Annotated in this window: 50 protein-coding genes (2 of these 50 cut by a window edge); 36 read left to right on the forward strand and 14 right to left on the reverse strand. The window is 64.4% G+C overall.

What is annotated here, in order from left to right:
- On the reverse strand, positions 1 to 1,192 hold the 5' portion of the coding sequence (locus BXA07_RS22525; protein WP_244556371.1) for an ExeA family protein. 167 nt of this gene lie to the left of the window's left edge; 1,192 of the gene's 1,359 nt are visible here — the first part of the coding sequence; the start codon lies at positions 1,190 to 1,192; its stop codon lies off the left edge, out of view.
- The gene (locus BXA07_RS22530) at positions 1,189 to 1,956 is read right to left on the reverse strand and encodes an ABC transporter ATP-binding protein (protein WP_244556372.1); all 768 of its coding nucleotides are present in this window, start codon (positions 1,954 to 1,956) and stop codon (positions 1,189 to 1,191) included. The genes BXA07_RS22525 and BXA07_RS22530 overlap by 4 nt, the downstream gene beginning before the upstream one ends.
- Positions 1,957 to 2,128: 172 nt before the next feature.
- Between BXA07_RS22530 and BXA07_RS22535 the strand changes: the two genes are divergently transcribed.
- From BXA07_RS22535 to BXA07_RS22640, 22 genes are all read left to right on the forward strand, one after another.
- Positions 2,129 to 3,832: a GspE/PulE family protein gene (locus BXA07_RS22535; protein WP_076571051.1), complete on the forward strand. Its 1,704-nt coding sequence runs from the start codon at positions 2,129 to 2,131 to the stop codon at positions 3,830 to 3,832.
- A 1-nt stretch (position 3,833) separates the two neighbouring features.
- On the forward strand, positions 3,834 to 5,069 hold the full coding sequence (locus BXA07_RS22540) for a type II secretion system F family protein (protein WP_076571053.1): 1,236 nt from the start codon (positions 3,834 to 3,836) through the stop codon (positions 5,067 to 5,069).
- Positions 5,069 to 5,554 carry a type II secretion system protein gene (locus BXA07_RS22545; RefSeq protein WP_076571055.1) on the forward strand — a complete coding sequence of 162 codons (486 nt, stop codon included), beginning with the start codon at positions 5,069 to 5,071 and terminating at the stop codon, positions 5,552 to 5,554. The genes BXA07_RS22540 and BXA07_RS22545 overlap by 1 nt, the downstream gene beginning before the upstream one ends.
- A gap of 88 nt (positions 5,555 to 5,642) precedes the next feature.
- Positions 5,643 to 6,146, forward strand: coding sequence for a pilin (locus BXA07_RS31680; protein WP_280175071.1), 504 nt, complete (start codon positions 5,643 to 5,645; stop codon positions 6,144 to 6,146).
- Positions 6,147 to 6,338: 192 nt separating this feature from the next.
- Positions 6,339 to 6,827, forward strand: a complete 489-nt coding sequence (locus BXA07_RS22555) for a pilus assembly FimT family protein (protein ID WP_244556373.1) — start codon at positions 6,339 to 6,341, stop codon at positions 6,825 to 6,827.
- Positions 6,814 to 7,380, forward strand: a complete 567-nt coding sequence (locus BXA07_RS22560) for a type IV pilus modification PilV family protein (RefSeq protein ID WP_076571059.1) — start codon at positions 6,814 to 6,816, stop codon at positions 7,378 to 7,380. The genes BXA07_RS22555 and BXA07_RS22560 overlap by 14 nt, the downstream gene beginning before the upstream one ends.
- The gene (locus tag BXA07_RS22565) at positions 7,377 to 8,297 is read left to right on the forward strand and encodes a type II secretion system protein (protein ID WP_076571061.1); all 921 of its coding nucleotides are present in this window, start codon (positions 7,377 to 7,379) and stop codon (positions 8,295 to 8,297) included. The genes BXA07_RS22560 and BXA07_RS22565 overlap by 4 nt, the downstream gene beginning before the upstream one ends.
- Before the next feature lie 5 nt (positions 8,298 to 8,302).
- Positions 8,303 to 8,737: an agglutinin biogenesis protein MshP gene (locus BXA07_RS22570; protein ID WP_083708461.1), complete on the forward strand. Its 435-nt coding sequence runs from the start codon at positions 8,303 to 8,305 to the stop codon at positions 8,735 to 8,737.
- Between the two features lie 131 nt (positions 8,738 to 8,868).
- Positions 8,869 to 9,828 carry a type IV pilus biogenesis protein PilM gene (locus BXA07_RS22575; protein ID WP_076571064.1) on the forward strand — a complete coding sequence of 320 codons (960 nt, stop codon included), beginning with the start codon at positions 8,869 to 8,871 and terminating at the stop codon, positions 9,826 to 9,828.
- Positions 9,825 to 10,487 (forward strand): PilN domain-containing protein, encoded by a 663-nt coding sequence (locus tag BXA07_RS22580; RefSeq protein ID WP_076571065.1) that lies wholly within the window; start codon positions 9,825 to 9,827, stop codon positions 10,485 to 10,487. The genes BXA07_RS22575 and BXA07_RS22580 overlap by 4 nt, the downstream gene beginning before the upstream one ends.
- Positions 10,487 to 11,170 (forward strand): type II secretion system protein GspM, encoded by a 684-nt coding sequence (gene gspM, locus BXA07_RS22585; RefSeq protein ID WP_076571067.1) that lies wholly within the window; start codon positions 10,487 to 10,489, stop codon positions 11,168 to 11,170. Before BXA07_RS22580 ends, gspM begins: the two co-directional genes overlap by 1 nt.
- Positions 11,155 to 11,550, forward strand: coding sequence for a hypothetical protein (locus BXA07_RS22590; RefSeq protein WP_076571069.1), 396 nt, complete (start codon positions 11,155 to 11,157; stop codon positions 11,548 to 11,550). The genes gspM and BXA07_RS22590 overlap by 16 nt, the downstream gene beginning before the upstream one ends.
- Before the next feature lie 38 nt (positions 11,551 to 11,588).
- Positions 11,589 to 13,373, forward strand: coding sequence for a pilus (MSHA type) biogenesis protein MshL (mshL, locus tag BXA07_RS22595; RefSeq protein ID WP_076571183.1), 1,785 nt, complete (start codon positions 11,589 to 11,591; stop codon positions 13,371 to 13,373).
- Positions 13,374 to 14,276, forward strand: coding sequence for an ExeA family protein (locus tag BXA07_RS22600; protein ID WP_076571071.1), 903 nt, complete (start codon positions 13,374 to 13,376; stop codon positions 14,274 to 14,276).
- Positions 14,277 to 14,293: 17 nt separating this feature from the next.
- Complete coding sequence (locus tag BXA07_RS22605; protein WP_076571073.1) at positions 14,294 to 15,358, forward strand: tetratricopeptide repeat protein; 1,065 nt, start codon at positions 14,294 to 14,296, stop codon at positions 15,356 to 15,358.
- Between the two features lie 134 nt (positions 15,359 to 15,492).
- Positions 15,493 to 15,741: a hypothetical protein gene (locus tag BXA07_RS22610; RefSeq protein ID WP_076571075.1), complete on the forward strand. Its 249-nt coding sequence runs from the start codon at positions 15,493 to 15,495 to the stop codon at positions 15,739 to 15,741.
- Positions 15,742 to 15,752: 11 nt separating this feature from the next.
- On the forward strand, positions 15,753 to 16,169 hold the full coding sequence (locus BXA07_RS22615; RefSeq protein WP_076571076.1) for a hypothetical protein: 417 nt from the start codon (positions 15,753 to 15,755) through the stop codon (positions 16,167 to 16,169).
- A 103-nt stretch (positions 16,170 to 16,272) separates the two neighbouring features.
- Entirely contained in the window at positions 16,273 to 17,175 is a 903-nt protein-coding gene (locus BXA07_RS22620) for an alpha/beta hydrolase (protein WP_076571078.1), read from the forward strand.
- 88 nt (positions 17,176 to 17,263) lie between these two features.
- On the forward strand, positions 17,264 to 17,935 hold the full coding sequence (locus BXA07_RS22625) for a DUF2625 family protein (protein ID WP_076571080.1): 672 nt from the start codon (positions 17,264 to 17,266) through the stop codon (positions 17,933 to 17,935).
- Between the two features lie 227 nt (positions 17,936 to 18,162).
- Complete coding sequence (locus BXA07_RS22630; protein WP_076571082.1) at positions 18,163 to 18,621, forward strand: nuclear transport factor 2 family protein; 459 nt, start codon at positions 18,163 to 18,165, stop codon at positions 18,619 to 18,621.
- 277 nt (positions 18,622 to 18,898) lie between these two features.
- Entirely contained in the window at positions 18,899 to 21,121 is a 2,223-nt protein-coding gene (locus tag BXA07_RS22635; protein ID WP_170909716.1) for a TonB-dependent receptor plug domain-containing protein, read from the forward strand.
- 68 nt (positions 21,122 to 21,189) lie between these two features.
- Positions 21,190 to 21,444: a hypothetical protein gene (locus BXA07_RS22640; protein WP_076571085.1), complete on the forward strand. Its 255-nt coding sequence runs from the start codon at positions 21,190 to 21,192 to the stop codon at positions 21,442 to 21,444.
- A 39-nt stretch (positions 21,445 to 21,483) separates the two neighbouring features.
- On the opposite strand, the gene BXA07_RS22645 is transcribed toward BXA07_RS22640, so the two are convergent.
- From BXA07_RS22645 to BXA07_RS22655, 3 genes are all read right to left on the reverse strand, one after another.
- Entirely contained in the window at positions 21,484 to 22,587 is a 1,104-nt protein-coding gene (locus tag BXA07_RS22645) for an HD-GYP domain-containing protein (RefSeq protein ID WP_076571087.1), read from the reverse strand.
- Between the two features lie 43 nt (positions 22,588 to 22,630).
- Positions 22,631 to 23,809, reverse strand: a complete 1,179-nt coding sequence (locus BXA07_RS22650) for a pyridoxal phosphate-dependent aminotransferase (protein ID WP_076571089.1) — start codon at positions 23,807 to 23,809, stop codon at positions 22,631 to 22,633.
- Between the two features lie 82 nt (positions 23,810 to 23,891).
- Positions 23,892 to 24,326 (reverse strand): putative toxin-antitoxin system toxin component, PIN family, encoded by a 435-nt coding sequence (locus BXA07_RS22655; RefSeq protein WP_076571091.1) that lies wholly within the window; start codon positions 24,324 to 24,326, stop codon positions 23,892 to 23,894.
- A gap of 30 nt (positions 24,327 to 24,356) precedes the next feature.
- On the opposite strand from BXA07_RS22655, the gene yaaA reads away from it, so the two are divergent.
- Positions 24,357 to 25,127, forward strand: coding sequence for a peroxide stress protein YaaA (gene yaaA, locus BXA07_RS22660; protein WP_076571093.1), 771 nt, complete (start codon positions 24,357 to 24,359; stop codon positions 25,125 to 25,127).
- 34 nt (positions 25,128 to 25,161) lie between these two features.
- Here yaaA and BXA07_RS22665 read toward each other — a convergent pair whose 3' ends face one another.
- A complete protein-coding gene (locus tag BXA07_RS22665; RefSeq protein ID WP_076571185.1) occupies positions 25,162 to 25,965 on the reverse strand; it encodes an outer membrane protein assembly factor BamD in 804 nt (267 codons plus the stop codon).
- Positions 25,966 to 26,054: 89 nt separating this feature from the next.
- On the opposite strand from BXA07_RS22665, the gene BXA07_RS22670 reads away from it, so the two are divergent.
- Together BXA07_RS22670 and pgeF are read left to right on the forward strand one after the other, a co-directional pair.
- A complete protein-coding gene (locus BXA07_RS22670; protein WP_034781141.1) occupies positions 26,055 to 27,080 on the forward strand; it encodes an RluA family pseudouridine synthase in 1,026 nt (341 codons plus the stop codon).
- Positions 27,080 to 27,865 (forward strand): peptidoglycan editing factor PgeF, encoded by a 786-nt coding sequence (pgeF, locus tag BXA07_RS22675; RefSeq protein ID WP_076571095.1) that lies wholly within the window; start codon positions 27,080 to 27,082, stop codon positions 27,863 to 27,865. Before BXA07_RS22670 ends, pgeF begins: the two co-directional genes overlap by 1 nt.
- Positions 27,866 to 27,881: 16 nt before the next feature.
- Here the strand turns inward: pgeF and BXA07_RS22680 are convergent, their stop codons facing one another.
- Positions 27,882 to 28,106 (reverse strand): hypothetical protein, encoded by a 225-nt coding sequence (locus tag BXA07_RS22680; protein ID WP_348532969.1) that lies wholly within the window; start codon positions 28,104 to 28,106, stop codon positions 27,882 to 27,884.
- A 226-nt stretch (positions 28,107 to 28,332) separates the two neighbouring features.
- Here BXA07_RS22680 and phaC point away from each other — a divergent pair, with 226 nt between their 5' ends.
- The 4 genes from phaC (at position 28,333) to BXA07_RS22700 (ending at position 33,716) form a co-directional block, all read left to right on the forward strand.
- Complete coding sequence (gene phaC, locus BXA07_RS22685) at positions 28,333 to 30,078, forward strand: class I poly(R)-hydroxyalkanoic acid synthase (RefSeq protein ID WP_076571097.1); 1,746 nt, start codon at positions 28,333 to 28,335, stop codon at positions 30,076 to 30,078.
- A gap of 224 nt (positions 30,079 to 30,302) precedes the next feature.
- A complete protein-coding gene (gene phaR, locus BXA07_RS22690) occupies positions 30,303 to 30,866 on the forward strand; it encodes a polyhydroxyalkanoate synthesis repressor PhaR (protein WP_071323205.1) in 564 nt (187 codons plus the stop codon).
- Positions 30,867 to 31,078: 212 nt separating this feature from the next.
- Positions 31,079 to 32,434, forward strand: coding sequence for a 30S ribosomal protein S12 methylthiotransferase RimO (gene rimO, locus BXA07_RS22695; RefSeq protein ID WP_170909721.1), 1,356 nt, complete (start codon positions 31,079 to 31,081; stop codon positions 32,432 to 32,434).
- Between the two features lie 115 nt (positions 32,435 to 32,549).
- A complete protein-coding gene (locus tag BXA07_RS22700) occupies positions 32,550 to 33,716 on the forward strand; it encodes a cystathionine beta-lyase (protein ID WP_076571101.1) in 1,167 nt (388 codons plus the stop codon).
- Between the two features lie 33 nt (positions 33,717 to 33,749).
- On the opposite strand, the gene BXA07_RS22705 is transcribed toward BXA07_RS22700, so the two are convergent.
- Positions 33,750 to 34,112, reverse strand: a complete 363-nt coding sequence (locus BXA07_RS22705; protein WP_076571103.1) for a DUF4870 family protein — start codon at positions 34,110 to 34,112, stop codon at positions 33,750 to 33,752.
- An 86-nt stretch (positions 34,113 to 34,198) separates the two neighbouring features.
- Here BXA07_RS22705 and BXA07_RS22710 point away from each other — a divergent pair, with 86 nt between their 5' ends.
- Positions 34,199 to 36,079 carry a serine hydrolase domain-containing protein gene (locus BXA07_RS22710; protein ID WP_139335705.1) on the forward strand — a complete coding sequence of 627 codons (1,881 nt, stop codon included), beginning with the start codon at positions 34,199 to 34,201 and terminating at the stop codon, positions 36,077 to 36,079.
- Positions 36,080 to 36,124: 45 nt separating this feature from the next.
- On the opposite strand, the gene serB is transcribed toward BXA07_RS22710, so the two are convergent.
- The 3 genes from serB to BXA07_RS22725 form a co-directional block, all read right to left on the reverse strand.
- Positions 36,125 to 36,967, reverse strand: a complete 843-nt coding sequence (gene serB, locus BXA07_RS22715) for a phosphoserine phosphatase SerB (RefSeq protein WP_076571189.1) — start codon at positions 36,965 to 36,967, stop codon at positions 36,125 to 36,127.
- A gap of 55 nt (positions 36,968 to 37,022) precedes the next feature.
- Complete coding sequence (gene mfd / locus BXA07_RS22720) at positions 37,023 to 40,466, reverse strand: transcription-repair coupling factor (protein ID WP_076571105.1); 3,444 nt, start codon at positions 40,464 to 40,466, stop codon at positions 37,023 to 37,025.
- Between the two features lie 218 nt (positions 40,467 to 40,684).
- Positions 40,685 to 41,620, reverse strand: a complete 936-nt coding sequence (locus BXA07_RS22725; RefSeq protein WP_076571106.1) for a 5'-nucleotidase — start codon at positions 41,618 to 41,620, stop codon at positions 40,685 to 40,687.
- A 339-nt stretch (positions 41,621 to 41,959) separates the two neighbouring features.
- Here BXA07_RS22725 and BXA07_RS22730 point away from each other — a divergent pair, with 339 nt between their 5' ends.
- The 4 genes from BXA07_RS22730 (at position 41,960) to BXA07_RS22745 (ending at position 50,512) form a co-directional block, all read left to right on the forward strand.
- Positions 41,960 to 43,699: a methyl-accepting chemotaxis protein gene (locus tag BXA07_RS22730; protein ID WP_076571108.1), complete on the forward strand. Its 1,740-nt coding sequence runs from the start codon at positions 41,960 to 41,962 to the stop codon at positions 43,697 to 43,699.
- Between the two features lie 367 nt (positions 43,700 to 44,066).
- Entirely contained in the window at positions 44,067 to 45,653 is a 1,587-nt protein-coding gene (locus BXA07_RS31685; protein WP_280175072.1) for a methyl-accepting chemotaxis protein, read from the forward strand.
- Positions 45,654 to 45,661: 8 nt separating this feature from the next.
- On the forward strand, positions 45,662 to 47,623 hold the full coding sequence (locus tag BXA07_RS22740; RefSeq protein WP_244556374.1) for a putative bifunctional diguanylate cyclase/phosphodiesterase: 1,962 nt from the start codon (positions 45,662 to 45,664) through the stop codon (positions 47,621 to 47,623).
- A 111-nt stretch (positions 47,624 to 47,734) separates the two neighbouring features.
- A complete protein-coding gene (locus BXA07_RS22745) occupies positions 47,735 to 50,512 on the forward strand; it encodes an ATP-binding protein (protein ID WP_076571112.1) in 2,778 nt (925 codons plus the stop codon).
- A 3-nt stretch (positions 50,513 to 50,515) separates the two neighbouring features.
- On the opposite strand, the gene BXA07_RS22750 is transcribed toward BXA07_RS22745, so the two are convergent.
- Together BXA07_RS22750 and BXA07_RS22755 are read right to left on the reverse strand one after the other, a co-directional pair.
- Positions 50,516 to 51,442 carry a lipase secretion chaperone gene (locus tag BXA07_RS22750; protein ID WP_076571114.1) on the reverse strand — a complete coding sequence of 309 codons (927 nt, stop codon included), beginning with the start codon at positions 51,440 to 51,442 and terminating at the stop codon, positions 50,516 to 50,518.
- Positions 51,443 to 51,452: 10 nt separating this feature from the next.
- Positions 51,453 to 52,367, reverse strand: a complete 915-nt coding sequence (locus tag BXA07_RS22755) for a lipase family alpha/beta hydrolase (protein ID WP_076571115.1) — start codon at positions 52,365 to 52,367, stop codon at positions 51,453 to 51,455.
- A 359-nt stretch (positions 52,368 to 52,726) separates the two neighbouring features.
- Here BXA07_RS22755 and BXA07_RS22760 point away from each other — a divergent pair, with 359 nt between their 5' ends.
- Positions 52,727 to 53,383, forward strand: a complete 657-nt coding sequence (locus BXA07_RS22760; RefSeq protein ID WP_076571193.1) for a TetR/AcrR family transcriptional regulator — start codon at positions 52,727 to 52,729, stop codon at positions 53,381 to 53,383.
- Between the two features lie 44 nt (positions 53,384 to 53,427).
- On the opposite strand, the gene BXA07_RS22765 is transcribed toward BXA07_RS22760, so the two are convergent.
- On the reverse strand, positions 53,428 to 55,752 hold the full coding sequence (locus tag BXA07_RS22765; RefSeq protein ID WP_076571117.1) for a penicillin-binding protein 1A: 2,325 nt from the start codon (positions 55,750 to 55,752) through the stop codon (positions 53,428 to 53,430).
- A 384-nt stretch (positions 55,753 to 56,136) separates the two neighbouring features.
- On the opposite strand from BXA07_RS22765, the gene BXA07_RS22770 reads away from it, so the two are divergent.
- Positions 56,137 to 57,671, forward strand: the 5' portion of a protein-coding gene (locus BXA07_RS22770) for an OPT family oligopeptide transporter (RefSeq protein WP_076571119.1). It continues 733 nt past the right edge of the window; the window shows 1,535 of its 2,268 coding nt (coding positions 1-1,535); its start codon is at positions 56,137 to 56,139; its stop codon lies beyond the right edge, outside the window.

The following is a 57,671-nucleotide window of genomic DNA, read 5'->3' on the forward strand; positions in this document are numbered from 1 at the left end:
CGGACCCCGCTTGCGGCAGGCGAAATACGTGGACATCGTCCAGCCCGATGGCCAGCCGCGCCTGCTGCAGGAACGCTTCCGCCGCCGCCGTGTCCGTGGCAGGGACGCTGGCGATCTGCAGCACCAGCTGCTGCGGCGCCTGGCGCGCCAGCCAGGCCTGCGATGCGGCCAGGCTGTTGTCGAGCAGCGGCGTGGGTGTCGCTGCCGGTGTCGCGGCAGGGGCTGGCACGCGGGCGGGCGGCGCCAGCCATTGCCACAGCAGGGCGCCGGCCAGCAGCAGCATGACGGCGCATAAGGTGCGCGCCAGCAGCGGACCCGCATGCCAGGGGACGCGACGAAACGGGCTGTCGGCGATCGCCAGGCGCAGGTGGCGCGCGCCGATGTGCCCGGCGTCGTCGGCGTAGGCGGCCAGCAGGGCCTTGTCGGCAAGGATATTGATTCGCCGCACGATGCCCTGCGAGGCGCGGGCCAGCAGGCGCAGCGCCGCCGCGTCAAACGCGAGCGGCGCGGCGCGGCCGGCTGCCGCCAGCCGGCATGCCAGGTAGTCGTCCAGCAGGGCGGGCGGCAGGCGCGGCACCGTGAAACTGTGGGTGATGCGCTCCTTCAGTTGCCGCAGCTGCGGCAAGTCCAGGGTGTGCTCCAGTTCCGGCTGGCCGAACAGCACGATCTGCAGCAGCTTGTGCCTGGCCGTTTCCAGGTTCGTCAGCAGGCGCAGCGCTTCCAGGGTGGGCACCGGCATGGCTTGCGCCTCTTCGGCCAGCAGCAGCACCTGGCGGCCCGCCGCATGCCGGCTGATCAGTTCCTCGTGCAGGGCGCGCAGCACTTCGTCGGCGCGGCATGGCGGCAGCTCCAGGCCCAGTTCGGCGGCGATGGCGTGCGCGACTTCATCGGGCGCCAGGCCGGGGTTGGGCAGGTACAGCACGTCGACGTGCGGCGGCAGCCGTTCGGCCAGCATGCGGCACAGCATGGTCTTGCCGCTGCCGATTTCTCCCGTCAGCTTGATGATGCCTTCGCCTTGCGCGACGGCGTACAGCAGCGCGTCGAGCAGGGCGCCGCGCGTGTTGCCGGTATAAAAGAAGGCGGGGTCGGGCGTGATGCCGAATGGCGCCGTGCGCAAGCCGAAGTGGCGCAGGTACATGCCGTGCGGGGCAGGCGCATGGTGGGCGCGGGCGGCGTGCGCGTCGGCGTTCATGCCGCGATGCAATTCAAGAAAGCCTGTTCCAGGCTGGCATCGGCCGCGCCGCCGTGGCGCGCGCGGCACTCGGCCGGCGTGCCCGTAAACAGCATGCGGCCCGCGTGCAGGATGGACATGCGGTCGCACAGCTCTTCCACGTCGGCCAGCGCATGCGAGGTGAGCAGGGCGCCGCGGCCCTGCGCCCGCGCTTCGCGCAGCACCTGCTTGAAGCGGGCCCTGGCCTTCGGGTCGAGCCCGCTCATCGGTTCATCGAGCACCAGTTGCTGCTTGCCCGAAAGCAAGCACGCGGCCAGCCCCAGTTTCTGCATCATGCCCTTCGAATAGTCGCGCGCGGGGCGCCGCAAGGCCTCGGGCGCCAGGTCCAGCGCCGCGATAACTTGCTGTACCGCAGCGTCGTCATGGCGTACATTGTGCAGGCGCGCCAGGTAGCGCAGGAAATCGCCGCCCGTCAGGTAATACGGCGCCTGGAAACGTTCCGGCAGGAAGGACAGGGGCTGGCGCGCCGCGCTGTGCCCGTGCGCCTGGCCAAAGATGGCGATGGCGCCCTGGTCCGGCGTGCAGAAATCGAACAGGCATTTGAGCAGGGTGGTCTTGCCGGCGCCGTTCACGCCCACCAGGCCGAACAGTTCTCCCGCGCGCACCTGCAGGTCGACGCCGCGCAGGACGGGGCTGCCGGCCAGCTGTTTGTGCACGTTGTGAAACTCGATGGCGCAGGCGTTCATGGGGCGTGGGTGGCGGGCCGGACGGTGAATGAGCGCCATTATTGCCATGCGTAGCGGTACCCGGCAAGTGTTTACTTGTCGCGTGTTGAAAAGGACAAAAAATCAAGCAATGGAATGTATTTTCTTTAAGAAACAACAGGTTCTGGAATAAAATACCAGCGCGCGCCGCGGGCGTGCATCGTCTGTCGAATTTGTTTGTCTAGGAGTAAACATGGCAAGGCCAGAGAAAGTCCGGCTCGGTGAAATCTTGGTGCAGCAGAAACTGCTGACGGAACAACAGTTGGGCGAGGCCTTGACGGAACAGAAGCGTTCGGGACGCAAGCTGGGCCGCGTTTTTGTCGAGCATGGCTTCGTCACGGAAGAGCAGATTTCGGGCGCGCTGGCGCGCCAGCTCGACATTCCCTACATCAATCTGAAGTTTTTCAACATCAATTCCGAACTGGTGCGCCTGCTGCCGGAAACCCAGGCGCGCCGCTTCCGCGCGCTGGTGCTGGAAGACCGCCGCGAGGGCTTGCTGGTCGGCATGTCCGACCCGACCGACCTGTTTGCCTATGACGAGATTTCGCGCCTGGTCAAGCGCCAGATCGAACTGGCCGTGGTCAATGAAACGGAAGTGCTGGCCGCCATCGACCGCATCTACCGCCGCACGGAAGATATTTCCACCCTGACGCGCGAGCTGGAGCAGGACCTGGGCGACGTTTCCGTCGACTTCGGCGCGCTGGCCGTCAATCCGGGCCTGGAAGAGGCGCCCATCGTCAAGCTGCTGCAATCGGTGTTCGAGGATGCCACCCAGGTGCGCGCCTCCGACATCCACATCGAGCCGCAGGAAGGCCGGCTGCAGATCCGCTTCCGCATCGACGGCGTGCTGCACCTGCAGACGGAAGCGGACAGCAAGATCGCCAGCTCGCTGGCGCTGCGTTTGAAACTGATGTCGGACCTCGATATTTCCGAAAAGCGCCTGCCGCAGGACGGCCGCTTCGCCATCCGCGTGAAAAACCAGCGCATCGACGTGCGTATATCGACCATGCCGACGCAGTACGGCGAATCCGTCGTGATGCGGCTGCTGAACCAGGGCGGCACGACCCTGCGCCTGGATGCCATCGGCATGCCGCCCGCGCTGGTGGCACAGTTCCGCGCCATCGTCAGCCGCCCGAACGGCCTCGTGCTGGTGACGGGGCCGACGGGCAGCGGCAAGACGACGACCCTGTATTGCGCCTTGTCCGAGCTCAATTCGGTGGAAAAAAAGCTCATCACGGTGGAAGACCCCGTCGAGTACCGCTTGCCCGGCATTAACCAGGTGCAAGTCAATGACAAGATCGAGCTGAACTTTGCCAGGGTGCTGCGCTCGGCCCTGCGGCAAGACCCCGATATCGTGCTGGTCGGCGAGATGCGCGACCAGGAAACGGCGCAAATCGGCTTGCGCGCCGCCATGACGGGCCACCTGGTGCTGTCGACCCTGCATACCAACGACGCCATCAGCACGCCGCTGCGCCTGATGGACATGGGCGTGCCCCGCTACATGGTGGGCAGCTCGCTGCAAGCCGTGCTGGCGCAACGCCTGCTGCGCGTGATCTGCGAAAGCTGCAGCACGCCGTACGTGCCCACGCCCAACGAATACGAATGGCTGCGCCTGGAATTGGGCGAGCTGGTCGAGCGCAACCAGTATTTCCACGGCAAGGGCTGTTCGCACTGCAACGGCATGGGTTACCGGGGCCGCACGGGCGTGTACGAATTGCTGGAAATCACGCGCGCCGTGGCCGACGCGGCCAACCATGCCGATCCTTCCCACTTCATGAAGGTGGCGACGGCGCAGATGGCGGGCGCCACCTTGCGCCGCCACGCCGTGCAACTGGTGGTACAGGGCCGCACGACGGTGATGGAAGCGATGCGCATCAGCAACCAGAGCGAGGATTGACGTGCCATTTTTTGCCTACAAGGCGCGCAACGCCAGCGGCGAACTGCTGACCGGCGTGATGGAAGGCGCCGACAGCGGCGCTGTGGCCGACCAGCTGATGGCGGGCGGCAGCACGCCCGTCGACATCAGCGTGACCAAACAGACGGTGACGAAGGCCGGCGCCAACCAGCTGGGCTGGTGGGACAAGCTGACCGAGAAAAAGGTCACGCCCATGGACGTGCAGCTGTTCAGCCGCCAGCTGTACACCCTGCTCAAGGCGGGCGTGCCCATCATGCGCGGCCTGGCCGGGCTGCAGGAGTCCGCCATCAGCCCCGCGTTCGGGCGCATCATCAAGGACGTGCGCGAATCGCTGGACGCGGGGCGCGAACTGTCGGCCGCCATGGCGCGCCATCCCGCCATCTTCACGCCGTTCTACCTGTCGATGGTGCGCGTGGGCGAAATGACGGGCCGCCTCGATGAAGTGTTCTTGCGCCTCTTCGACCACCTGGAATTCGACCGCGACATGCGCGCGCGCGTGAAAACGGCCACGCGCTACCCGACCTTCGTCGTCTTCGCCATGGTCGCCGCCATGATCGTGGTCAATATCTTCGTCATTCCCCAGTTCGAGAAAGTCTTCGCCAGTTTCCATGCGGAACTGCCCTTGATGACGCGCATCCTGATCGGCACCTCGCGCTTTACCGTCGCCTACTGGCCCTTGCTGCTGCTGGCGGGCGTGGGCGGCTTTTTCGGCTGGCGCGCCTGGCTGCGCACGAAACAGGGCCTGTATAAATGGGACCGCGCCAAGCTGCGCCTGCCGATCGCCGGCAAGATCATCCTGAAGGGCACGATGGCCCGCTTCGCCCGCAGCTTCGCCCTGTCGAGCACCAGCGGCGTACCCATCGTGCAGGCGCTGACGGTGGTATCGCAAACGGTGGACAACACCTACCTGAGCGCGCGCGTGGAGCAGATGCGCGACGGCGTGGAACGCGGCGAAAGCATCCTGCGCACCTCGGTGGCGGCCGGCGTGTTTACGCCCGTGGTGCTGCAGATGATCGCCGTGGGCGAGGAATCCGGTTCGCTCGACGACCTGATGGACGAGATCGCGGACATGTACGAGCGTGAAGTCGACTATGAATTGAAGACCCTGTCGGCACAGATCGAGCCGATCCTGATCGTCTTCCTCGGCGCCATGGTGCTGGTGCTGGCGCTGGGCATCTTCCTGCCGATCTGGGACCTGGGCCGGGCGGCCCTGCACTGATGGCGCTGCCTGCCCGCCAGCGCGGTTTCACGCTGTTCGAGCTGGCCGTGGTGGCGAGCGTGTTCGCCATCCTGGTGGGCGTGTTACTGAGCCGCGTCGGCTATTACCAGCGACAGGCGCAGCAGGTGGCCATGACGCAGACGCTGGCGGCCTTGCGCACCAGCTTGCGGGTGCAGGTGCTGCAGCTGTACCTGGCGGACGGGCGCGCGCGGATACCGTCGCTGGCGCGGCAAAACCCCTTCGACTGGCTGGCCGATAAGCCGGCCAACTATTTGGGCGAATTCGATGCGCCCGCGCTCGATAAATTACCCGCTGGGAATTGGTTGTACGACAGAAAAGAACAAAAAATCATCTATTTGTTTAGTAATGGCAATATTTTTCCCGGTTCGGAGCTTGATTCAGTGAAATTTAAGGTAATCTTGCCAGGTGTAGACGCCGATCTTGACAAGCTCGCCCAGGAACCCGATATTGTGGTGTGGAAATAGCCGGACTCGACAGCAGACGGAGTGCCGTGCAGCAAACGTTTCATGGCGTTGGTTTTGATGTTTTTATTTGATTTTGGAGAAAGCAAGAATGAACAAGTCTTTACGTAGTATGAAAAGCGGCGCCCAGGCGGGTTTTACCCTGATCGAATTGGTGGTCGTCATCGTTATCCTGGGCATTTTAGCTGCGACGGCGATTCCGAAATTTAGCGATTTGTCAGCCGATGCACGTGTGGCCAAGATGCAGGCGGCCGTGGGCACCCTGAAGGCGGGCTCCGCACTGTTCCATGCGCAATGGCTTGTCAATGGCGCGGCGGCCGATGCTTCCGTGAAGATGGAGGGTGTTGACGTCGCAGGCAAGGCAGGCTATCCAAGCGTCGATGGCATCGTGGTGGCGGCCGGTGGCCTGGCTGACTATGACATCAAGACAGTGCCGCCGACTGCAACCGTCCTGACTATTTTGCCTGATGCGAATCACAAGAATTGCAAGGTGACATATACGACAGCAGTTGCAGCCGCCGCAGATGGCTCGACTCCTGCAGTGGCTCCTGTAGTCGACGATAGCGCACTCAAGGTGGTGGAAAACTGCCGCTAAGCTTTGTGCCAATGGGCCACTCGGCCCATTGCCGCAAAGGCGCGGCAACGTCGCGTTTTGCGTCAATCTCAGCAGCCCAACCCCAGGCAGGACCGGTTGGGCTTTTTTACGGGCGATTCTTCATTGCATCCTTCACAACCCACCTTGCGTCGCAGATGCCTTTTACGGGGCAGGCTTGCGCGCGGCTTCACCTTGATCGAGCTCGTGGCGATGCTGGTGATCGCCGGCCTGCTGGCGACCTTTGCCGTCAACCGATTTTTCCAGCGCGACACTTTTGATGCGCGCAGTGCCAGCGATCAGGTGGCGAGTATCGTGCGTTATGGACAAAAGCTTGCGGTGGCGCAAAACCGTCCCGTGTTTGTGCGCATCGACGGCAAGAGCGTGGCGCTGTGTTTCGACGCCGCGTGCAGCGATGCGCAGAAGGTCGTGCCGCCCGCCGGCACGAACAGCGGCAGCAAGAACACCTTGCTCGCTTGCAGCGACCGGCGCAACTGGCTGTGCGAAGGATGGCCGTCGACTGTCAAGCTGACAGGCGGCGCGGGGTTCTACTTTGACCCGCTGGGGCGCCCGTACTACGCGGCGTACGGCGATTTTTCCACGCCCCTGGTGCTGACCGTGGCCGCGGGCGGGCAGCAATACCAGGTCAACGTCGCACCGGAGACCGGCTATGTGTACCGCTAGGCGCCGTGCCCCCAGGCGCGCCCAGGCCGGCGTGACCCTGATCGAACTGGTGCTCTTCATCGTCGTCGTGGGCGTGGCGGTGACGGGCATCCTGGGCGTGATGAGCTTGACGGCGCGCAACAGCGCCGACCCGCAGCTGCGCAAGCAGGCGCTGGCCGTTGCGCAAGGCATGCTCGATGAAATCGCGGGCGCGCGCTTCACGTATTGCGCAGTGAACGACCCGGCAGCCGAGACGGCGGGCGGCGAGGCCGCATGCACCACCAAGGAGGCGTTTGGCATACAGGGCGGCGCCGCGCAGCGGCCTTACGACAACGTCAATGATTACGTGGACAGCGACGGCGGAAAGGCGCTATACACCACGGATGTGGCCGGCAACCCGTTTTCAGCGCTTGCCGGCCAGTATGCGGCGACGGTGAGCATCAATACCGTTGCGCTGAACGGCATCGCGGCGCCCAATGCGCTGCATATCCGGGTCAGCGTCGCCTATGGCGACAAGCAGCAGGTCGTGCTCGACGGCTACCGCACGCGCTACGCGCCGAACAGCATCCCATGAATACCTCTTCGTTCCGGCGCCGCGCGCGCGGCTTTACCCTGGTGGAGATGATCATCGTGATCGTCATCACGGGCATCATCGGCGGCATGGTGGCCATGTTCATCCGCCTGCCCGTGCAGGGTTATATCGATGCCAATGCCCGCGCCGACCTGGCCGACCTGGCCGATACGGCTGCGCGGCGCATTGCGCGCGACGTGCGCCTTGCGCTGCCGAACAGCTTGCGCGTCAGCGCGGACGGGAAATACCTGGAGCTGCTGCTGACGACATCGGGCGGCCGCTACCTGTCCGAGGACGATGCGCCGGGTCTCGGCGCCGTGCTGGCCTTCAATCCCGTCACCGCCGGCGCGAACGCCAATCAATTCACCGTGGTCGGGAGCGCGCCGGCGATCGCGCCCGGCGACTTTATCGCCGTCTACAATATGGGCGACAACCTGCCGGATGCGTATGGCTGCGCCGTCAACGCCGGCATCTGCAATCTGGCGCAGGTCGACACCGTCAGCGGCACGCTGGTGACCCTGAAGGGCAATCCCTTCCTCGCGCAGTCGCCGCAAAAGTTTCCCTCGCCATCACACCGTTTTCAGGTGGTGACGACGCCTGTCAGCTATGTTTGCGATCCGCAGGCCGGCACCCTGACGCGTTATTCCGGCTATGTCATCCAGGCGGCGCAGCCGCTCGATGCGGCGGCATCGCCTTTGTCAACGGCCCCCGTGCGCGCGCTGCTGGCGCAAAAAATCCTGAAAAACACGGTGAAGCGGTCTGGTCAAACAGCGGCTCCCCCCGAAGGCTGTTTTACCTATGAGGTGTTGAAGAACGGGCCGCGCGGCCTGCTCAGCATCGTGCTGAGCCTCGGCGCGGAAAACAGCAATACGGGCACGCTGCGCCTGGTGCAGCAGGTACAGGTCAGTAATACACCATGAGCGCCATGAGAACAGTTTCCTCGCGCCGCATGCGCGGCTTCAGCCTGGTGACGGCCATCTTCCTGCTGGTGGTGCTGGCGGGACTGGGCGCCGCGATGGTGAACGTGTTTACCCTGCAGCAAGTCGAATCGGCGCTGGACGTGCAGGGCGTGCGCGCCGAACAGGCCGCCCGCGCCGGTCTCGAATGGGGCGTGTACCGGCAGCTGATCGATGGAAACTGCGCTCCCTCGACTTCGTTTGCCTTGCCGGCTGGCACATCGCTATCCTCCTTTTCCGTCAGCGTGCAGTGCGCCACGGCCACGGGGCCCGGCACCTTGACCAGCTGGACCATCACGGCCACGGCTTGCAACCAGCCGGCCGGGGCCGAGCCGTTCTGTCCGCACCCGGGCAACAACCCCGATTACGTCCAGCGCCGCCTGCAGGCCGTGTTGTCGCAGTAAGGTCAACTGCTTGAAAAAAAGATCGCTAATTTATTGTTTTTACACAACAAAATTGGTTTCATGAATTAGAATTGGTTTGATGCATTATCTGCGCGACAAGCTCGGGCAGGCACTTACACTGGATAGTTCGCATGGGTTTATTCGCAAGAGCAAGAAAATACGAGGGCTGGCTGGCCACGGCGTTTGGCCGCGAAGGTGTCAGCGCCGTCGTCGTCGAGCGTCCCGCCGACGGCCTGCCGCGCGTGCTGGGCGCCAGCTACCAGGCGGCGCAACGGCCCGCGCCGGCCGAGGTGCTGGAAAAGCTGGGCAAGGAATTGCAGGCCGCGTCGCGCCACTGCAGCACCGTGCTGGCCGGCGGCGAGTACCAGCTGCTGTCGCTGGAAGCGCCGGCCGTGCCGCGCGAGGAGCTGAAGACGGCCGTGGGCTGGCGCCTGAAGGACATGCTGGACTTTCCCCTGGCCGACGCCACCATCGACGTGTTCGACATCCCCGGCGACCCGAACGGCACCCAGCGCGGCAGCAGCGTGTTTGCCGTCGCCGCGCGCAACAGCGCCGTGTCCGCGCGCCAGGCGCTGTATGCGGCATGCAAGATCGGCCTGTCCGTGATCGATATCCCGGAAATGGCGCAGCGCAATATCGCCACCTTGCTGGAAACGCCGGGGCGCGGCATCGCCGTGCTGTCCTTCGATGGCGACGGCGGCTTGCTGACCATGAGTTTCAATGGCGAGCTGTACCAGGCCCGCCGCATCGACGTGACCTTGCCGCAATTGCAGTCGCCCGACGCCAGCCAGTATTACGACCGCGTCACCCTGGAGCTGCAGCGCTCGTTCGACCACTTCGACCGCCAGTTCCATTTCATTTCCCTCGCGCGCCTGATGCTGATGACGGGCGCCAGCGATGGCTTGCAAGGCTATCTGGCCGATAATCTCTACATGCCGGTCGAGCGGCTGGACCTGAGCCAGGTGTTCGACTTTTCCCAGCATGCCGCCTTGCGCGAGCCAGCCATGCAGGCGCGCTATTTCCTGGCGCTGGGCGCCGCCTTGCGCGAGCAGGGCAGCTTGCCGGGCAAGAGCGAAGGGAAGGGCGCATGAGCCAGCAGATCAATCTGTTCAACCCCCAGTTCGAACAGAAGACCCACCAGATGTCGGCGCGCACGGCCGGCGCCTGCCTCGGTGCGCTGGCGCTGGGCTTGGCGCTGCTGTGCGTGCTGGGCCAGCGGTCGCTGACGGACTTGCAGCGCCAGGAAGCGGACGTCCAGGCGGCGCTGGCAAAGGCGGAGGCCAGGCGCGACCAGACCTTGCGTGATTTTCCACCACGCAAGAAAGATCCGGGGCTGGCGCAGGAAGTCGCGGCCGCCGAGGCGCAGCGCCAGTTGCTGCTGGATGCGTCGGCCGTGCTGGCCAGTGGCGAACTGGGCAATACGCAGGGCTTTGCCGGCTATTTCCGCGCGCTGGCGCAAGCCAGGGTGGATGGCGTATGGTTGACGAGCATCAATATTGTCGGCGCCGCCAGTGAACTCGGCTTGCAGGGCCGCGCCTTGCATGCGTCGCTGCTGCCCGCGTATATCACGCGTCTGGGCCAGCAGGATGTGCTGGCAGGCAAGAGCTTCTCCAGCCTCGACATCGGCCCGCCGCCGGCGCCGGCCGTCACCGACGGCAAGGCGCCGGCGGCGCCGTATGTGGCTTTCAGCCTGCAGTCATCGAGCCAGCTTGCGGCGGCCGCCGCCGCAACGGCGGGAGGAAAACACTGATGCAGCCCTTGCTGAAAAAATGGGCGGCGGCCTTCGACGCCCTCAGCCGGCGCGAGCGGCTGATGCTGTTCGGCGCGGGCGTGGCCGCGCTCCTGTTCGTGTTCTATTTTCTGTTCTTCAACCCGCTGTTCGCGAAGCGGGCGGCGCTGCATGCAAGCATTGCGCAAAAGCAAAGCCAGCAGGTGGCCATGGCCAAGGAAATCGAGCTGACCATGCTGGCGCACGCGGTGGACCCGGACCAGAATGCGCGCGCGCGTCTGGCGGCCCTGCTGGCGGAAGGGGCGAGCGTGAAGGAGCAGCTGCGCCAGAAGCAGCATGGCCTGGTGGCCCCCGAGCGCATGGTCGCGCTGCTGGAACAGTTGCTGCGCCGGCATGCCGGACTGCGCGTGGTGGCACTGAGAACCTTGCCTGGTGGCAGCGTGGGCGCTTCCCCGGCAGCCGCAGCGTCCGGCGATGGCGCCGCCAAGGCAAGCGCCCCGGCGCCCCTGCTGCACCGGCACGGCGTGGAAGTGGTGCTGCAGGGCAGTTATGCCGACATGCTGCAGTACATGCAGGCGCTGCAGGCGATGCCGACGCGGGTCTTCTGGGGCCAGGCCCGCCTGGAGGCGGAAAGCTACCCGCAAGCGACGCTGACCCTGACTTTATATACCCTCAGCATGGATGACACATGGATCGCACTGTGACCGCCGGCCGCGCGCCGCGCCGCTGGGCGCCGCTCCTGGCGCTGTGCCTGGCCTGCAGCGGCGTGCAGGCGCAGGCGCTGGACGACCCCACGCGCCCGCCCGCGGCCCTGTGGGCGCCCGCCAGCGCCGCTCCCGTCGCGCCCGCGCAGCCGCGCCTGCAATCGGTGCTCATCTCCACCCAGCCGGGCGGACGCCGCCTGGCCGTCATCGATGGCCAGACGGTCAAGGTCGGCAGCAAGGTGGGCGACGCCGTGGTGACGGAAATTCGCGACACGGCCGTATTATTGCGGCGTGGCAAAACACTGGAAACCTTCAAGCTGTACCCGGGCAGCAAGACGCCGCCTCAGACCGACAGCAAGACCGACCGCAAGCAGGAGTAGAAGAAGTGGCCAAGCAATTCAATCAACACAAGGCGAGCATGTTCAAGATCAGCACGATGGCGGCGCTTGTCAGCGTCAGCCTGGGCCTGGGCGGCTGCAATGTCGCGCCCGTCAAGCGCGATACCTATAATGCGATTACCGACGCCGTCAAGGGCGCGGCGGCCACCACCACGCCGGCAGCCCAGCCCGATGCCGTGGAAGCGGCGCTGCTGCCGCCCGTGGCGGCCCTGGCCCAGCAATTGCCGAAGGCCCGCGCCGCGCTCGACGAGCGCTTCAACGTGGCCTTCAACAATGTGCCGGCGCGCCAGTTCTTCACCTCCATCGTGGCCGGCACGCGCTACAACATGCTGGTCCACCCCGATATCGGCGGCACGATTTCGGCCAACCTGAAGGACGTGACCCTGTTCCAGGCGCTCGACGCCGTGCGCGAGCTGTACGGCTACGACTACAAGGTCGAAGGCACGCAGATCTACATCAAGCCGCTGACCATGCAGACGCGCTTGTTCCATGTCAATTACCTGACGGGCGCGCGCAGGGGCAGTTCCAACCTGCGCGTGTCGTCGACCTCGGTGGGTTCGGTCGGTTCGACCAATTCGGGCGGCTCGGGCAATGGACAGAATGGCAACCAGGGCAACAACCAGAATAGCGAGCAGAACCAGCAGACGAATGGCGGCCAGGGCGGCCGCACCCTGGACAGCAGCAACCTCACCACCTCGTCCACGGCAGATTTCTGGCCGGAATTGAAGGCGGCGCTGGAAGCCATCGTCGGCAGCGCCGAGGGCGGCCGGCAAGTGGTGCTGAGTCCGCAGTCGGGCGTGATCGTCATCCGCGCCATGCCGGAAGAGCTGCGCAACGTCGACATGTACCTGAAGGCCACGCAGCTGTCCGTCGACCGCCAGGTGATCCTCGAAGCGAAAATCCTCGAAGTCGAGCTCAACGACAACACGCAGACGGGCATCAACTGGGCCTCGTTCGCCTCGATCAAGAGCGGCCACACGAACCGCATCTCGACGGGCTTCATCCAGCCGGGCGGCAGCCTGGCGCCGCTGCCGTTCAATGGCGGCCAGCCGCCGAACATGACGAATGGCAGCGGCCTGACGGCCAGCAGCGGCTTCGGCCTCAGTTCGGCGGCGACGGCGGCCGGCTCCATGTTCGGCCTGGCGTTCCAGACGGCCAACTTTGCCGCCATGATTTCCTTCCTGGAATCGCAAGGCTCCGTGCACGTGCTGTCGAGTCCGCGCATTGCCACCATGAACAACCAGAAGGCCGTGCTGAAGATAGGCACGGACGAGTTTTACGTGACGGGCGTGTCCACCACCACGAATACGACGGCCAGCGGCGCCACCACCAGCCCCAACGTGACCTTGCAGCCCTTCTTTTCCGGCGTGGTGCTGGACGTGACGCCGCAGATCGATGCGGATGGCAACATCATCCTGCACGTGCACCCGTCCGTCAGCCAGGTGTCGACCATCAGCAAGGAAATCGACCTGGGCAGCGCAGGCTCGCTGAAACTGCCGCTGGCCGCCTCCAGCACCTCCGAGATGGACAGCATGGTGCGCAGCCAGGATGGGCGCATCGTCGCCATCGGCGGCCTGATGCGCCAGGCCACGACCTCGGACCGTTCGCAGGTGCCGGGCGCGGGCGACCTTCCCGTGCTGGGCGCGCTGTTCCGCAACACGGGCCAGGTGATCCAGAAGCGCGAACTGGTGGTGCTGATCAAGCCCACCATCGTCGAAGGCGCCAACAGCTGGAACGAGGATTTGCTCGATTCGGGCAAGCGCATCGAGGCGCTCGACCCGCGCCGTCCGTCGGAGCGGCGCTAAATGTACCAGGCCCATTTCGGCTTGCGCGAGGCGCCGTTCGGCCTCACGCCCGATACCAGCTTCTTCTTCAATGGCCCGCAGTCGCAAAAGGCGCTCAACACCCTGCTGGTGGCGGCGCGCAATGGCGAGGGCTTCATCAAGATCACTGGCGAAGTGGGCACCGGCAAGACGTTTCTGTGCCGCAAGTTCATGCAGTCGCTGGGGCCGGAATTCGTCACGGCCTACATTCCGAATCCGAACCTGCCGCCCCGCGCGCTGATCCTGGCCCTGGCCGACGACCTCGATGTGTTGCTGGAGAAAGATGCTGATCAGCATCAATTGCTCAAGTCGCTCAACTTGCGCCTGCTCAACCTGGCGGCGCAGGGCAAGTGCGTGCTCCTATGCGTGGACGAGGCGCAGGCGATTCCCGTCGACAGCCTCGAAGCCTTGCGCCTGCTGACCAACCTGGAAACGGAAAAGCGCAAGCTGCTGCAAATCGTGCTGTTTGGCCAGCCCGAGCTGGACGTCAAGCTGGCCCTGCCGGAGATCCGCCAGCTGGCGCAGCGCATCACCTTTCACTACCACCTGGGCCCTCTGTGCCGCGACGATGTGGATTTTTACGTGGCGCACCGTTTGCGCGTGGCCGGCTTCGACGGCGCGCGCCTGTTCAGCCGCAGCGGCGTGAGCAAGCTGTACCAGGCTTCCGGCGGCATCCCGCGCCTGATCAACATCATGGCGCACAAGGCGCTGATGGCGGCGTATGGCGAAGGCCGGCAGCAGGTCAGCGGCCGCCACGTGGCCCTGGCCGCCAGCGACACCCTGGCCAGCAAACCCCGCTTCTGGCGCAAGCCCTGGCCCTGGCTGGCCGGCGCCGGCGTGCTGGCCGCCGCCAGTGCCCTGAGCTGGACCTTATTGAACCGATGACGAAGATGAGCCTGTAGATGAGCCTGATTAACAAGATGTTGCAAGACCTTGACGCCCGCGGCACGCCCGAGGGGCGCGGCGACGCGGGCGGCATCCGCTCCGTGCCCGAACGCGAGCGGGGCGTGTCGCGCGCGCTGGTCTTCGGCGGCGCGGCCGGCCTGACGGCAGCGGCCATCGCCCTCGGCTGGGTGTACTGGAAGCGCCCGGCCGTGCCGCCCGTGCTGGTCAGCGTCGCCAGCAAGCCGGTGCCTGTTCCGCTGCCCGTTCCTGTGCCTGTACCTGTACCTGCGCCTGTACCTGCGCCGGTCGCCGCAGCGCCGGTGGCGCCCGAGCCCGTCTTCCAGGCCGCGGAAACCGCCCCGGCCCCGGCCCCGGCCAAGGCGCGGCCCGCCGAACCGAGGCGCAGCACGGAAAAAGCCCCCAAGCCTGCCGCCGCACCCGTCGTGAAGACGGCAGCGCCCGCCGCCAGCGAACGCCTTATCGACGGAAAACAAGTCACGCCGCAGCAGCGCGTGGAGAATGAATACCGGCGCGCGCTGGCGCAGCTGCAGGATGGCCGCGTCTCCGACGCCATGCAGGCCTTGCAGCAGACGCTGCAGCTGGACCCGCGCCACCAGGGCGCGCGCGAAACCCTGGTGCGCCTGCTGCTCGAAGCGCAGCGCCCCGACGACGCGGCCCGCCAGTTGCAGCTGAGCCTGGCACTGGACCCGAAACAGCCGGCGCAAGCGATGATGCTGGCCCGTCTGCAGCTGGACAAGGCCAACGGCGGCGCGGCTGCCCTCGACACTCTCATGCGCAGCCTGCCGTACGCGGCCGACAACGGCGAATACCACGCCTTCCTGGCCGGCGTGCTGCAGCGCGAACAGCGCTACCGCGAAGCGGCCGAACACTATCAGCTGGCCCTGCAGGCGGCGCCCGACAACAGCGTCTGGTGGATGGGCCTGGGGATAGCCTTGCAAGCGGACAACCACCCGGCCCAGGCGCGCCAGGCGTTCGAGCGGGCCAGGGGCTTGCAAACCCTGTCGCCGCAGCTGCAGGCCTTTGTCGAGCGCAAGCTGGTGCAGCTGGCGGCGGCCAGGTAAGTGTGGCCGATTGCGGCGCCGCCCTTGGCAAGCGGGGCGGGCACGATACGAACGCGCGTGCTGTCGGCGGCGTTGCCGGCGTTATGGACTGCCGCCGCCCCAATTGAAACGAATGAATCCGTGGACAAGACAAGATGAGCGCTGCCTGGACATTCCCCGATGCCCCGAATACCGCCTGCTTCACGACCACGGAGGTCTTGAATGGCGCCCCCATCGTGCTGGTGTCCCATGACTACGAAGGGGATAGGCAATTTCATGCCGCCTCACATGAAACGATGTTGAGTTCAGTCAAGATTGTCTGTCTGACAGACATGCTGCGACGAGATGACTTGCTCGCGTTCCACGCCCTGCATGTGGCGGATATTGCTAGTGAACAAGATTGAAAGGACGGGCCGTGCGCAATGAACGCGAGGGGGCGAAAGAGGCGCGCCGGGAAATCAGGCGCTACCAGGAACATATCAATTCGCCGCGCCTGTGTCCGGACCAGTGTTACCGCTTGGCCAGCCCGACGTATGCGCTGGTGTGCCATGTCAACCAGGTGACGGGCCTTTTCCTGAGCAAGAACTATTATGTGATCCCCATTTTCCTCCAGCGCGCCCATGCCACGCTGCTGGAGTTGAAGGCAGAACGCGTCAGCGAGCCGTATCGCAAGCTGGTCGAGCAGTATCTGAGCCATATCGCGCATTTCATCGTCGATTTTCCATGCCTGGCGGAAGATGAGCGGCAAGCCGCGCACTATATCCCGCCAGCGCTGCTGGCCCTCATGCCCGAGACCTTGCCGGAAGACTTGCTCATGGAGGGCGAGTTTTGATATTGTAGTGAGGATGTATTTTTTGCATTGTTGGAACAGTGTCATTTCTGTTTCACATTGTTGATATCATCGCGCCATCACTGACTACGTCAAGGAACCCCGTTTGAAATCCCTCAGCCTGCTGCTCGCACTCTGCTGCCTGCTCAACAATGCCCTGGCCGCCCCCGCCAGCGCGCCCGCCAGCTACGTTTTAGAGAATACGGAAGTGCGCGACATCCGCGCACAAGGATTGAAGCGCGACTACCAGCTCTACGTCGCCTTGCCCGATTCCTACCGTCAGGGGAATAAACGCTATCCGGTGCTGTTCGTCGTCGATGCCAATTATGCGTTTCCCGTCGTGCGCAATATCGCCCAGCGCCTGAACAAGCATGCGGGCATGGAAGAGGTGGTGGTGGTCGGCCTGTCGTATGCCAACGGCGATGGCGGCGTGTACAGCCGCCGCCGCGATTACACGCCCACCACGCCGCGCAAGCACGATTACCGCTCGGACATGCCGGGGCGCCAGCCGGCGTTCGGCGAAGCGGCGGCCTATGGCCAGTTCGTCTCGGGCGAGGTGTTTCCCTTCATCGCCAGTAACTATCGCGTCAACATGCAGCGCAAGGTGTTTATCGGCCACTCCTACGGCAGCCTGCTGGGCCTGCAATTGCTGCTGACGGAACCGCGCACCTTCGAGCACTACATCCTCGGCAGTCCCTCGCTGTGGTACGACGCCGGCGTCATGTTCGACCGCGAGCAGGCGTATGCGGGCAGCCACAAGGACTTGCCCGCGTCCGTGTTCTTCGGCATCGGCGGCCTGGAAAAGTTGTCGGCAGGCAAGAAGCGTTCGCGTGCCGAGGAAGGCGCCGACATGGTGGCCGACTTGCGCGAGTTCGACGGCAAGCTGAAATCGCGCAAGTTTCCGAATCTGAAAACGCGCTTGCGCGTATTCGAGGACGAAGACCATGCGAGCGTGTTTCCTTTTGTGCTCACGCATGGCTTGCGGGCCTACCTGAAGTCCGCAAAATGAACGGTGCCGGGTGCCGCCCGCCAGACAGTGCCTGCGTCGCCGTGCGCATTCCGACCGCCGGAAGCGGTCATCGATAAGGTCAGATTGCATGCGTACATTGAATGAATTACTCGAAAGCGAAGACCCTGCATTTCCCCTGATCAGGCAATGGGCCGACGAGGCCGACTTGCCGGTGGAATTGCTGCCGCCCTCGGCCGGCAGGGAGGATGTGCTGCTGAGCCTGCAGGTCACCACGCGTTCTGCCCTGGGGGCGATAGCCTATGAAACGGGGGGCATCCTGGTGGACGGGGGCTGGCTGCGCATACTGGGGTCGGGACATGCCAGGCTGGGCCGGGATATTGCCGCCTGGAACAAAGGCAAGGCCGACGGTTTTCTGCTGGTCGCCGATGATGTGCTGGGCGGCTTTTTTGCCATCAATGGCGGCGGGCTCGGGGCCGACCAGGGCAATATGTATTACCTTGCCCCCGAAACGCTGGAGTGGGAAGCGCTGGAGATCGGCTTCACGGCGTTTGTCGAGTGGGCTTTTACGAGCCAGCTGCGGCAGTTTTACGGCCGCCAGCCTGGTGACGCGGAGGACTTTGACGAATTGCCCGAATTGCCCTTGAGCGGCGAGCTATGCCTGAATTTTTATCCATTGCTGTGGACGCAAGAGGGTTCCCTCAAGACCAGTTCGCGGTGCGCCATTCCCGTGCAAGAGCAGTGGGCGCTCAACCTGGATCTGCAACACAAGTTGCTGGATGCGCCTGCGAGCGGGCGCTGAGGCAGGGCTGCGGGCATGTCTGAACGCATCGCCATGCCCATCCCGAGCCTGAAAATGGCATTTCAATCCAGCAATCCGGCGGTTTGTCGCAATGGCATGCTATATACAAGGGCAAGCGGGTAGCATGCAGTGGGCCTTCTCGCGATGCGCGGCCCGCAAGCGGGCGTTCGATACTGCCGCCGTCATCACCGGACGCTTTCCAACGACCATCACCAGGATGAACACGCATGAAATTGCCCCTTTCACATCTTCTTTCCACCTGCCTGCTGGGCGCCTTGGGCGTGATCGGCAGTGCGAACGCGGCGCCCGCCGACGCCGAACTGCTGGCGCTGGTGCAGCGCCATGCGCAGGCCCAGAGCAGCTTCGACCAGGCCGCCTTGAAAGCCATCACGGCCGAGAATTACGTGGAAATATCGCCTGTCGGCGAGGTGGACGCGCGTGAAAAGATGCTGTCCTTCTACGCGCCCGAGCAGAAGCGGCCGAGTCCTCAAGTCCAGGTCGATGAGCCGGCAGTGCGCCTCTTTGGCGATACGGCGCTCATCTCGGCCCGGCTGTCCTACCGGCTCGATCAGGAAGGGGCAGCCCGCACCTTCGCCATGCGCGCCGGCTATGTCGCCCGGCGCGTCGATCATCAATGGCTGCTCGTCAGCGCACAATACACGGGCATCCGTCCGCCGAAACCGTGAGATGGTCATTTGCGGCTGGCGCCCGCATGCTTGGCTGCCAGTTGCGCTTGCTAAAAAATCTGTGGGCGAACAGGTCTTCTTTTCCAGTTCATGATCAAGTCCATGGAAAATCACGCTAATGCTGGAGAAACTTTCAAGAAGAGATAATATTTCCATATTCTAAATTTTCTTGAGTTGTTTAAATATAAATGGTAATGTGTAAATTAATGTCTATCGGCAATACGAAGAAATCTCGCGCCGTGGAAAAATGCATGGCGTGAATAATAGAGGACGTTGCGTGGGGATACAGAAGTTTCCGTTCTTATTGGCACACGCATTTATTTTTGAACTGGCAATGGCTGGTGCAGTGCACGCGAAGCAAGTATCTGCTGATGCGACGGGCATTCAGGCGGACACGGTACCTGTCGTTGATATCAAAGGCGGCCAGACGGACGTGCAGGCGCGGCGCGAGTTTATCGCCGGGAAGATTGTCATAGGCCGGGCCAGTATCGAAGCGAGCGGCGCCAATAATGTGCAGGAACTGTTGCGCAAGGAGCCTGCGGTCACCATTTCCGCCAATGGCCGCCTTGGCCTGATGGGATTGCCTGGCTACACGCAGGTGCTGATTGACGGCGTCGCCGCCCCGGCCGGCAAGGAACCGCTGGAACTGGACGTCACCCATGTGGAAAGCATTGAAATTGTCAAGTCATCGCTGGCCGAGTTCGGGCCATATGGTAGCGCCGGCACCATCAATATCATTTCCCGCAAAGCAAAACGTCTGAAGACAGTTACGCAACTACGCCTTGGCGCGCTGGCTGGCGGGAGCGAGCATGGAAGCAATTTTTCCTGGTCCACCAATCGCGCCGAGGCTGGTTCACCCTGGATCTTTGCGGCCCAGGTATCGGCCGGTTCGCAAACGCGCAGCGATGACAGCAGCGTGAGTGTACGACGCTGGTTCGATGATGCGCCAGCTGTCGTTCAGCAAGTTGGCAGTACGACGGGCTGGACGCGCACCGACCGCCTGAGTCTGGGTGGCACGGTATCCTGGGAGGCGGGGAGGCGCCACGTGCTGGAGTTCGATCCGGGGCTGCTATGGTTCAAGGTCAGCAACCGTGGCGTAGAAAGTGATACGTGGTCGGCGCCCCAATCGAGGCCGCACATGGTCTTCTCAGATGGCGGCTCGCCGTTGACCACTTTGTCGTTGCCCTTGAAATGGACTTTTCGTCCGGATCGCCAATCAAAGTTGATACTGCGCCTGCTGTCGAGCCATTATCACTTGACGCGCGACAACAACCGCCTGGAAGCCTATATCGATGCGCCGGACCAGCTGCGTCAGTCGCCGCGATCGAGTCATAATCGTGGCAACACCATTAAACTCGACTATACGCGGACAATCGGCGCGCATGACATCAAGACTGGCGCCAGCGTCGTGCAGTCGCGTTCAAGTAACGAGTTTGCCTATTTGCTCGATGGTGTCGCTGATGCCAGCCTGCAGGTATTGGGCAACCGGCGCGATGTGCGTGACTGCCGCTTCAGCGCCTTCGCGCAGGATGAGTGGCGTGTCAATAAGGTGCTCGGTGTCAATCTTGGACTGAGTGGGGAGCGACGCACCACCGACATCGACGAAGGCATATATGGCGGCAGCAGCAAGTTCACCTCGTGGGCGCCGAGCGGCCATGTGTCGTGGAAATTGCCAGGTGTCACTGAACGGCATCTGCGCCTGGGCCTGGCGCGTACGTTGACGGCGCCGTTTCTCGACCAGCTGACAGGGCGGCCAACGATTAATCCGCTGGCGCCGTGCGCACCGGGCGCTTGTGGCCAGAACAGCATTGCCTATGCCGACACGGCGGGCCAGCCGAAGCTGCGGCCGGAAAAAACGGCGGGATTGAACCTGGCTTACGAACACTACATCGGCGACGACAGCATCATCACGCTGGAAGCGTTCTCGCGGCACATTGATGGTTTGATCGGTACCGATATTCAGCTGGAAAATGTGCCCTGGTCGGCGCTGCCGCGTTACGTGGCCCGCCCCGCCAACCTGGGCACGGCCCGCAGCCATGGACTCAGTCTCGAAGCGCAGTTGCAATTGCGTGAATTATGGAAGGCCAGTCCAGACATGAATCTGCATGGCAGCGTGACCTTGGCTCATTCTTCTGTCTCGACCGTGCCTGGGCCCGACAACCGGCTGGCGGATCAGTCGCGTTGGAGCGCCAAGTTCGGCGGCAGCCATGCCGTTGCTGGCCTGCCGCTGAAGCTGAACGTCGATGCGAACTGGACGCCGTCCGGCTGGGTGCGCTCAACGGCTACGCGCAAGCTGTACACGTCCCGGCGTTCTGAGCTGAGTTCGCAGGCCATATGGACATTTGCGTCCGGCTGGCGCGCCAAATTCACGTTTGACCACACCTTGTCGGGTGACGCCACACGCATCGAATCTTTTTTTGCAGAGGATGCGGACTTTGAGCGTCGCAGCGTGCGGCCTTCTCGCGACAGATTCCGCTTCGATCTGGAAGCCAAACTATGAGCGTCGTTGCCCGATTACCATGAGTATGAAACCGGATTGCTTAAAACGATGTATTTTTTGGAGATGAAATGAAGAAAATCTCGATCATTTATTTATTGGCTTTTTTTGCCGCGACTTCAAGCGGCTTGGCCGCCGAGGAGCTCAAACCTGTCGAGACGGCCAAATCAGTCGAGGCGGCCAAGCCTGCCGATGAGGCCAAGCCTGAAGAGGAAATCAAGTCGGGCACCGGAAAGTTGCAGGCCAAGGATTGCTACAAGCGTTGCATGGAGGAGGTGGATGACAAAGCGGCATGTGATTACATTTGCTATAAGAAGAAAAGTTAAATTTCTGCCTACTTGCACTCACCTCGTTTGAAACAGGCGCTACAGCCGCGCCTCGTCCCCCCATACATTGCGCATGCTGAAATGCACGCCGGCGTCGTCTTCATGCAGCGACGAGACGATGGCGAACTGGCTGTCGCCCGTGTCGCGCGGCGTCATCCGCGATAGTTCGGCGGCAGAAAGGGGCGCGCCCAGCGGATCGCTGAGCGGATGCACATGGGCGGCGCCCCGCTGCGTGACGACGCCCAGTTCGCCGCTGCGCAGGCGCACCAGGGTGCCGGGCGGATATTTGCCCAGCAGCTTGACGAACTGCTCTCCCAGCAGCGGATCGACGGGCACGCCCTGGTCGAGGAAAATGTGCTGCAAGGCCTGGTCGGGCACGATGGAGCGCCGGTAGTTGCGCGCCGAGACGCGGGCGCAATAGCGGTCGGCCAGGCCGATCAGCTTGGCATTCTGCAGGATTTCATCGGCCGTGCGCCCCTGCGGGTAGCCGCTGCCGTCGTCGTTTTCATGGTGCAGCAGCACGCAACTGAGCCATTCCTCGTCGTCGACGCCGGCGCAGCGCAGCAATTCCGTGCTTTCCTGCGGATGCTGCCGCACGATGCGCATTTCTTCGTCGTTCAGGGGTCCGCGACGGTCCTGGAAGCTGTCGTGGTGGCGCAGCATGCCCACGTTCATCGTCAGCGCGGCCGCGCCGATCAATAATAGTTCGTCGTGGGCCTTGTGCATGCTGCGGCCCACCAGCATGGCCAGCAGCGCCGTTTCAATGCAGTGGCGCACGGCGTAGCTGCCGGCGATCTGGTTGAGCAGGATGCTGGCCAGGGCGATGTCGGCATCGTGTTCGAGCGCGCGCAGCAGTTCGCGGGCGATGTCGCGCACGTCGCGCTCGGCATTGCTTTCGCTGCGCATGTCCAGCAGCAGCCGTTCCAGGCGCTGCGCCGCCTCATTGAGCAGGCGCAAGACGGATGGCTGGTCAGGCGCGCCCGCGTACAGGCCCAGCTGCATCAGCCGGCCCAGCTGGGCGCCGTCCGTGATGATCTGCCCCTTGCGCAGTTGCGGGCCGGCACTATGGTCAGCCAGAAACAGATCCCAGGGCAGGGGTTCGCCGGGAACCAGGTCGGCCGGGCCGATGCGACGCTGTACCATGCTGTCATCCTTTGCCCCGCCGGGGGGCGGAGCAGTACTGTCGTTAAATGCTGCGCAGGCGCTCCAGCGCCAGGCGCAAGGTCTCGTCTTTCTTGGCAAAACAGAAACGCACGATGCCCGACTCCTGGCCCTGCGCGTAAAACGCGGACACGGGAATGGCGGCCACCTTGATTTCCGCCGTCAGCCATTCGGCGAACCGGGCTTCGGTATCGTGCGAAATGGCATCGTAGCGCACGCATTGGAAATACGTGCCGTCGGCCGGCAGCAGGGTGAAGCGGCTGCCCGCCAGGCCGTCGCGGAACAAATCGCGCTTGCGCTGGTAAAACGCGGGCAAGTCCAGATAGGGCTGCGGATCGGCCATGTAGCCGGCGATGCCGTGCTGCATCGGCGTGTTGACGGTAAACACGTTGTACTGGTGCACCTTGCGAAACTCGGCCGTCAGGGCCGCGGGCGCCGCCACATAGCCGACTTTCCATCCCGTCACGTGATACGTCTTGCCGAAGCTGGACACGATGAAGCTGCGCGCCGCCAGTTCAGGATTGCGGCTCAGCGAGGCGTGCGGCACGCCGTCGTATACCATGTGCTCGTAGACTTCATCCGATAAAATCAGGATTTGCGTGCCGCGCACGATGTCGGCCAGCGCCGCCACGTCGGCCGGGCGCAGGATCGTGCCCGTCGGGTTATGCGGCGTATTGATGATGATCAAGCGCGTCTTGGGGCTGACGGCGGCAGCGAGCTTGTCCCACGGCACGCTGTAGCCGGACTCCGTCACCTCCATGGACACCAGCACGGGCACGCCGCCGGCCAGCGCGATGGCCGGCAAATAGCTGTCGTAGGCCGGTTCGATGACGATGACTTCGTCGCCCGGGTGCACGCAGCACAAAATGGCCGTGGTCAGCGCCTGCGTGGCGCCGGCCGTGACGGTGATTTCCGTGCCCGCATCGTAGCCGTGGCCGTACAGGCTGGCGATCTTCGCGGCAATGGCCTCGCGCAGGGGCGCGGCGCCCGTCATCATGGGATACTGGTTGTGGCCGGCGCGCATGGCGCCGCCGACGAGGTCGACGAGGGCCGGGTCGCAATCGAAGTCGGGAAAGCCCTGGCCCAGGTTGACGGCGCCGTGCCGGGCCGCCAGGCTGGACATGCGGGTAAACACGGTGGTGCCCACGAGAGGCAAACGGCTGGTCAGGGTGGGAGTCAGGTGGGGCAGGGACGGGCTGTTCATGAACGGTAGGGGCGCGGTGCGGAAAGTGGAATCGTTTCCCATTCTAGCGCAGCGCGTGGCGTTCCGTGCGGGCCTTGATGGCTCAGCCTGGCAAGGCCCAGCCTTCCGGCACCATGATCTTGAACATGCCGGCCTTGGCCGTCTTGCGGGCCAGTTTCAGCAGCGCCTTGTCCTTGGTGATGAGGATGTCGGCATTGGCGTCGCGCGCCAGTTCGAGGAATTTCTGGTCATCCTTGTCCGTGCAGACGGGCAGGCGCACGCCGGACACGGGCGGCGCCACGACCGTGATGTGGGCGTCGAAGCGGGCGGCGGCGACAGCGCGGCTGGCCTCGTCGAGGGGCAGATGTTTATAATGCAATACGACAAGATATTCCGCGCGGCAATCTTCGCGCGTAATGGCGTGCACGGCGCCGCTTTCGATGGCCGCCAGCAGGGGCGCCCAGCGCGGGTCGTTGAAGACGAACAGGTCGAGGCAGACGTTGGTGTCGAGGACGAGTTTTTGTGGAGCAGGTATCATGTCGGCAATTCTATTTTGTAGTGATAATTTATGTTGATCGTGCTTTCGCCCGCCAAGAGTCTCGACCTGGAGACGCCGCCAACAACCTCGTTGCACAGCACCCCCGATTTTCTCGACCATTCCGCCCAGCTGATAGAGCGCATGCGCCAGTTTTCGCCCGCCGAAGTGGGCAGCCTGATGGGCATTTCCGACGCCTTGTCCGCCCTTAACGTGGCCCGCTACGCATCCTGGACCCCCAAGCTCGACGACGCGCACCAGGCCATCATGGCCTTCAATGGCGACGTGTACGCCGGTTTCGAGGCGCGCAGCCTGCAGCCGGCCCAGCTCGATTATGCCCAGTCGCGCGTGCGCATTTTATCCGGGCTGTACGGCTTGCTGCGCCCGCTCGACCTGATCCACCCGCACCGCCTGGAAATGGGCACGCGCCTGTCCACCGCGCGCGGCAAGGATCTGTATGCGTTCTGGGGCGACACCATCACCAACGGCCTGAACCGCACGGCGAAGGAGCAGGGCGCGCAAGTGCTGGTTAATCTTGCCTCCGAGGAATATTTCAAATCCGTCAAGCCGCGCCAGCTGGACGTGCCCGTCATCGCGCCCGTGTTCGAGGACTGGAAGAACGGCAAGTATAAAATCATCTCGTTCTACGCCAAGCGCGCGCGCGGCATGCTGGCCCGCTATGCGGCCGTCCACAATATCCGCGATCCCGAGCAGCTCAAGCAGTTCGACGTCGATGGCTACGGTTTCGTGCCGGAAGCGTCGAACGACAAGAGCTGGGTGTTCCGGCGCAAGGTCGGCGAATAAGTAAAAAACCGGAGCAAGCTCCGGTTTTTTCATTTTACTGCCAGAATTTCCACCACTTGCGTTCCTTGTTCACCCCTTCCGGGCTGAGGAATGCCGTGTTCGGGTAGTTCTTGGTCAGCACGCGCAGGGTGTCGTCGCGCAGGTCGGTCAAGCCCAGCTTGTCGTACGAGCGGTACATGATGAACAGCGCTTCCTCGATGGCTGGCGAAGCGGCGAAGTCGCTGATCGTCGCTTGCGCGCGGTTGGCGGCGGCCAGGTAGGCGCCGCGGCGGTAGTAATAGCGCGCCACGTGCACTTCATATTTCGCCATGGCATCGATCAAATAGTTCATGCGGGCCAGCGAATCGGGCGCATATTTACTATTTGGAAACTTGTCGACCAGTTGCTTGAACGCGGCAAATGCTTCGCGCGTGGCTTTCGGGTCGCGCTCGGTCGGATCTTGCTCATACAGGAAATTGAGGAAGCTGATCTGGTCGTTAAAGCTGATCAGGCCCCGCAGGTAGTACATATAGTCCACATTGGCGTGGTTCGGATGCAACTTGATGAAGCGTTCGACGGCGGCCAGTGCCTGAGCCTGGTCTCCCGACTTATAATATGCGTAAGCGATCTCCATCTGCGCTTGCAGAGCATAGTTGCCGAAAGGATAGTTAGCCTCCAGCTTCTGGAACAGGCCGATTGCAGCTTCATAGTGCTGCCCGGCCATTTCTTCACGCGCCTCCGAGTATAATTTCGTAACGGACCAGTTTTTGGTCTCATCCACTTTTTCAGGCAACAAGCTGCAAGCGGACATGCCGAGCAGAACGACTGAAGCGACTACCAACGATAATTTTTTTTGCATGACGTTTTGCAAGAAGGTTTTAACCAAGATTTTACAATAGGCTGATTATAGCCGATGGGAATGCTGTGATATTAACTCCGAAGCCTAATTTGGCTGACCCCGCGTTTGACTCCCTTTCTGACCATGCTGCCGAAGAGGCGTTTGACGGCGATTTTGCCGCCGACGACGTCTTCGAGGAAATGGCCCCGATTACATTGGAACTGACGCCGGACGCCTGCGGCCACCGCCTCGATAAAGTCATCGCCCAGCTGGTGCCGCAATACTCGCGCAGCCGCTTGCAATTGTGGCTGGAAGCCGGTTTCGTGACCGTCGATGGAAAAGTTGCCAAACGCAACATGACCGCCTATGGCGACGAGAAGATCGTCATTCTGCCGCAAAGCGCGCCGGAAGACGAGGCTTTTAAGCCGGAAGCGATGGAATTGAACATCGTGCACGAAGATGAGCATATCATCGTCATCAACAAACCTGCCGGCCTGGTCGTGCATCCGGGCCCCGGCAACTGGTCGGGCACCCTGCTCAACGGCCTGCTGCACCACTGCCCGCAACTGGCTGGCGTGCCGCGCGCCGGCATCGTGCACCGCCTGGACAAGGATACGAGCGGCCTGATGGTGGTCGGCAAGACCCTGGCTTCGCAAACGGACCTGGTGCGCCAGCTGCAGGCACGCACCGTCAAGCGCGAGTATTTCGCGCTGGTATGGGGCACGCCGAAAATGGCGGGCACCATCGATGCGTCCATCGCGCGCCACCCGCGCGACCGGGTCAAGATGGCCGTGTCGGAGAATTTCACCGCCAAGCCCGCCATCACGCACTATGAATTGATCGGCAGCGGCGAACTCGACCGCCGTCCCGTGAGCCTGATGCAATGTCGCCTGGAAACAGGCCGCACGCACCAGATCCGCGTGCACATGCAGCACCTGGGCTTTGCGCTGGTCGGCGATTACGTGTACGGCAAGCAGCACCTGGTGTCCGTCTTCTCGCGCCAGGCGCTGCAGGCGCGCCGCCTGGGCCTCGTGCATCCGGGCACCCTGGAAGCATGCGAATGGATCGTGCCGCTGGCCGATGATTTCGCGCAACTGATCGCCACGGCCGGCATTCCCGAGCCGGAACAGGTCTGATGACGTCACCGTTGCCTTGCATTATTCCCCATTGGCCCGGCCTGCCCGCCAGCGTGGGTGCGCTGGCGACCGTGCGCGCGGGCGGCGTCAGCCAGGGGCCATATGGCGACGGGCAGGGCGGCGGCGGCTTGAACCTGGGCACGCACGTGGGCGACGATGCTGCGCATGTGGCGGCCAACCGCGCCCGGCTGGCGGCAGTCTTGCCGTCCGAACCGGCCTGGCTGTCGCAGGTGCATGGCGTGGCCGTGGCCGACGCGGCCAGCCTGCGCGGTTGCGTGCCCGATGCGGACGCCAGCATCGCCACGCGGGAGGGCGCCGTGTGCGTGGTGATGACGGCCGATTGCCTGCCGGTGCTGTTTTGTTCGACCGATGGTCTGGTCGTCGGCGCGGCCCACGCGGGCTGGCGCGGCCTGGCCAACGGCGTCTTGCAGCGCACGGTGGACAGCATGCGGGCGCAGGGCGCGACGGAGATCCTCGCCTGGCTGGGGCCGGCCATTGGTCCGCAGCAATTCGAGGTGGGGCAGGACGTGCTGCAGGCGTTCCGCGACGGCGCGCGCGACGATGCCGAACGGCAAGTGTTGTCCGCCGCGTTTGCCGCCATCGCCGGCAAGCCTGGCAAGTACCTGGCCGACATCTATGCGCTGGCGCGCACCATGCTGTTGCGCGATGGCGTCGCGCAAGTGGCGGGCGGGGAATACTGCACGGTCAGCGATGCGGCGCAGTTTTACTCGTACCGGCGCGATGGCGTCACGGGAAGGCAGGCCAGTTTGATCTGGCGCAAATAATCTGCACGGCAGGCACTTATGTGTCTGCCGTTTTTGTTTTATCGTCTGTTGAGGAGAGGGCGCGCGCACGCAGTTCGGCGGCGTGCTCAGCCTTGCGTTTGCGTCGCCGCGAGCCCGTCAGATAGAATAGGATGGACAGCGGGATGACGCAGTACAGCACGAAGGTCATCACCCCGGCGACGATGGACGGTTCCGTCAGCGCCATGAGGCCGACGACATAGATCCAGGCAACAGCGGTCATGAGCATCATTGGTATTGGCAATTAGTAAGAGTTTGCATGCAGTTGATATTAAAGTTTTCTATTTTTCGACTACGTTTCGACGCCGCGCAAAACCGTAGAGAGCGGAAGGGAGAGGTGGCTAAGAAGCGCAACCGTACGAAGGTACGGTGAGCATCGCAGGCCGCCTATACCGACGCGCAGTAGGTTTTGTTCGGCGTCCCCAATTCTTGAATGGACTTATATAGCTATGAATATGCCCGATCCTCAAATGATGACCAAGGAATGGATGGCGCAGATCAGCAATCCTGAGCAGTGGAAAACGTGGTTCAACATGGTACCGCAGCCGGCAGCCAATCCGATTGCCGGCATTTTGCAGGATGCGGGCGCCAGCATCAAGCCGGACGTGATCGAGCAACTGAAAAATGCCTACGTGGCCAAGCTGACGGGCTTGTGGGCCGATTTCATGGCCGGCAAGGCGCCGGAGCTGAAGGACCGCCGCTTCGCCGCGCCCGCCTGGCACGCCAGCCCCCTGTCGGCCTTCAATGCGGCCGCCTACCTGCTGAACGCGGAATTTCTCATCGCCATGGCCGACGCCGTGGAAGCGACGCCGCACCAGAAACAAAAGATTGCCTTTGCGGTACAGCAAATCGTCGACGCCATGTCGCCCGCCAATTTTCTTGCCACCAATCCCGACGCCCAGCAAACCCTGATCGAGACCAAGGGCGAGAGCCTGGCCAAGGGCTTGAGCAATATGCTGGCCGACATGCAGAAGGGCCGCATTTCGCAATCGGACGAATCGGCCTTCGAAGTGGGCCGCAACGTGGCCACCACGCCGGGCACGGTGGTGTTTGAAAACGCGCTGTTCCAGCTGATCCAGTACACGCCTGCGACCGCCACGGTACACCAGCGGCCCCTGCTGATGGTGCCGCCGTGCATCAATAAATTCTACATCCTTGACTTGCAGCCAGAAAACTCGCTCGTGCGCTATGCGGTGGAGCAGGGCAATACCGTGTTCCTCATGTCCTGGCGCAACCCTGACCTGAGCATGCAGCACCTGACGTGGGACGATTACGTGGAGCAAGGCGTGATCGAAGCCATCCGGGTGGTGCAGGACATCTCCGGCCAGGACAAGCTGAACATGTTCGGCTTCTGCGTGGGCGGCACCATCGTTTCGACGGCGCTGGCCGTGCTCAAGGCGCGCGGCGAGAATCCGGCCGCCAGCCTGACGCTGCTGACCACTTTCCTCGACTTTTGCGACACGGGCGCGCTCGACGTCTTTATTGACGAACCGCAAGTGGCGCTGCGCGAACAGACGCTGGCCAAGGGCGGCCTGATGTCCGGGCGCGACCTGGGCAGCACCTTTTCCAGCCTGCGTCCGAACGACCTCGTGTGGAATTACGTGCAGTCGAATTACCTGAAGGGCAAGGAGCCGCCCGCTTTCGATTTGCTGTACTGGAACGGCGACGGCACGGGCTTGCCGGGCCCCATGTTCTGCTGGTACCTGCGCAACACCTACCTGGAGAACAGCCTGAAGGTGCCGGGCAAGCTGACGGTGGCCGGCGAAAAGGTCGACCTGAGCAGCATCGACGCGCCCGCCTTCATCTACGGCTCGCGCGAAGACCATATCGTGCCCTGGGGCGCGGCCTACGCCAGCACGGCCCTGCTGAACCCGAAAAAGCCGAAAGCCAACCGTTTTATCCTCGGCGCCTCGGGCCATATCGCCGGCGTGATCAACCCGGCCTCGAAGAAAAAGCGCAGCTACTGGAGCAATGACGCAGGCAAAGGCGCCCGCACGGCGAAAGCCAAGCCCTTGACTGCCGAGCAATGGATGGAAGGTGCGACCGAGCACGTGGGCAGCTGGTGGCCGGAATGGGCGGCCTTTTTGGCCGAACATGGCGGTGCCGACGTGAAAGCGCCAGGCAAGCCCGGCAACAAGCGCCACGCGCCTATCGAGGCGGCGCCGGGCCGGTATGTTAAAGTCAGGGCAGATTAATTCACAAAGCGTTTTGCCGGGCAAGACCGGCGTAATCTCCGGTCTTGTCAATAATCTACTTTTAGTTGCGTTGCAATAAATGCGGGAATCTACTACCCTGATGTGCAATGGAGCCGTTTTCCACTCTATAATGGAAAACGTAGGCAGGTGCGAAAGCGGACCCACGTTCGCTTTTTTTTCGGATCAACTCAGTATGCGCTGCGGCGCAATAAGTGGAACTTGTGATGAGTAGTGCAAAAAAAAGTATAGACCGCCTGATTAAGAAATACCCGAACCGACGTCTGTACGACACGCAAACCAGTTCCTACATCACCTTGACGGACGTCAAGCAGCTGGTGTTGGACAATGAGGAATTTACCGTCGTCGATGCCAAGTCCAGCGAAGATCTGACACGCAGCATCTTGCTGCAGATTATCCTGGAAGAGGAAGCCAGCGGCGTGCCCATGTTTTCCAGTGGCGTGCTGTCGCAGATCATCCGCTACTATGGCCACGCCATGCAGGGCATGATGGGTTCCTACCTGGAAAAGAACGTGCAAGCGTTTACGGACATCCAGCACAAGTTCACGGGCACCTCGGCCGGCAGCTTCGAAGGCAAGCCATTCAGTCCGGAAATGTGGACCCAGTTCATGAATGTCCAGGGCCCGATGATGCAAGGCATGATGAACAACTACATCGACCAGAGCAAGAGCCTGTTCGTGCAGATGCAGGAGCAGATGCAGAGCCAGAGCAAGAATCTGTTCGGCACCTTCCCGTTTGTTCCGCCCGTCCCGCCGACGGACAAGAAGTAATCAGATGCATGGCGATGGGCGGCGATGCTGCCCATACGCCTCACTGCATGTGTTTTTGATATCGAATCTGTGTCATTCGCAGCATAGTTCTGCCAGCAAGGGGCGGCTCGGGGTACAATAGCCGATTCGCCTCACCATTTTACTAGCTGCCAACTATGTCTGAAATTCACCGTATTCCCGTTCCTTCCGCCCAGCCCGAGGCCATGCTGGCCATGCCAGGTGCGGCGCCGAAAGTGGGCTTTGTCTCGCTCGGCTGCCCGAAAGCGCTGGTCGATTCCGAACAAATCCTGACCCAGCTGCGCGCCGAAGGCTACGAAACGGCGAAATCCTATGCTGGCGCCGATCTGGTGATCGTCAATACCTGCGGTTTCATCGATGCTGCCGTGCAAGAGTCGCTCGACGCCATCGGCGAAGCGCTGGCCGAAAACGGCAAGGTGATCGTCACCGGCTGCCTGGGCGCCAAGAAAGATGCTGCCGGCGACGACATCATCATGAAGGTGCACCCGAAAGTGCTGTCCGTCACGGGCCCGCACGCGCTGGCCGAAGTGATGGATTCCGTCCATTTGCACCTGCCGAAACCGCATGCGCCGTTCCTCGACCTGGTGCCGCCGCAAGGCGTCAAGCTGACGCCGAAGCACTACGCCTACCTGAAGATTTCCGAAGGCTGCAACCACCGTTGCAGTTTCTGCATCATCCCGTCCATGCGCGGCGACCTCGTCTCGCGCCCGATCGGTGAGCTGATGATGGAAGCGGAAAACCTGTTCAAGTCCGGCGTCAAGGAATTGCTGGTCATTTCGCAAGACACTTCGGCCTATGGCGTGGACGTGAAATTCCGCTCCGGCTTCTGGAACGGCCGTCCCGTGAAGACGCACATGACGCAGCTGACGGAAGCGCTGGGCGAGCTGGCCAAGTCCTACGGCGCCTGGGTGCGCCTGCACTACGTCTATCCGTATCCGCACGTGGACCAGATCATCCCGATGATGAGCGGCGGCCACATCCTGCCTTACCTCGATATCCCGATGCAGCATGCGCATCCTGACGTATTGAAGCGCATGAAGCGCCCGGCCAGCGGCGAGAAGAACTTGGACCGCATCCAGGCTTGGCGCGCCATCAATCCGGACCTGACCATCCGCTCGACCTTCATCGCCGGTTTCCCTGGCGAAACGGAAGCGGAATTCGAGTACCTGCTCGATTTCCTCAAGGAAGCGCAGATCGACCGCCTCGGCTGCTTTGCCTATTCCCCGGTGGAAGGCGCGACGGCCAACGAAATCGCCAACCCCGTGCCGGAAGAAGTGCGCGAAGAGCGCCGCGGCCGCGTGATGCTGCTGCAGGAAGAAATTTCCAAGAAGCGTCTGCAAGCCAAGGTCGGCAAGACCGTGCGCGTGCTCATCGATGAAGTCACCCGCTCGGGCGGCGTGGGCCGTTCCAGCGCCGATGCGCCGGAAATCGACGGCGTCGTGTATGTGAAGCCGCCGTTCGAGCCGCACCGCAAGCTGGCGGTGGGCCAGTTCGTTGACGTGACCATTACGTCGGCCGACGCGCACGACTTGTGGGGCGCCGCCGAATAAAAGTTTTATGCAGGTGTAACACTCTGTCATACGTACGGCAGGCAAGGGCATAAGCCCTTACAATCAAGGCGGACCAGCAGTTGCTGGGCCGCCTTTTTTATTTGCCGACGATGCCATGACCACACCCAAATCCCCGCAGACCGCGCTGATCCACAGCGATTACCAGGCGCCGCAAGGCTTTGCCGCGTTTCCCAACGCCATCCACCACGCTTCGACCGTGCTGTTCAAGGACGTGGCGGCCATGCGTTCGGGCGACTGGAAAGAGAAGAGCGCCTACACCTACGGCTTGCACGGCACGCCCACCACGTTCACGCTGGAAGCGCGGCTGGCCGCGATCGAAGGGGGAAATTACTGCCTGCTGGCGCCGTCGGGCCTGGCGGCCATCGCCATGGCGGACTTTGCCCTGCTGAAAACGGGCGACGACGTGCTATTGCCGGAAAACATCTACAACCCGAACCGCGAACTGGGACGCTGGCTGGCGCAGGATTTCGGCATCACGGCCCGCTACTATGATCCGCTCATCGGCGCCGGCATCGCGGCATTGATCCAGGACAATACCAAGCTCATCTGGACAGAAGCACCGGGTTCCGTGACGATGGAAGTGCCGGACTTGCCCGCCATCTGCGCGGCAGCCCATGCGCGCGGCGTGCTCGTCGCTTTGGACAATACCTGGTCGGCCGGCCTGGCCCTGCGCGGCTTCGACCTGGGCGTGGACATCATCATGCAGGCGCTGACGAAATACCAGTCGGGCGGCTCCGACGTGCTGATGGGCGCGCTCATCACGCGCGAACGGGCGCTGCACGACCGCCTGGCGCAGGCGCACATGCGTCTGGGCATGGGCGTGGGCGCGGACGACGCCTACCTGGTGCTGCGCGGCTTGCCGACCATGAAGCTGCGTTTCGACGCCCACGACAGGGGCGCACGCACGGTGGCCGCCTGGCTCAAGGGCCGGCCGGAGATCGCCACGGTGCTGCATCCGGCCTTTGATGATTGCCCCGGCCACGCCATCTGGCAGCGCGATTTCACGGGCGCGGGCGGCCTGTTTTCCGTGCTGTTCGATGCCCGCTACACGGAGGCGCAGACGGACCGCTTCGTCGATGCCTTGCAATTGTTCAAGATTGGTTACAGCTGGGGCGGCGCGAACAGCCTGGTGATGCCGTATCGCATCGCCGCCATGCGCAAGGGCTGGCCGCTGCCGGGCCAGCTGGTGCGCCTGAACGTGGGGCTGGAAGAGCCGCAGGACTTGATTGCCGATATCGAACGGGCGTTCGCGGCGATGTAGCGGCGGCAGGCGCGAGCCTGCCGCGCATGCTGTTTACATCGGTACGGGGCTGTTGTTGTTCAGGTCGATGAAACCGCGCAGCAAACGATACGCTTTCCACAGCCACGCCACGCCCCAGACGACGAAGGCCAGCGGAATGCCGATGATGGTGACCCACAGCACGGCGCCGAGGACGACCCAGGCCACATACCACCAGAAGGAACGGATCATCCAGCCGTGATGGCTGTATACGAAGGTCCCGGCCGCCTCGTCCCGCTTCACGTAATTGATGATGAGCGGAATGAAGGAAAACGCGCCCAGCGAAAACACGAAGCTGGCGCCATGTATCAGGTACAGCCACCAGGCCAGATTCTTGGTCTGCTGGAGCTGGGTATCGAATGTAATATCTTGTGGCATGAAGCCTCCTGTCGTTGCTCAATTTTTAATTGTAACAAGCATGGCGGCGAGGGGGCGCAGTCCACGCAAAAAGGCAGAATATATTGTTGAAAAGAAATCAATATCCCGCCCTGGCCGCGCGTGCCGGGCTCTGGCTGCGCCGCGCCTTGCCGGCCATGCTGCTGTGCTGTGCCACGGCGGCGCATGCCGCCGGCGCCCCCCTGGCGGCCGAGATGGCCGCCGGCTTGAAGGAAGAGGGCCTGGCGGGCGCCGTCTGGAGTGAAGTCTTGCCGGATGGCACAGTCAAAGTCGGCGCCTCCGGCCTGCGCGATGCCGCCAAGCAAGTACCCATGCAGGCCGATACGCGCGTGCAGGTGGGTTCCGTGGGCAAGGTGGCGCTGGCGCTGGGCGTGCTGCGCCTGGTCAGCGAAGACCGGCTCACGCTCGATACGCCCTTGCAGCAGGTGCTGCCGGAACTGGCGCTGAGAAATCCATGGCTGGCCAGCGACCCCGTGCGCATCCGCCACCTGCTGGCGCACACTTCCGGCCTGGACAACGCCCGCTTCTGGCAGGCGTTCAGCCTGCACCCGGCGCCGGACACGCCGTTGGCCGACGCCTTTGACGGCGGCGGCAATCTGCTGCGCGTGCGCACCCGGCCCGGCAGCCGCTATGCCTATTCGAACATGGGCTATGGCTTGCTGGGCATGGTGATCGAGAAGGTTACGGGGCAGCCGTACGAGCGCTACCTCGACGCGCAGCTGCTGCAGCCGCTGGGCATGGCGGACAGCACGTTTGCCTTTGTCACCCAAATGAGCACGCAGGCGGGCACGCAGGCCGACCCGCGCCTGGCCATGGGCTACTTCGAGCATGGCGTGGCGCAGCCTGCCGTGCCCCAGTACCTGCGTCCGGCCGCCCAATTTACCACCACGGCCGCCGACATGGGCAAGCTGGCGCAGTTTTTAATGGGCGACGGCACGCTGCAGGGCAGTCAATTCATCGACCTGGCCCTGATGGGCGCCTTGTCCGAGCCGGCCGGCACGGACGCGGCGCAGGCGGGCCTGGCAATGGGCCACGGCCTGGCGCTGGCCGTGCGCGACCGCCACAATGTGGTCGGCGCCTGCCACCCGGGCACGGCCGTGGGTTTTCGCGCCATGCTGTGCATCTACCCTGAACAGGACAGCGCCTTTTTCGTGGCCTTCAACACGGATGCCGAGCACGCCGACTATGAACGCTTCAACCGCCTGCTGCTGCGCGACCTGGAACTGCCGCTGCGCGCGCCGGCCCCGCGCGGCACGCCCGCGCCCACGGTGGAAAACTGGCAGGGCGTGTACCTGCCGTCGCCCGGCGCCATGGCCAGCATGGCCTGGATCGACGCCGTCTTCGGTTTTACGCGCGTCAAATGGGATGGCGAGTCGCTGTTCCTGATTCCGTTCCAGGGCGAGCCGCGCGAGCTGGAACCGGTGGGCGGCTTGCTGTTCCGCGCCAGCGACCGCAGCACCGCGTCGCACGTGCTGATGCAGGAAGATGGCAAGCACATCCTCAGCGACGGCTTGCGCAGCTATGAGCGCGCTTCGATGCTGCGCATGCTGGTGCTGTGGGGCAGCCTGGCGCTGGGCGCGGCCGGTTTGCTGTACGTGCTGCTCGTCGGCGCGTACCGGGCTGCGCGGCGTACCCTGGGGCGGGGCGACCACCTGTTCGTGCCCCTCTTGTCGCTGCTGGCGCTGCTGCTGCCGCTGCCGTTTTTCTATTTCCAGTCCTACCTGCGCCTGGGCGACGTGACGCTCGCCAGCGTGCTGCTGGCCCTGGCGACAGGTGCGCTGCCGCTGGCCATGGCGTACGGCCTGGCGCGCTGCTGGCGCAGCTTCGGCGCGGCGGCCGAGACGGGCACATTGGCGAAATGGGATTGGGTGGCCTTGCTGGCGGCGCTGCAGCTGCTGCTGGTGCTGGCCTGGTGGGGCTTGCTGCCGTTGCGGATGTGGCAGCTGTAGGGAGGCAGGAAGGGGGCATGGCCGCCTGGCCATGCCCCGGCAGGATCAGCTCAGGATATTCAGGATGCCATCGAGGCCCACGAAGTTCAGCGCCACGTCCGCCTGCGAGCGCACCACGGGCTTGGCGCGGAAGGCCACGGACAGGCCGGCGATGCCCATCATCTTCAGGTCGTTGGCGCCGTCGCCCATGACGATGGCTTGCGATGGCGCAATCCCCATCTCGGCGCACACGCGCTCCACCGTGCGCTGCTTTTCCTCGGCGTCGACGATGCCCCCCAACACTTTGCCCGTCAGCTTGCCGTCGACGATTTCCAGCGCGTTCGCGTGCGTGTAGTCGAGGCCCAGGCGCTGTTTCAGGCGCTCGGTGAAGAAGGTAAAGCCGCCCGACACCAGCAGCGTCTTCAGGCCGGCCTTTTGCACGGCCGCCAGCATGGTTTCCGCGCCCGGCGACAGTTTCAGGCGTTCGTCGTAGACGCGCTGCAGGGCCGACGCGTCGAGGCCTTCAAGCAGGGCCACGCGCTGCGTCAGGCTGGCCGCAAAATCGAGCTCGCCCCGCATGGCCGCTTCCGTGATGGCCGCCACCTGCGGCTTCAAGCCCTGCATGTCGGCGATTTCATCGATGCACTCGATGGTGATCAGGGTCGAATCCATGTCCATCGCCACGAGCTTGAATTCACTGAGCTCGCGCTGGCCCATCATGTAGGTGGCGTCCAGCTGCGCCGCCTGGGCCGCCACCTCGATGGTGGGGCGCAGCGCGGGCGAATAGGCGATCTGCTCGCAGCGTACGGCGTTCGGCCCCAGGCGCGTGACGGAGGTCGGCGCGGCCAGGGCGGCAATGCGATCAAGGCGGGCGCTGGCGCCGTCCAGGCCCTGCAGGATCAGATTCATGGTGATGGTCTTGGTATTGGTCATGGGTCAGGCCTGCATAAATGATATGAATGGTCTACACCGTCAATTGCTTGATGGTGGTCTTGATCTGTGTCACGCGCGCGGCCAGGTCCGGCATGGCGGCCGTGATTTTCAGCTTGTCCTGGCCATGCAGCTTGATGTGGCGGTTCTTCTGGATCAGGCCGATGATGCGCATCGGGTCGATGGGCGGCTTGGCCATGAATTGCAGGGTGGCCGCCTCGCCATGCACGTCGATCTTGACGATGCCCACGGTTTTCGCCGCGATGCGCAGGCGGTGCGTCTCGACCAGCGCCTTGACGGCGTCGGGCAGCTTGCCGAAGCGGTCGATCAGCTCTTCCTGGATATCGTCGATCTTCTCTTGCGTGGCGCAGTTGGCCAGGCGCTTGTAGATCGACAGGCGTTCGTGCACGTCGCCGCAGAAGTCGGCGGGCAGCAGGGCCGGTACGTGCAGGTTGATCTCGGTGGTCGAGGCCAGCGGCGCGGCCAGGTCCGGCTCCTTGCCGGCCTTCAGCGAGCGCACGGCTTCGTTGAGCATGTCCGAATACAGCTGGAAGCCGATTTCCGTCATCTCGCCCGACTGGCTCTCGCCCAGCACCTCGCCGGCGCCGCGGATTTCCAGGTCGTGCATGGCCAGGTAGAAGCCGCTGCCCAGTTCTTCCATCTGCTGGATGGCGTCCAGGCGGCGCTGCGCCAGTTTGGTGAGGCCCTGCACGTCGTGTACCAGCAAATAGGCGTAGGCCTGGTGATGCGAGCGGCCCACGCGGCCGCGCAGTTGGTGCAGCTGCGCCAGGCCGAACTTGTCGGCGCGGTGCATGATGATGGTGTTCGCCGTCGGCACGTCGATGCCCGTCTCGATGATGGTCGTGCACAGCAAGATGTTGAAGCGCTGGGCGACGAAGTCGCGCATGACCTTTTCCAGGTCGCGCTCGTGCATCTGGCCGTGCGCCACGGCGATGCGCGCCTCGGGCAGCAGTTCCGTCAGCATGGCCAGGCGGTTCTGGATGGTTTCCACCTCGTTGTGCAGGAAGTAGATCTGGCCACCGCGCTTGAGTTCGCGCAAACATGCTTCGCGGATGATGGCTTCGCCTTCGCTGCGCACGAACGTCTTGATCGCCAGGCGCTTTTGCGGCGCCGTGGCGATGATGGAAAAGTCGCGCAAGCCTTCCAGCGCCATGCCCAGGGTGCGCGGGATCGGCGTGGCCGTCAGGGTCAGCACGTCCACTTCCGCGCGCAAGGCCTTCAAGGCTTCCTTCTGGCGCACGCCGAACCGGTGTTCTTCGTCGATGATGACGAGGCCCAGGCGCGTGAATTTCACGTCGTCCGACAGCAGCTTGTGCGTGCCGATGACGATGTCGATGGTGCCGTCGGCCATGCCCTTGAACGCCTGCGTGATCTCCTTGCCGGTGCGGAAGCGCGACAGCTCGGCGATGCGCACGGGCCAGTCGGCGAAGCGGTCGGCGAAGGTTTGCGCATGCTGCTCGGCCAGCAGGGTGGTGGGTGCCAGGATCGCTACCTGCTTGCCGCCCATGACGGCGATGAAGGCGGCGCGCAGCGCCACTTCCGTCTTGCCGAAGCCGACGTCGCCGCACACGAGGCGGTCCATCGGTTTACCGGACGTCATGTCCTTGATGACGTTGTGGATGGCCTCGGCCTGGTCCGGCGTCTCGTCGAAGCCGAAGCTGTCGGCGAAGCGCTGGTAGTCGTGCGACGAGAATTCGAAGGAGTGGCCCTGGCGCAGCGCGCGGCGCGCATACAGGTTGAGCAGCTCAGCGGCCGTGTCGCGCACCTGTTCGGCCGCGCGTTTCTTGGCTTTTTCCCACTGGCCCGAGCCGAGCGAGTGCAGCGGCGCGTCTTCCGGCGAGGCGCCCGAATAGCGGGAGATCACATGCAGCTGCGACACGGGCACGTACAGCTTGGTGTCCTTGGCGTATTCGAGGTGCAAAAATTCCGTCTCGCCTTCGCCCAGGTCCATGCTGGTCAGGCCCATGTAGCGCCCGATGCCGTGGTTGATGTGCACCACGGGGTCGCCGATTTTCAGCTCGGACAGGTCGCGCACCATCGACTCGACCTGCGTCACGCCTTCCTGTTTCTTGGTGCCGACGCGGCGGCCGGAACCGGCATACAGCTCCGTCTCCGTGATGAAGGCCAGGTTGCCCTCGGGCGTGAACAGCTCGAAACCGGCGTGCAGCGGCGCCACGCCCAGCATCAGCTTGGCGCTTGATTGCAAGAAGCCGTCGCTGCCTTCCACGGGCGTCAGCTGCAGCTCGTATTCGCTGAAGTACTGCTGCAGGGTTTCGCGGCGGCCGTTGGTTTCGGCGCAGATCATCACGCGGCGGCCCGCTTGCAGCAGGTAGCTGCGCAGGTTGGCCAGCGGGTCGTCGGCGCGGCGGTTGACGGCGATGTTGGGAATCGGCGCCGACAGTTCGGACGCCAGGGCATCGTTCGATTTGCTGATCGCCAGGCGCGGGTAGGGCTTGGCCAGGCCGAAGAACTGCTCGTCGGACAGGAACAGCGTTTCGGGCGGCAGAATCGGCCGCTCGCGGTCGGCCTTCAAAAAGCGGTAGCGCGACTGGGTATCGGTCCAGAAGCGCCCGATGGCGGCGTCGATCTCGCCCACCAGGGCCAGCGAGGCGTCGGGCGGCAGGTAGTCGAACAGGGTGGCCGTCTGCTCGAAGAACAGGGGCAGATAATACTCAATGCCGGCCGAGGCGATGCCGCTGCTGATGTCCTTGTAGACGACGGAGCGCGACGGGTCGCCCTCGAACTGTTCGCGCCAGCGGTTGCGGAAGGTGGTGCGCGCCGCTTCGTCCATGGGAAATTCGCGGCCCGGCAGCAGCCGCACTTCGTGCACGGGATACAGCGAGCGCTGCGTGTCGGCGTCGAAGGTGCGGATGGTTTCGATGGTGTCGCCGAACAGGTCCAGACGGTAGGGCAGGGCGGAACCCATGGGGAACAGGTCGAGCAGGCCGCCGCGCACCGAGTATTCGCCCGGCGACATCACTTGCGACACATGGCTGTAGCCGGCCAGGGTCAGCTGCGACTTCAGCCGCGCCTCGTCCAGCGTTTCGCCCTTCTTGAAGAAGAAGGTGTAGGCGGCCAAAAAGGACGGCGGCGCCAGGCGCACCAGTGCCGTGGTGGCCGGCACGATCAGCACGTCGCACTGGCGCGACTGGATTTCGTGCAGGGTGGCCAGGCGCTCCGAGACCAGGTCCTGGTGCGGCGAAAAGGCGTCGTAGGGCAGGGTTTCCCAGTCTGGCAGCAGATGGCAGCGCAGTTCCTTGCCGCCAAACCAGGGGATTTCATCGAGCAGGCGCTGGCCGTCGCTGGCCTGCGCCACCACCACGGCCAGCATCTGGCCCCGCGCTTTCAAGGCCAAAGCGGCCAGCGCCAGGGCATAGGCGTCGGATGAACCATACAGGGCGGGCAGCGCGTAGCGGTTGCCGGGCTTGGGGAGGGCTTTTGTTAAGTCTAAGGACATGCAGGCGATGACACTAGTGGCAGAGGCAGTTGAGTGGAACAGCTGTGATGCGCGCCGCGCCGCCAGTGACGGCGCTGACAGGCGAGATTATAGACCATCGCCCGCACCTCCGCGCTTGAGAAAACCGTCGCGAGCGGCAGCGATTTGTGGTCAAGAAGCGCAGCCGTACGCTAGTACGGTGAGCATCGCAGGCCGCAAGGCGCGACGCGCAGCAGGTTTTATCCTGCGCGGACATTGGCGATGCCGAATGGGACATGCACCATGGGTATCGTGCCGCCCGCCGATTTCAGGTGGCTCAACTGGTCGTCGAAGAAGATATGCGGCTTGAATACGGCCAGCACGCGCGATTTGTCCATGCCGCCGAGGAAAAACGTCTCGTCGGCCGCCACGCCCCAGCTTTTCAGGGTCGTCACGACGCGCTCGTGCGAGGGGGCGTTGCGCGCCGTGATGATGGCGATGCGCAGGATCTTGCGGTAGCCGGGGTCGCGCCGCTGCGCCTTTTCTTCCAGGCGCTGCATGGCGGCCAGCTTCTGGAACAGGCCGGCCAGCGGCCCGGGGCGGTGCGGCGTGCCCACGTTCAGGGTTTCATGGGCATGGAATTCATCGACGTCATTGTTGCGCTTGAAGACGGTTTCCGCCTCGTCGTCGGCGATCACGCCGTCAAAGTCGAAGGCCACGCGCAGTTCCTCGTCGCTTTCATCGTCTTCCGTGCGCGATGGCAGCACCAGGCCGGCCGGATAGTCGCAGGCCAGCGCGCTGCGCACATCGTCCTCGTTCGCGCTGAGGAAGAGCGAGGCGTTGAAGGCGGGCAGGTAGGGGTAGGGCGGCTTGCCCGTCATGAAGGCGGCGCGCGAGATATCGAGGCCGTAGTGCGCGATGGAATGCATCACGCGCAAGCCCGTTTCCGGCGAATTGCGCGAAAACAGCACCACTTCCACGGGCGACTGGCGCGCATAGTGCTTGTTGATGGCCAGGAAACGGCGGATGAAAGGGAAGGCCACGCCGCGCGGCAAGACCGTGTCGATATGCGCTTCCTGGTACTTGCGGTATTCCTCGGGGCCGCTGTCGAGGTAGACCTGGTGCGATTCGGACAGGTCGAACAGCGCGCTGGACGCGACGCCGATCACCAGTTTGTGTTCGATAGGATAAGCCATGGTCTGCCTGTTGTTTGCCTGTTGCTCATCTTATACGACTATCAACTGCGCAGCCAATAGGGGGGCAGCAGGATTTTTTGCGCCAAACCGTCGTAAGCGAGCATTTTGCGACGCCGCTGTACAAGGCACGCCACAATCAGGAAATAAATCTTGTTTTGTATCAAGTATGTAGCAGCCAGCACGCGTATTTTCCACTATGCTTCCAGTTATGAATTCTCGCCAATTGTAACGAAGCGTACGCCCCAACCCCGCCGCCTTTATACAAGTGTCAGCCGTTCTACCCGAACATGCCAGCCTCAACCTTGCCAGCAGCAGTTTTGACTTATAAAGGATCTAGCCATGTTTAAGAATTTATTGATCAAATGGAAGTTGGCGACCCTCGTCGCCGTGATGACGGTGGCCTTGCTGGTGGTCGGCGTCTGCGGCTATACGGGCATCGCCACCGTGGGCAACGCCGTCAATGAAATCGGCGTGGTGCGCCTGCCGTCCATCCAGGGGCTGATGATGATGAACGAGGGCCAGACGGCCGTCGCCGCCGCCACCCTGACGGCCGCCATCTATGAAAACAATTACCAGGCGCAAGACAAATTTGCGGAAGCGCTGCAGCTGCGCACCAAGGCCTGGAGCAATATCGAGGCGGGCCGCAAGCTGTACGAGCCGCTGCCGCAAACCGCCGAGGAAGCCGTGCTGTGGAAGCGTTTCCTGGAGGAATGGGCCGCCTGGAAGGGAGAGGACGACAAGGTGCGCGCCATCCTGCGCCAACTGGCCGACAACCGCGACGAGGCGCGGCAGAAAGAGCTGTTCGTGGTCTTCTACAAGACGTATCTCGATTCGCGCGGCCTGTTCGGCAAGGCCGAGGCCACGCTCAACGAGATCATCAAGCTCAATAACGGCGTGGCCGACGCCAGCGTCAAGGAAGGCAGCGCGGCCGTGGTGCGTTCGGAAAGCCTGATGCTGATCCTGGGCCTGCTGGCTGCGGCGCTGGGCATCGGCTGCGCCGCCTACATTACGCGGGCCATCACGCAGCCGATCAATTCGGCCGTGAAAGTGGCGCAGACGGTGGCTTCGGGCGACCTGACGAGCCACATCGAGGTGCACACGACGGAAGAAACGGGCCAGCTGCTGCAGGCGCTGAAAGACATGAACACCAGCCTGGTCAGCATCGTCGGCCAGGTGCGCAGCGGCACGGAGACGATCGCCACGGCGTCGTCGGAAATTGCCAGCGGCAACCTGGACCTGTCCTCGCGCACGGAAGAGCAGGCCAGTTCGCTGGAAGAGACGGCGTCGTCGATGGAAGAGCTGACGTCCACCGTGCGGCAGAACGCCGACAATGCCCAGCAGGCGAACCAGCTGGCGCGCAGCGCCTCGGGCGTGGCCGTCAAGGGCGGCGAGGTGGTGGGCAAGGTGGTCCAGACCATGGACGCCATCAACGATTCCTCGCGCAAGATCGTCGACATCATCTCCGTCATCGACGGCATCGCCTTCCAGACGAATATCCTGGCCCTGAACGCGGCCGTGGAAGCGGCGCGCGCGGGCGAACAGGGACGCGGCTTCGCCGTCGTGGCGACGGAAGTGCGCAATCTGGCCCAAAGATCGGCTGGCGCAGCGAAAGAAATCAAGACGCTGATCGGCGATTCCGTGGAAGCGGTCGACGCGGGCAGCAAGCTGGTGGCCGAGGCGGGCAGCACGATGGCGGAAATCGTCTCCAGCGTGCAGCGCGTGACGGACATCATGGCGGAAATCAGCCTGGCGACGCAGGAACAAAGCTCGGGCATCGACCAGATCAACCAGGCCATCGGCCAGATGGACCAGGTGACGCAGCAAAATGCGGCCCTGGTGGAAGAGGCGGCGGCCGCCGCCGAATCGCTGCAGGAGCAATCGGGCCAGCTGGCCGGCGTGGTCAGCGTCTTCAAGCTCGACGGCGTGCAGGCGGCCCATGCCGCGCCGGCGCGCACTGCCGTGCGCCCGCGCATGGCGCCGTCCCCGCGCCCCGCGCCGTCCAGGGCCCGACCCGTGCTGCGCGCCGTGCCGTCGGGGCGCGAGCCGCAGCCGAAGGAAGACGATTGGGAAGTATTCTGATCGATTGCATTCCGGGCGGCGCCTCTGCCGCCTGCCGGACGGCCGCCCAGCGCGGCCGTTTTTGTGCGCGGTGCCCGCCAGCGCTGCGGTTTCTACTTACTAAAAAAACAGTGTTATATAAATAGCTGTTTTGCCATCTAAGCAAATCTTTGCAAAACTTAACGCGACATTGCCTGTGAGATAACTCACACTGGCCGCCGTAGCACTCCAAGCTCCCGCCTCTGCCTTGTCCAGGCTGACCCCTCCGCCCGCTGCGCCCGGCCTTCCATGGCCGCTGGCGGCGCAAGCCATTGCCGTCAGCCTTGCAGGCCGGCCCGGCGCGAAGACCGATGCACCACACTGAAGGATGCGAATGAAGATGGCGAATATGAATATCGGGACCCGCTTGCGCTGGTCCTTTTCCTTGTTGACCCTGTTATTGCTGGGCACTGCCGCGCTGGGCATGCTGCGCCTGTCCGGCCTGGAACTGCGCATGCGCGACGTCATCGACGACAAGTATCCGAAGACCGTGCTGGCCAACGACATCATCAAGAACGTCAACGTCATCGCGCGCTCCTCGCGCAACCTGCTGCTGATGGCGGAGCCGCAGCAACTGGCGCAGGAGCGCGCCACCATCGCCAGGGCCGGCGCGGACACGGAGCAGCGCCTGGCCCAGCTCGAACGCATCGTCCTGTCGCAGGAGGGCCGCGCGCTGATGGCGGCCGTGACGCAGGCGCGCGCCACCTTCAACGGCGGGCGCGACAAGGTACTGGCCCTGCTCGACGAGGGCGCGCGCGACGCGGCGACGGCGCTGCTGCTGGGCGCCGTGCGCGACGACCAGCTGCGCTACATGGCGGCGCTGGAAGCGCTGATCACGCACCAGCATGAGCGCATGGAGGCCGCGGGGGCCCAGGTGCACGAGGAATATGTCTCGGCGCGCACCATGATGCTGGCGCTCAGCGGCCTGGCCATCGCCTTTTCGCTGGCGACGGCCTGGCTGGTCACGCGCAGCATCGTCACGCCCCTGCAGCATGCCCTGACCGTGGCGCAGACCGTGGCCGCCGGCGACCTGACGTCGCATTTCGGCCGCCATGGGCGCGACGAGACGGGCAAGCTGCTCGACGCGCTCTCCATCATGAACGGCAACCTGCTCGACATCGTGCAGCGCGTGCGCGAAGGCACGGACACCATCGCCACGGCCTCGACGCAGATCGCGGCCGGCAATGTCGACCTGTCGGCGCGCACCGAGGAGCAGGCCAGTTCGCTCGAACAGACGGCGTCCGCCATGGAGGAACTCAGTTCGACGGTGCAGCAGAACGCCGACAACGCCCGCCACGCCAGCGCGCTGGCCGTCGAGGCGGCGAACATCGCCCGCGACGGCGGGCAGGCCGTGGGGCAGGTGATCCACACCATGGAAGCGATCAGCGCGTCGTCGGCGCAGATCGCCGACATCATCGGCGTGATCGACATGCTGGCCTTCCAGACGAATATCCTGGCCCTGAACGCGGCCGTGGAAGCGGCGCGCGCGGGCGAGCAGGGGCGCGGCTTTGCCGTCGTGGCCACGGAAGTGCGCAGCCTGGCCCAGCGCAGCGCGGCCGCCGCGCGCGATATCCGCGCGCTGATCGCCAACTCCACGCAGCAGGTTGATGCGGGGACGGCACTGGTGGCGCAGGCCGGCGCCACCATGCAGGACGTGGTGGCGGCAGTGGGACGCGTCAGCCAGATGGTGGCCGACATCACGGCGGCCAGCGCCGAGCAAAGCACGGGCATCGGCCAGATCAGCCAGGCCGTGGTGCAGATGGATGAAGTGACGCAGCAGAACGCGGCCCTGGTGGAAGAAGCGGCGGCCGCTTCGCAATCGCTGGAAGGCGAGGCGGCAAACCTGCTGCAGGTGGTCAGCGTGTTCCGCCTGCGCCAGGCGCCGGCGGCCCTGCCGCACCGGCCGGCGCCGGCCCTGCCGCGCCTGACCGTCTAGTGGCCTGAGTGGAGTTGCGCGCAAACGCGGGGCGCCCGGACCCTGCACCACGATGGCTCGACGCCGCCAGCAGCACGCTGTGCGCCATGCTGGCCGCCTGCCTGCTGCTGTGCATCTGGGGCTATACGGCAGTGCGTCTCGATGACGAGATGCAGCAGGCGCTCGAACGCGCCGGCATCGAGAACCGCGACGTGGCCACCATCCTGGCGGCGCAGCTGGGCGACGCCCTGGGGCCGCTGTCCGAGCTGCCCGCCGACCTGGCGTATTTCCTGCGCCCCTACCGCGAGATCAGCCGCAAGGCGCATGGCCGCATCGAGATCGCCGGTAGCGAAGGCGACGTGCTGGCCGCGCTGCAGGATGGCTTGCCGGCCGGCGCCCCGGCGCCGCAGGATACGGTGCGCCTGCTCGACGTGCGCAGCCTGCCGCGCCATGGCCTGCAGGTGCGGGTCAGCCAGGAGCGTGCGCGGGTGCTGGCGCAGCTCGACGGACCGCGCTGGCGCCTGCTGGCCCAGGCGGCGCTGGCATCGCTGGCCGTGCTGGCGCTGGGCGGCGCCATCGTATGGGCCGCGCGGCGGCGCTTGCGCGCACAGCGGCGCCAGGCGCAAGGCGAGCAAATCACCCTGAGCCTGCAGCTGGCGCGCGAAAGAAGCCGCGCCGACCAGCTGGCCACCCGCGACGAGCTGACGGGCGTGGCCAACCGGCGCCATTTCTACGACATCGCCAGCGGCAAGCTGCTGCAGGCGCGCCACAGCCGCAACCATTATGCGCTGCTGCTCGTCGACATGGACCGTTTCAAGCACGTCAACGAGCGCCTGGGCCAGCTGGCCGGCGACGCCCTGCTGCAGGAGGCGGCGGCACGCCTGCGCCGCGTGCTGCGCGACGGCGACGTGCTGGCGCGCTTCGGCGGCGATGCGTTCGTCCTGCTGCTGTGCGAAGTGGCCAGCGAGGAGCGCCTGGCCGCCGTCGCCGGCACCATCCTCGACGCGCTGCGCCAGCCCTTCGCTCCCGCTGCCGGCGCGGCCATCCTGGCCACGGCCAGCATCGGCATCGCGCTGTACCCGCGCGACGGGCAAAGCGTGGATGCCCTGCTGTCGGGCGCGGACAGCGCCATGGCCGGCGCCAAGACGGCGCGCGACAGCTTCCGCTTCTATGACATGGCCCTGAACCTGTCGTCGGCGCGCAGCCTGGAATTGCAGGGACGCTTCGAAATGGCCATGCGCGAGAACGAATTCTGCCTGCACTACCAGGGCAAGTTCGACACGGCACGCGGGCATATCGTCGGCCTGGAAGCGCTGCTGCGCTGGGACCATCCCCATCACGGCCTGATCTTCCCGAACGAGTTCATCGGCCTGGCGGAAGAAACGGCGGCCATCCTCGCCCTGGGCAACTGGAGCATCGCGGCCGCCTGCCGCCAGCTGGCGCAATGGCGCCAGGACGGCTTGCCGCTGGTGCCCGTGGCGATCAATATCTCGGCCAGGCAGCTGCGCGACCCGCAGTTGCTTGCCACCGTGACGCGCTGCCTGGCGGCGCATGCGCTGGCGCCGGCGCTGCTGGAGCTGGAAGTGACGGAAAGCTGCTTCATCGATGATATTTCGCAAGCCAGGGAGGTGCTGGAGCGCCTGCGCGCACTGGGCCTCGTCATTTCGCTGGACGACTACGGCACCGGCTACTCGGGCTTGAGCCATATCAGGCTGCTGCCGATCCACACCTTGAAGATAGACCGCTCCTTCATTCGCGACATCGCCATCGACAGGAATGACGCCATGATCGTCGCCTCGACCATCGGCCTGGCGCACGGACTGGGCTTGCGGGTGGTGGCCGAAGGCGTGGAAAGCGGCGAGCAGCTGGCCTGCCTGCAGCAGCTGGGCTGCCAGCAGGTGCAGGGTTTCTACCTGCATCGGCCGGCGCCGGCGGCGGCCATCGCCGCGCTGCTGGCCGCTGCGCGCCTGGCACCGGCGCCGGCCATGTGAGGCCGCTTTGTAACAGGATGCATACATGACGCCACGTGGCGCGGCGCGGATGCTCAGTAAAATGTCGTTACTGCGCGCCGCATGCTTGAACACTATCCCCATGCAACAACTATGAACAGCTCCATTCCGGCCTTTGTCTTTGGCCCGTTTCGCCTATTGCCGCTCGAACGCCTGCTGTTCGATGGCGAGCGTGCGCTGCGCCTGGGGAGCCGTGCGATGGACCTGCTGCTGGCGCTACTCGAGCGGGCCGGCGAGATCGTCGACAAGAACGAGCTGCTGGCCATCGTCTGGCCCAACGCCGTCGTCGACGACGCCACCCTGCGCGTGCACCTGGCCGCGCTGCGCAAGGTGCTTGGCGATGGCCGCGACGGCCAGCGCTACATCACCACCATCCCCGGGCGCGGCTACGGCTTCCTGGCGCCCCTGTCGTACACGGGGCAGGCGGTGGCGGCCGGCCCGGCCAGCGCCGAGCCGCAGCACAACCTGCCGGTGCTGCTGACGCGCATGGTGGGACGCGCCGAGACGCTGCAGGCGATGGCCAACCAGCTGCTGCAATTGCGCCTGCTGTGCATCGTCGGCCCGGGCGGCATCGGCAAGACCACGGTGGCCGTGGCGCTGGCCACGCGCGTGCTGCGCCGCTACGCCGACGGCGTCTGCTTCGTCGACCTGGCGCCGCTGGGCGAAGGCCGGCTGGTGCCGCTGGCGCTGGCCACGGCGCTGGGCGTGGCCGTGCCGGCGGACGAAGCCATGCCAGGCCTGCTGGCCTACCTGCGCCAGCGCCACATGCTGATCGTGCTCGACAACTGCGAACATGTGATCGGCGCCGCCGCCGCGCTGGCCGACGCGCTGCTCAAGGGCGCGCCGCTGCTGCACGTGGTGGCCACCAGCCGCGAGCCGCTGCGCATCAGCAGCGAGCACCTGCAGCGCCTGCCGGCGCTGGGCTTGCCGCCTGCGGACGTGATACCGGACGCGCAGGCGGCGCGCCATTTCGCCGCCGTGCAGCTGTTTTGCGAGCGCTGCGCCGCGGCGGACGACGGTTTCGTGCTGGCCGACGCGGACGTGCCCGTGGTGGCGGAAATCTGCCGCCGCCTCGACGGCATTCCGCTGGCGCTGGAACTGGCGGCCGGGCGCATCGGCCACTTCGGCATCCATGAACTGCGGCGCCAGCTCGACGACCGCTTCCGCCTGCTCACGCGCGGCCCGCGCAACGTGCCGCTGCGCCACCAGACCCTGCGCGCCACCCTGGACTGGAGCTACGGCCTGCTCGACGCGGGGGAGCGCGCGGTGCTGCAGGTGCTGAGCGTGTTCAGGAGCCGCTTTCGCATGGAATCGGCCGCCGCCGTCGCCGGCTACGAAGTGTTCGATACGGTGGCCGACCTGGCCGCCAAGTCCCTCGTCAGCATCGAATTCTGCTGCGAGCACGTGTATTACCGCCTGCTGGAAACGACGCGCGCCTACGCGGCCACGCAGTTGCAGGCGAGCGGGCAGGGCGACGCCGTGTTCCTGCGCCATGCGCGCCACTGCCAGGCGCTGGCCGGGCGCATCGCCGCCGACTGGGAGCGCATGAGCTTCGCCAGCTGGAGCGCCTGCTACGGCCGCCACGTGGACGACCTGCGCGCGGCCATCGACTGGGCCTTCGGCGGCGAGGGCGACGCGGCGCTGGGCATTGCCCTGACCCTGGCGGCGCAAACCCTGTTCTACCAGCTGTCGCTGCTGGACGAATACCGCATGCGCGTGGAGCGGGCGCTGGAACAGATGGCGCTGCACGGCATCGTCGACCCGGACAGCGAAATGCAGCTGCACTTCGCGCTTGCGCACCTGCTGATGCACACGCAGGGCGTGACGGACGCCATGCTGCTGTCGTTCCGCCATGGCCATGCGCTGGCCATGCGGACGGATGACGTGCCGCGCCGTGCCGAAGCGATCTGCGGCATGTGGATCTGCAGCGTCGCGCTGGCCGATTTCACGGGGGCGGACGCCTATGTGGTCGAGTTTTCCGCGCTGTGCCAGGCGGGCGGCGGGACGGCCATGCAGCTGGTGGCGGCGCGCATGCGTTCGGCCGGCGAGCACCTGCAGGGACGCCACGCGCAGTCGGCGGAACTGGCGCGCATGGTGCTCGCGCATCCCGATGGCGCCGGCCAGCTCACGTTCAACAATGCGGTGCTGGCCGACCACCAGGTTTGCATGCGCGGCAATCTGTCGCGCTGCCTGTGGCTGCTGGGACGCCCGGACGAGGCCCTGCAGGTCGCGCGCGAAGCGGTGATACTGGGCTTCGAGCACAATGGCGCCTCGCTGTGCGTGGCGCTGGCCTTCAGCGCCATCCCCGTGGCCCTGTGGTGCGGCCAGCATGGCCTGGCGCGCGCCTGGAATTGCCTGCTGCGCGAGCATGCGGCCCGCTACGGCCTGCTGTACTGGAGCGCCTGGGGCGCCGGCTACCAGCATCTGCTCGACGCGATCGACGGCATCGCGCAATTTTCCTGGCCGGCGGTGCGCAGCTGGCCCATGCAGATCGATGTCATGGCCACCTTGCATGACGCTGCCGCAGACCTGCAGGCGGTGCGGCGCGCCCGCACGGGGCTGGCGCCGTGGAGCATGCCGGAAGTGCTGCGCCGCGCCGCGCACAGCCGCTGGCGCACCCTGGCAGCGGACGACGAGGCCGGCCTGCGGCAGGTCGAGGCGCAATTCGGCGAAGCGCTGGCGCTGGCCCGTGCGCAGGAGGCGGCGGGCTGGGAATTGCGCTGCGCCACCAGCCTGGCGAGCCTGCTGCACGCACAGCGGCGCGGCAGCGAGGCGCAGGCGCTGCTGGCGCCGGTGCTTGCGCGCCACGAACAGGGGCAGGGCAGTGCCGACGTGCTGGCGGCAGCGGCCTTGCTGGCGCGGCTGGCCTGAGTTTTACTCGTAGGCGCCCAGGCGGCGCTGTTCCTCGGGCGTGAAGCTGGCGTCGCGCAGCTGCTGCAGGGCCGCCGCATCCTGCGCGCCGCCGCGCAGGCCGGCCTGCTGCGCCTTCTGAGCCTGGTACGCGATGATGCGCTGCTGCCACTGCGACTCCTCGCGGTCCAGTTCCGCCAGGCGCGCCGCCGCTTCCGGCGTCAAGGTGCTGGCGCGCAGGCGGTAGACTTCATTCTCGCCGCCGCCCCGTGCCCGCAGCGCCTTGACGGACGCGTCGAGCTGCACCACCTGCAGCGGCGCGTCGCGCGCGGCGCGCCGGGCTGGCGACATTTTCTGGTCCAGCGCGGCCAGTAGCGCCTGGCGCCGGGCCTCGTCGAGCGTGGTGTCGCCAAGGATCGCCATGCGCGCCACGGCGTCGTCGTCATACGCGTCGCTGGCGCCGAACAGGCCCGCGCTTTCTTCCGCCGAAAAATAATTGCCGCGCAGGGCGCGCATCGCCTGCAGCCGCGCGCCGGCGGCCACGGCGGGATCGGCCTGCGCCGGCAAGGCCTGTTCCGCGCCTGCCAGCGCCTGCTTGTAGGCCAGGTACGCCCCCAGCAGGCGCTTCGCTTCGCGGGCGGGGACGGGCGCCAGGCGCTTGTCGAGTTCCGCCTCGATCTGGTTGCGGATGGCGGCCAGCGGCTTTTCGCCGAGGCCCGCCAGGAAGTAGTCGAACAGGTGGCCCAGTTCCGCGTCGACCACCAGCTTGTCGCCGGGGGCCACCGTCACGTTGCCGTCGGGCCGCGTGCCTTGCATCGAGCGCACGAACGCGAACAGGTCCGGCTCCGCCTTTTCCGGCGGCGGGGCGGGCGGCTCGCCCGGGCGCAGCACCAGGTACAGGGCCAAAGCCGCCAGGCCGCCGCCGATGATCCATGTCGCGTTCGTGCGCATCGCAGCCTCCTTACAGTCCCAGGCCTTGCAGGCGGTTGGCTTGCTGGCGGAAGACGGTGACGGGATTGGTCTCGAACAGGTTGACGATGCCGACGAACTGGTTGACTTCATCGAGGTGGTTCATGGCGTAGTCGTCGCGGATCACCTTGCCCAGATGGCTGGAGCAGCTGCTGACCAGGCCATCGTTCTTCGCGCCGCCGAAGGCCAGGCTGATGGCGGCGAGCAGCGGGTCGCCCGCGTCGAGCACGTTGGTGTACGGCTGCGCGCCGCTCCACGAAAAATAGTGCACGCCCTGCACCTGGTAGGCGCCTTCGCCGCAGGCGGACGTGGGCACGCCTTGCGGATGGCGGCTGTTGAATGCCAGCGAACCGGCCGTGGACAGGGAGGCGAGCGAGGCGCCCGCGTTTTGCGGCAAGCCCTTGTTGCCCGACAAGATGCCGATCAGGGAAGCGAGCGCGTTGCCCAGCGCGCCGCTGGTGTTCGGGATGGCGCCGATGAGGATATCGGCGACTGTCGAGCCCTTGTTGACGCCGGCCACGCTGGTGACGGACGCCACCAGGTCGGGCCGCACGGAGGCCACATAGCGGGCCGTGGGGCCGCCGTGGCTGTGGCCGATCAAGTTGACCTTGCTTGCCCCCGTGGCGGCGAGGATTTGCCGCACCTGCGACAGCAGCTGCTCGCCGCGCACTTCCGTGCTGTTGGCGGCCGACACGGTGGTCACATACACTTGCGCGCCGCCGCTGCGCAGGGCGTCGGGCACGCCATAAAAATAGTCGACGGGCCCCAGCTTGTCGAAGCCGAACAGGCCATGCACGAGCACGATCGGGTATTTCGTTTGCGTGTAGCCCGCCGCGCCGGCGCTGCCGGGCAGGATGGCGAGGGCGAGCAGCAGGGTCGATAGCAGTTGCCAGAAGCGAGTCTTCATTTTGTCTCCGTTATTATTAAATAGTGGAAATGTCGATGCTGTAGCGTTGAACCGTGCACTCCTTACATTCTCGATGCATTAAAAATAGCGAGCGCTCGGTTTTTGAAATGTAGCATTGCTGGATTTAAATTGCAGCGAATTGCATGATGCAGCGCAATAACTGCGGGAGTTTGGCGTTGCTTATGCGCCCATTGCATAGTTGAAAAGTCAAATAGTTGTTTTCCTGAGCTATAATCGGCCCGCATCCATCGTCCCGCCGTCTTGCCGCGCCGCTCTCAGGCACAGCATAGGCATCGCTCATATACCGTTACTTGGGAATGCACTTGTCGACCCATTTTAATTTTGAACAGTTTCAGCAGATGACGCCTTTAAATGGCGAAAACATCTGGGAATATATTCTTGACCGCCATGCGGAGCGCATCGGCGTCAAGCGCCGCAAGCCGGCGCTGGAAAATCTCGAACGCATCTTCGTCGCCACTTTTCGCCTGGCCAATGACGTGGGTTTCCGCGCCATGAGCTTGCGCGACCTGTGCCGCGAGACGGGGCTGTCGATGGGCGGCCTGTATGGCTACATCACCAGCAAGGACCAGCTGGCCGAGATGATCGAGGACGTGGTGCGCCATGCCACGCAAGCCTTGCCGCTGCTGTTTGCCGATGTGAAGTCGCCGCTGGACCGCTTGGAGGCGATGATACGCTCGTCCATCTACCTGTCCGAAGTGCTGCAGCCGTGGTTTTATTTCGTCTTCATGGATTCGCGCGTGCTGCAGGTGGAGCAGCGCAGCATGGCGAAGAATTCGGAACTCTACGTGCAGACCCTGATCGCCGCCACCATCGCCGAAATCGAGCCGAAGCCGCAGGGCGATCCCACCTTGCTGGCCGCCCACTGCCTGGCCCTGTTCCAGGACTGGTACGTGAAACGCTGGAAGTACCGCGCCGCGAAGGTCCATGTCGACGATTTTGCCGACAGCACGGTGCAGACGGTGCGCGGATATTTGAGCATGCTCAAGGCGCCGTAAAAACGCCGCCGTAAAAAAAGCCAGGATCGCTCCTGGCTTTTTCACTAGTTGGTTTCCACCGGCACCGTCTCCGGCACCGCCGCCGGGTCCGTCGGCGTCTCCACGTCCATGTCGAGGGTTTTTACGCCGTTCATGTCGATGAACTCGTCGTACAGCCACTCGCCGTCGACCTGGCTCAGCCCGGCCGGCACGGCGCGCGCGATTGGCGGGCGCGTCGCCAGGGCCGTGCGCATGTAGTCGATCCAAATCGGCATGGCCAGGGTAGCGCCGAATTCGCGCCCGCCCAAGGACTTGGGCTCGTCATAGCCCATCCACGCCACCGCCACGATGCCGCCGCTGTAGCCGGCGAACCAGCCATCGACGGCGTCGCTGGTGGTGCCGGTCTTGCCGGCGATGTCGCTGCGGCCCAGCTTTTTCGTCGCCGCCGCGCCCGTGCCCGTGCGCGCCACTTCGCGCAGCATGCTGTCCATCACGAAGGCGTTGCGGGGGTCCAGCGCCAGGGTCTTGTCGTCGTTCGGCGCGGGCGGTTTGGTCTGCATCAATACCGCTCCCTTCGCGTCGACGATGCGGTCGATCAAATACGGCTCCACCTGGTGGCCGCCATTGGCGAACAGGGCGTAGGCGCCCGCCATCTGCACGGGGGTGACGGAACCCGTGCCCAGCGCCATGGTCAGATTGCTGGGCTGGCGGGCCGGGTCGAAGCCGAATTTCTCCAGGAAATCGTGCGTGTACGATACGCCCAGCGCGCGCAGGATGCGCACCGAGGCCACGTTCTTCGACTGCGCCAGCGCGTAGCGCATGGTAATGGGGCCGTCGAACTTGAAATCGTCATTCTGCGGCGCCCACACCTTGCCGCCCGCCTGCATCTCCAAAGGCACGTCGTTGATCAGGGTGGCCGGCGAAAAGCCTTTTTCCAGCGCCGCCGAGTACACGAAGGGCTTCATGGCCGAACCGGGCTGGCGCCAGGCCTGCGTGACGTGGTTGAACTTTTGCAGGTTGTAGTCGAAGCCGCCCACCATGGCATGGTAGGCGCCCGTGTCCGCGTCCAGCGAGACGAAGGCGGCGGCCACCAGCGGCACTTGCGTGATGGCCCAGCTGCCCTTCGCGTCCTGGCTGATGCGGATGACGGCGCCCGGGCGCAGCCTGATGCCGGCGCCCGCCTTGGCGGACAGGGCAGGGGCGGCAAAGCGCAAGCCCTCGCCCGTGATGGCCTTGGCGTCGCCGTCGCCCGTGTCGGCCACCACCTTGCCGCTGGACACTTCCGTGACGACGGCGGCGATCAGGCCGTCGCTGTCCGGGCGTTTTTGCAGTGCAGCATCGATGGCGTCGTCGCGCTGTTCGGGGTCCGCCGGCATGTCGATGAAGGTTTCCGGGCCGCGGTAGCCGTGGCGCTGGTCGTAGGCGATGACGTTGCGGCGCGTCGAGGCGTAGGCCGCGTCCTGATCCGCCTTGAGAATCGTCGTGTAGACGCTGATGCCCTTGGTGTAGCTGTCTTCCTTGTACTGGGCGTAGACGGCCTGGCGCGCCAGTTCGGCCACGTATTCGGCGTGCGTGTCGAAACCCTGCTTGCCGCGCGTATTGAAATGCAGCGGCTGCGCCAGCGCCTGCTGGTACTGGCCTTCGCTGATGTAATCGAGTTCGCGCATGCGTTTCAAGACCAGCTTCTGGCGCGCATGGGCCTTTTTCGGACTGCTGATCGGGTTGTGGCGCGACGGATTCTGCGGCAAGCCGGCCAGCATGGCCATTTCCGCGATCGACAGTTCGTTCAGCGGCTTGCCGAAATACGTCTGCGCCGCGCTGCCGAAGCCGAATGAGCGCTGGCCCAGGTACATCTGGTTCATGTACAGCTCGAGAATCTGCTCCTTTGACAGGGCCGCCTCGATTTTCAGGGCCAGCATGATTTCATTGAGCTTGCGCGAGGCGACTTTTTCGCGCGTCAGGAAGAAATTGCGCGCCACCTGCATGGTGATGGTGGAGCCGCCGCCGTGGCCGAAGCCGTGGCGCAGGTTCGACAGCACGGCGCCGCCGGCGCGCACGAAGTCGATGCCGTGGTGTTCATAGAAGCGGCTGTCCTCGATGGCCAGCAGGGCTTTTTTCATCATGTCGGGCACTTGCGCGATGGGGATGAAATCGCGGTGCTCCTCGCCGAACTCGCCGATCAGCACATTGTCTGCCGTGTACACGCGCAGCGGGATCTTCGGCTGGTAGTCGGTGATGACGTCGAGCTCGGGCAGGCGGGGGCGCACGTACAGGAACAGATAAGCGGCCAGCAGCACGGCGGCGGCCAGCGCGGCGCAGCCGGCGATGATGAAGCCGCGCACGGTGGCGCGGCGGGAAGGCCAGGGGAATCCGGTTCGTTTGGCAGTCAAGGCAGTCTCACGTGAGCGTGCAGGGCACGGTGGCAGCGATTATAGACCAATGCGCCGGCGCTTCCCCTGCGGCCGGGCGCCGGGGCCAGGCGCCGCGACCGGGAGCAAAAATCCTTTTCATCGAAACGCGGCTGTGCGATAGTCACGGCTTCAAGAAAATAGCCCGGGCCTAAGTAACCCCCAATAAATTATTGTGATTTCTGACTTCCATAACCGGCGCTCTGCAAGGTGGCCGACGAGGCTTGCTCACTGCTAGCAGTGCTCGCACTGCGTCGCAGTGAGCGCCTTGCATAGCATCCGCTTCTGTTCGTCATAAATTCACACTAATTTCCCGAGGGTTACTTAGATCCGGGCTGTTTATTTTATAAAATTAAGGAATTGAGAATGGCAAAAGATGCAACACCGAGCGCCATGAAGCCGTATATTCCGGCCGACGCGAAATTGCCGGAAATGACCTTCCGCGCCCTGTTCATGGGCGTCATTCTGGGCATGGTCTTCGGCGCCTCCTCGCTGTACCTGGTGCTGAAGGTGGGTCTGACCGTCAGCGCCTCGATCCCCGTCGCCGTGATCGCCATCACCCTGTTCGGCCTGGCCAAGAAGGTGGGCGGCAAGGATTCGTCGATCCTGGAAAACAGCATCACGCAAACGGCCGGTTCGGCCGGCGAATCGCTGGCCTTCGGCCTGGGCGTGACCATGCCGGCCATCCTGATCCTCGGCTTCGACCTGGAAATCTCCAGAGTCATGCTGGTCGGTATCCTCGGCGGCCTGCTGGGCATCCTGATGATGATCCCCATGCGCCGCACCATGATCGTCGACCAGCACAAGGAACTCAAGTTCCCCGAAGGCACGGCGTGCGCCGAAGTGCTGAAGGCGGCCGCCACGGAAGAATCGCGCATCGCCGCCGGCGAAAGCATCGAGAAGGATTCGGCCGCCGCGCTGGACGCCAAGCGCCGCGCCAAGATCATCTTCGGCGGCTTTGCCGTCGGCCTGCTGTACAAGGTGTTCAACATCTCGTTCAAGGGCTGGAAGGACACGCCGGGCGTGGAATTTGCCGCGCCGCTCAAGGGCGGCTCCATCGGCGCCGAGATTTCGCCGGAACTCCTGGGCGTGGGCTACATCATCGGCCCGCGCATCGCAGCCACCATGGCCGCCGGCGGCGTGCTGTCGTATCTGCTGCTGATCCCGATGATCAAGTTCTTCGGCGACAGCCTGACCACCGTGCTCTCGCCGGGCACCAAGTTGATCAGCGAAATGGGCGCGGACGACGTGCGCAGCGCCTACGTGCTGTACATCGGCGCGGGCGCCGTGGCCGCCGGCGGCCTCATTTCCCTGGTGCGCGCCATGCCCATGATCTGGCGCAGCCTGTCGGCCGGCCTGAAAGGCATAGGCAAGGGCGTCAAGACCGATTCCACCCTGCGCACGGACCAGGATATCCCCCTGAAATGGGTCGTCATCGGCTGCCTGTCCATCATCGCCGTGATCACCTTCGCCACGCCGCTGCACATGAACTTCCTCGGCGCGCTGCTGATCCTCGTCTTTGGCTTCCTGTTCGCCACCGTCTCGTCGCGCCTGACGGGCGAAATCGGCTCCTCGTCGAACCCGATCTCCGGCATGGCCGTGGCCACCTTGCTGTTTACCTGCCTGATCTTCCTGATCATGGGCTGGACGGGCGGGCGTTACTATGTGACGGCCCTGTCGGTGGGCGCCATCGTCTGCATCGCCGCCAGCAATGCGGGCACCACCTCGCAGGATTTAAAGACGGGCTACCTGGTGGGCGCCACGCCGCGCCTGCAGCAGTACGCGATCCTGGCGGGCGCGCTGTCGTCGGCGCTGATCCTCGGACCGATCCTGCTGAAACTGAACGAGGCGAGCACCGTCTACGTGCCGGCCGCGCAAGTGGCGCCAGGCCTGACGGTCGA

The organism is Janthinobacterium sp. TND4EL3 (genome assembly GCF_900156175.1).
GTDB lineage: Bacteria > Pseudomonadota > Gammaproteobacteria > Burkholderiales > Burkholderiaceae_D > Janthinobacterium.

Bases quoted from the DNA above. Each gene is read 5' to 3' on its own strand.
- BXA07_RS22575 (WP_076571064.1), top strand. From the start codon at position 8,869: ATGGGTTTATTCGCAAGAGCAAGAAAATACGAGGGCTGGCTGGCCACG.
- BXA07_RS22745 (WP_076571112.1), top strand. From the start codon at position 47,735: ATGAACAGCTCCATTCCGGCCTTTGTCTTTGGCCCGTTTCGCCTATTG.
- yaaA (WP_076571093.1), top strand. From the start codon at position 24,357: ATGTTGATCGTGCTTTCGCCCGCCAAGAGTCTCGACCTGGAGACGCCG.
- serB (WP_076571189.1), bottom strand. From the start codon at position 36,967: ATGAATCTGATCCTGCAGGGCCTGGACGGCGCCAGCGCCCGCCTTGAT.
- BXA07_RS22700 (WP_076571101.1), top strand. From the start codon at position 32,550: ATGACCACACCCAAATCCCCGCAGACCGCGCTGATCCACAGCGATTAC.
- BXA07_RS22630 (WP_076571082.1), top strand. From the start codon at position 18,163: ATGAAATTGCCCCTTTCACATCTTCTTTCCACCTGCCTGCTGGGCGCC.
- BXA07_RS22560 (WP_076571059.1), top strand. From the start codon at position 6,814: ATGTGTACCGCTAGGCGCCGTGCCCCCAGGCGCGCCCAGGCCGGCGTG.
- phaR (WP_071323205.1), top strand. From the start codon at position 30,303: ATGAGTAGTGCAAAAAAAAGTATAGACCGCCTGATTAAGAAATACCCG.
- BXA07_RS22640 (WP_076571085.1), top strand. From the start codon at position 21,190: ATGAAGAAAATCTCGATCATTTATTTATTGGCTTTTTTTGCCGCGACT.
- mshL (WP_076571183.1), top strand. From the start codon at position 11,589: ATGTTCAAGATCAGCACGATGGCGGCGCTTGTCAGCGTCAGCCTGGGC.
- BXA07_RS22680 (WP_348532969.1), bottom strand. From the start codon at position 28,106: ATGACCGCTGTTGCCTGGATCTATGTCGTCGGCCTCATGGCGCTGACG.
- BXA07_RS22760 (WP_076571193.1), top strand. From the start codon at position 52,727: ATGACGCCTTTAAATGGCGAAAACATCTGGGAATATATTCTTGACCGC.
- BXA07_RS22655 (WP_076571091.1), bottom strand. From the start codon at position 24,326: ATGATACCTGCTCCACAAAAACTCGTCCTCGACACCAACGTCTGCCTC.
- BXA07_RS22705 (WP_076571103.1), bottom strand. From the start codon at position 34,112: ATGCCACAAGATATTACATTCGATACCCAGCTCCAGCAGACCAAGAAT.
- BXA07_RS22530 (WP_244556372.1), bottom strand. From the start codon at position 1,956: ATGGCGCTCATTCACCGTCCGGCCCGCCACCCACGCCCCATGAACGCC.
- BXA07_RS22600 (WP_076571071.1), top strand. From the start codon at position 13,374: ATGTACCAGGCCCATTTCGGCTTGCGCGAGGCGCCGTTCGGCCTCACG.
- BXA07_RS22725 (WP_076571106.1), bottom strand. From the start codon at position 41,620: ATGGCTTATCCTATCGAACACAAACTGGTGATCGGCGTCGCGTCCAGC.
- mfd (WP_076571105.1), bottom strand. From the start codon at position 40,466: ATGTCCTTAGACTTAACAAAAGCCCTCCCCAAGCCCGGCAACCGCTAC.
- BXA07_RS22665 (WP_076571185.1), bottom strand. From the start codon at position 25,965: ATGCAAAAAAAATTATCGTTGGTAGTCGCTTCAGTCGTTCTGCTCGGC.
- phaC (WP_076571097.1), top strand. From the start codon at position 28,333: ATGAATATGCCCGATCCTCAAATGATGACCAAGGAATGGATGGCGCAG.
- rimO (WP_170909721.1), top strand. From the start codon at position 31,079: ATGCCAGGTGCGGCGCCGAAAGTGGGCTTTGTCTCGCTCGGCTGCCCG.
- BXA07_RS22590 (WP_076571069.1), top strand. From the start codon at position 11,155: ATGGATCGCACTGTGACCGCCGGCCGCGCGCCGCGCCGCTGGGCGCCG.
- BXA07_RS22645 (WP_076571087.1), bottom strand. From the start codon at position 22,587: ATGGTACAGCGTCGCATCGGCCCGGCCGACCTGGTTCCCGGCGAACCC.
- BXA07_RS31685 (WP_280175072.1), top strand. From the start codon at position 44,067: ATGAATATCGGGACCCGCTTGCGCTGGTCCTTTTCCTTGTTGACCCTG.
- BXA07_RS22545 (WP_076571055.1), top strand. From the start codon at position 5,069: ATGGCGCTGCCTGCCCGCCAGCGCGGTTTCACGCTGTTCGAGCTGGCC.
- pgeF (WP_076571095.1), top strand. From the start codon at position 27,080: ATGACGTCACCGTTGCCTTGCATTATTCCCCATTGGCCCGGCCTGCCC.
- BXA07_RS22580 (WP_076571065.1), top strand. From the start codon at position 9,825: ATGAGCCAGCAGATCAATCTGTTCAACCCCCAGTTCGAACAGAAGACC.
- BXA07_RS22650 (WP_076571089.1), bottom strand. From the start codon at position 23,809: ATGAACAGCCCGTCCCTGCCCCACCTGACTCCCACCCTGACCAGCCGT.
- gspM (WP_076571067.1), top strand. From the start codon at position 10,487: ATGCAGCCCTTGCTGAAAAAATGGGCGGCGGCCTTCGACGCCCTCAGC.
- BXA07_RS31680 (WP_280175071.1), top strand. From the start codon at position 5,643: ATGAACAAGTCTTTACGTAGTATGAAAAGCGGCGCCCAGGCGGGTTTT.
- BXA07_RS22570 (WP_083708461.1), top strand. From the start codon at position 8,303: ATGAGAACAGTTTCCTCGCGCCGCATGCGCGGCTTCAGCCTGGTGACG.
- BXA07_RS22750 (WP_076571114.1), bottom strand. From the start codon at position 51,442: ATGCGCACGAACGCGACATGGATCATCGGCGGCGGCCTGGCGGCTTTG.
- BXA07_RS22730 (WP_076571108.1), top strand. From the start codon at position 41,960: ATGTTTAAGAATTTATTGATCAAATGGAAGTTGGCGACCCTCGTCGCC.
- BXA07_RS22610 (WP_076571075.1), top strand. From the start codon at position 15,493: ATGAGCGCTGCCTGGACATTCCCCGATGCCCCGAATACCGCCTGCTTC.
- BXA07_RS22565 (WP_076571061.1), top strand. From the start codon at position 7,377: ATGAATACCTCTTCGTTCCGGCGCCGCGCGCGCGGCTTTACCCTGGTG.
- BXA07_RS22605 (WP_076571073.1), top strand. From the start codon at position 14,294: ATGAGCCTGATTAACAAGATGTTGCAAGACCTTGACGCCCGCGGCACG.
- BXA07_RS22535 (WP_076571051.1), top strand. From the start codon at position 2,129: ATGGCAAGGCCAGAGAAAGTCCGGCTCGGTGAAATCTTGGTGCAGCAG.
- BXA07_RS22755 (WP_076571115.1), bottom strand. From the start codon at position 52,367: ATGAAGACTCGCTTCTGGCAACTGCTATCGACCCTGCTGCTCGCCCTC.
- BXA07_RS22625 (WP_076571080.1), top strand. From the start codon at position 17,264: ATGCGTACATTGAATGAATTACTCGAAAGCGAAGACCCTGCATTTCCC.